A 57,671-nucleotide genomic window follows, 5' to 3' on the forward strand; every position below is an offset into this window, starting at 1 on the left:
CGCCAGCGCGGCGTGGGCGATGCGGAAGGCAGCTCGCCTCTCGTTCTCGCCGATTACGATTTGCGGCTTAACCGGCCAGTTCGCGACGCCCTCGCGGATGGTGGCTTCGAGATGCGGCATGGTCGGCAGCATCAATTCGAACGCGCAGCCCTCACCCCTTAAGCGGCCGAGAGTTGCGCCGAATACGTCGAGATGATGCCTGACCTCGCTGCGGCGGCTGCCGGGCAGCACCAGCAGCACCGGCGGCTTACCCTCGCGACGCTTCTGCTCCTCCGCGCTCGGACGCAGCGAGCTCAATTGCTCGATCAGGGGATGGCCGACATAGCTGCAGGGCGGCCCGCCGAGCTTGCGGTATTCCTCCGGCTCGAACGGCAGCAGGCCGAGCACATGGTCGACATAGCCGAGCATGGTCCGCGCCCGTCCCGGCCTCCAGGCCCAGAGCTGCGGCGAGACGTAATCGACGATCGGGATCGCCGGACTGCGCGAGCGCACGCGGCGGGCGACGCGATGCGTAAAGTCCGGGCTGTCGATGATGACGAGCACGTCGGGCGCGGCCGCGGTCACGGCATCGGCCGTCTCGCGGATCAGCCGCAGGATCTTCGGCAATTGCTGCACCACCGCGGCAAACCCGACGATCGACAGCTCCTCGATGGGAAACAGCGATTCCAGGCCCTCGCGCGCCATGGTGCGGCCGCCGACCCCGACGAACTGCACGCCGTCGCCGAGGCGCTGGCGCAGCACCTTCATCAAGGCGCTGCCGAGCCGGTCGCCGGATTCCTCCGTCGCGATCAGGAAGATTTTGCGCTTGGGATCACGCGACATCACGCGGGCAAGCCGATGACGAAGAGATATTTGGCATCGGCAAGCGCGATCATTGCCTGCGGCTCGGCGGCGATGGTGTTGCCCGCGATGACCGCGATGCCGGCAAGGCCGGCGGCCGCGACGCCCTCGATGGTGCGCGGACCGATCGTCGGCAGGTCGAAGCGCAGATCCTGGCCGCTCTTCGGCGCCTTCACCAGCACGCCGCGTCCGGTGGCGGCGCGGATGCGGCCCTCCTCGCGCAGCCGCGCGACGCGTGCGAGCAGCGCGTCGGTGCCCTCGATGTCCTCGACCGCCACCACATGCCCGTCGATCACGACCGCAGCCTGGCCGATGTCGAACGGACCGAGCGCGGTCAGCACCGCCCGACCGCGCGCGATGTCGGTCTTGCTGGCCTCGCTCGGCCAGGCGCGGCCGATGCAGCCCTCGGGCATCAAGAGATCCGGCGCGACGTCCTTGATGCCGACCATGCGGAAGCCGTCCTGCTCGAGGATGCGCCCGACACCCGACAGCAGATGATCGTCGCCGCCGCGGAAAGCGCGGATGACGTTGCCGAGCAGGCGCAGCGTCTTGATGTCGAACCGGATCTCGGACAGCGACGGCCGCACCAATGTGCCGATGAAGATCAGGTCGCGGCAGCCTTCCTCGCGGAACAGCCGCATCGCGCGGCCGAGCTGGCCGACCGAGATCCAGCGATGGCGGAACTTCTCCACGCGCTGGGGATCGCAGGCCCCGCGCAGCGGAAACAGCACCGGCGTGATGCCGTGCGCGGCGAGCGACTCGGCGACCGCGAACGGCATGGCGCCGCCGCCGGCGACGATGCCGACCGGTGACGAAACCTGCAAAGCCGCCGATGTCGTGCCCGCGGCCATCCCAAGATCACTCCAAGATCACTTCGCGATGACGGGAAGACAGAGCGGGCGCTTGCCTTTGCCGATGAAGTCGAGGATTTCGGCGATCGCGGGGTCTTCGCCCGCGAGCGGCCGCGCCGCCTCCAGCCGCTCGGCGAAGGTGCCGGGGCCATGGAAGAGCTTCTGGTAGAACGCGCGCACGGTGGCGAGCCGCTGCTTGGTGAACTTGCGACGCTTCATGCCGATCAGATTGAGGCCTTCGAGAGCGGCATATTGGCCGTTGACGAGACCGAACGGAATGATGTCGTCGCGCACGCCGCACACACCGCCGACCATGACCTGCGCCCCGATGCGGGTGAACTGATGCACGGCGGACAGCCCGCCGATAAACACGAAGTCGCCGATCTCGCAATGGCCGCCGAGCGTTGCCGAGGTCGCGAAGATCACGTCGTTGCCGACATGGCAGTCGTGGCCGACGTGGCTGCAGTTCATGAAATAGCCGCGGTCGCCAACCGAGGTGACGCCCCCGCCGACAACGGTCCCCGCGTTCATGGTCACGGATTCGCGGATGGTGCAGCCGGAGCCGATCCTGAGCTGCGTCAGCTCGCCACGATAGCTGAGCGACTGCGGCGGCGTGCCCAGCGAAGCGAACGGATAGATGGTGCAGCCGTCGCCGATCGTGGTCTGCGCCGTGACGTGCACATGCCCGATCAGCTTGCAGTTCGCGCCGATGACGACGTTCGGGCCGATGATGCAATAAGGTCCGATCTCGGTGCCCGCGCCGATCACGGCGCCGTCCGCGATCCGTGCGGTGGGATCAATCTTGCTCATCAAGCCAATCTTACTCGTCAAGAAGGTCTGGTTATATATTGAAGTCGCTCGGTTTTCGGCTGGTTAGCGCGACTATGCCCGATCTGTCCAGTGACGTATCATCTCGCCGTGTTTCAAGTGCCGGATGGGCGGCCTTGCCGTCCCGTCGCCAGGTTCATGCGGAGCTTCAACGATCGTGGTCAGGACCCTGATCCTTCTACTGGCACAGCTCGCGAGCACACCGATCGTGTCCGAGGCGGTCGAGACCGGCGAACACCGCCTGGTCGATCTCCAGACTTTCGAGTGCCGGGACATCACCCGCAGCACGGTGCTTCAGCGGGTCTGTTACGATCGTGCGCAGCAGGACCTGATCGTCGCGAGCAACGGCGCCTATCACCGCTATTGCGGCGTGACGGCCGACACGGTGGAGCGCCTCCTCGGCGCGCCGTCCATGGGCCAGTTCTTCAACCGGAATATCAGGCGCGAGATGGCCGGCAGCCGCTACGATTGCACCTGAGGCGGACGCCCGGCTCCGCTCAATCGGTCAGCATGGCGCCGACGTCGGCTTCGGCGACGACCTGCCCGTTGACCTTGGCGTCGCCGTGAAACCACCACATGGCCTTGCGGCGGCCGAGCGAGCGCATGTGATACTCGATCGTGTCGCCCGGCAGCACGGGCTTGCGAAACTTGCACTTGTCGATTGTGAGGAAATAGACCGCCCGCGGCTTCTCGGTGCCCTCGACCGACTTGATGCCGATCACGCCCGCGGTCTGCGCCATCGCCTCGATCATCATGACGCCGGGATAGACCGGACGCTCGGGGAAATGCCCCTGGAACGCCGGCTCGTTGAAGGTGACGTTCTTGATGCCGATGCCGCTGTAATCGGCGCGGATGTTGATCACGCGGTCGATCAGCAGCATCGGAAAGCGGTGCGGCAGCGTCTGGAGGATCGCATTGATGTCCACCAGCTCGAACTTAACAGGTGATTCCGCCGTCATTCCCGTCCCTCGTCCTTCGGATCGGCCTTGCTGTCGCGCACCAGGCGCTCCACCGCGATGATCTCCTTGAACCATTGCTTGGTCGGCTTGGCAAAGAGGCCACCCCAACGGCCATTCGGCGGGATGTCGTCCTTGACCCCGCTCATCGCGGTAACCTGGGCGCCATCACCGATCTTGAGGTGATTGTTGATGCCAACCTTTGCTCCCAGCGCCACGTTGTCGCCGATCGTCAGGCTGCCCGCGAGGCCGATCTGAGCCGCCAGCAGGCAATTCCGGCCGATCGTCACATTGTGGCCGATCTGGACCTGATTGTCGATTTTGGTGCCCTCCCCGATCACGGTGTCGCGCAGGGAGCCGCGGTCGATGGTGGTGCCGGCGCCGACCTCCACATTGTTCTGGATCAGCACGCGGCCGGTCTGGGGGACCTTCAGATGCCCCTCGGGGCCGAAGAAGATGAATCCGTAGCCGTCCTGGCCGATCGAGCAGCCGGGATGGATCAGCACGTCGTTGCCGATCAGGGCGCATTGGATGGCCGTGCGGGCGCCGACATTGCAGTCCCGGCCGATCTTGACGCCGGGGCCGATGACCGCGCCGGCGCCGATCACCGTGCCGCTCCCGATCTCGACGTCCGGGCCGATGACCGCCAGGGGCTCGACGATGACGTCGTCCTCGAGCCGGGCCGAGGGATCGATGATGGCGGACGGTGCAATACCCTCGATGCCGAACCAGGATTGCGGCCGCAGCGCATCGGCGTGCCATTCCCGCGCGATCCGGACGAAGGCGCGGAACGGCTGCGCCACCCGCAGCACGGCCACGTGGGCAGGCACCTGGGCCTCGAAGCGTGGGCTTACCAGGCATGCCCCGGCGCGGGTCGCTTTGAGTTCCTCGAGATATTTGAGGTTGTCGAAAAAGGCCAAATGCATCGGGCCCGCTTCATCGAGCGAAGCAAGGCCCGTGATGACGTGGCCGCCCCTCGCCGGGTCGACCAGCTGCGCCTTGGTCAGCGTGGCGATGTCGGCCAACGCTGCGGCAGGCGGCTTTGTGAAGAAGGTCGGCTGCGCCATTCCACCCCGTCGCGGTCCGGCTTCGGCATGAAGCGGTCAGGCCGCATCATGCCTCATGTCTTTGATCGGCACGATCCCTTTCGGAAACCGGCTCCGGCGATCCGGATCGTGCCGTGCTGATCGAACTAGAACGTGGTGCCGCCGCCGAACCGGAACTCCTGCGTGCGGTCGTACTTGCCCTTGCTGAGCGGCACGGCGTAGTCGAAGCGCAGCGGTCCGAACGGCGACTGCCAGATCACGCCGACACCGACCGACGAGCGAACGACCTTGCTGTCGTCATATACGAGACCGGTGCAGGTCCCGGTGCTGTTCGGATTGATGGTCGACGGGATGCAGCCCGGCACGTTGACCTCGTTGGTGGCGGTCCAGCTCGTCGGTCCCTTGTAGTCGTAGAGGCCGCCGGCGTCGGCATAGACCGCGCCCTTCAGACCCACTTCCTTGGGCAGGAACCAGAACGGCATCTGCAATTCGAGCGAAGCACCCCAATACTTGGTGCCGCCGAGCGCATCCTGCGTGCCGAAGGGGTTCAAGTCGCGCGGACCGATGCCGTTCGGGGCAAAGCCACGAACGAGGTTCGGGCCCATCTGGAAGTGGTCGAGCATGCGCAGATCGTTGCCGATCTTGTTCAGCATGCCGCCTTGCAGGCGGACGAGGCCGACGATGTCGGAGACGAGCGGCGTGTAGTACTTCGCGTCGACCACCGACTTCAGATAGGAGACGTCGCCGCCGACGCCAGCGAAGTCCTGCCGGAAGTCGACGAGCAGACCATCGGTCGGGTTCTTGTTGTTGTCCAGCGTGTTGTAGGTCAGCGTGTAGCCGAGCGCCGAGGTCAGAGTCTTGCCGTTGGCCAACTCCTTGCGGACCGGCAGCGAGGCTTCGCCATCGTTGTAGCAGCCGAGGCCGTTGGTGGATGCAGCCAAGGGCGTACCCGTCGCCGCCGAGTAGGCCGGACTGGGGTTGAATGCCGATGACAGCGGGTCGTTGTTACAGTTGGCCAAGTAGCTCGGCAGCGTGATCTCTTGCCGATAGATCGAGTAGCGCACCTGGAGCGAGAGATCTTCACGCAAGGAGAAGCCGAGTCGCGGCGAGAAGCCGAGCGTCCTGGTGCCGTAAGAGATGTAGCTGTTGGACTTCTGCTCACGCTGATAGAGGTCGAGGCCGAGCGCGACGCGGTAGTCGAGCAGATACGGCTCGACGAACGACAGCGAGTAGCCGCGGGCATACTGGCCATAGGTCACCGACGCCTTGGCGAACAGGCCGCGACCGAGCAGGTTGCGCTCCGAGATCGAGACTTCGGCCAGCGCGCCGTCGGTGGTTGAGTAACCGCCCGAGACCGAGAAGTCGCCGGTCGATTTCTCTTCCATGTCGACGATCAGGATGACGCGGTCGCTGGACGAGCCCGGCTCGGTCGTGATCTTCACGGTTTTGAAATAGTCGAGGTTCTTCAGGCGCCGCTCGGCACGGTCGACCAGCGCGCGGTTGTAGGCGTCGCCTTCCGAGATGTCGAACTCGCGGCGGATCACGTAGTCGCGCGTGCGGGTGTTGCCGCGCAGGTTGATGCGCTCGATATAGGTGCGCGGGCCCTCGTCGACGTTGAACACGACGGACACGGTGTGCGCTTCGAAGTTGCGGTCGCCGCCGGGCCGCACCACGGCGAAGGCATAGCCGCGCCGGGAGGCCTCGATCTGCATCTCCTCGACCGACTTCTCGACCAATTCGACGTTGTAGAGCGAGCCGACATTGATGCGCGAATAGCCGCGCATCGAGCTCGGATCGAAGTTCGGAATGCTGGTGCGGAAATCGACCGAGCCGACGCGGTATTGCTGACCTTCCTCGATCTTGAAGGTGACGTTGAAGCCCTTCTTCTCCGGATCGTACTCGGTGAGCGCCGCGACGACCTGCACGTCGGCGAAGCCGTTCTTGAGATAGAATCGGCGGATCAGATCGCGATCGGCTTCGACGCGATCGGGATCATAGACGTCACCGCTGCCGAGAAAGCTCAGCAGATTCGTTTCGCGCGTCTTGATCACGTCGCGAAGGCGGTAGGACGAGAAGGCATTGTTGCCGACGAACTCGATCGACCGGACGCCGGTCTTGACGCCCTCCTCGACCGTGAAGATCAGGTCGACGCGATTGTTCGGCTGCTCGATGATCTCGGGCGTGACGCGCACGTCGTAGCGGCCGGAGCGGCGATAGATTTCGGCGATTCGGAGCGTGTCCGACTGCACCATGGCGCGGGAGAAGGTGCCGCGTGCCTTGGACTGCACTTCAGCGGTGAGCTGCTCGTCCTTGATCTTCTTGTTGCCCTCGAAGGCGATGCGGCCGATCACCGGGTTTTCCACCACGGAGACGATCAGCTGGCCGCCGGAACCGCGGTTGATCCTGACGTCCTGGAACAGGCCGGTCTCGATCAACGCCTTGAGGCCGTCGTCGATGGCGGCCTGATCCAGCCGGCCGCCCGGGCCCGGCTTGAAATAGGAGCGGATCGTCTCCACCTCGACGCGGCGATTCCCTTCGACGGAAATCGACTGAACGGTCTGAGCGAGCGCAGACGAAGACACGAAAACAGCCCCAACCGGGGCAACCACCGGCGCGCCGAACAAGATCAGGGTCGCGATCAAGCCCCCCCGGAGTCGCAGTCCAAACTTCATCGCGCAACGCGCCCTTATCATTCCGTGCCAGACCCAACCCCAACGCCGGTCCGGAGATTCCCCAAGTTCAGGCCGCTTGTAGCCAATTTCGCCGACGCCGCAAACGGCCGAAAGCGCCGTAATTTCAATTTCATTCCAAGACGTTGCTCAACAGCAACGCCACAAAAAAGCCCCTATCAGGAAGCCGCCATCCGCAGGATGTCGTTGTAGGTCGCGAACACCATCAACATCAGCACGAGGCCAAGGCCGATTCGGAACCCCATTTCCTGGGTCCGCTCGGACAGGGGCCGACCCCGAACCACCTCGGCCGCATAGAACATCAGGTGGCCGCCATCGAGCAGCGGGATCGGGAACAGATTCAAAAGGCCGATCGAGACCGACAGCACCGCGCAGAGATTGATCACGAACTGGAACCCGGCGCTGGCCGCCTGCCCCGACATTTTCGCGATTCCCAGGACTCCGCTGACCTCGTTCGGATTGCCCTGGCCGACGAAGAGGGAGCCCAGGAACTTGAAGGTGCTGGTGATGATGAACCAGACCTGCTCGACGCCGATCTTGAGCGCTTCACCGACGCCGACCGGGGTGGTCGAGGCCTCCCCGGCCTGCGACTTGTGCTCGACGCCGAGAACGCCGAGACGGTGGCTGTTGCCGAACGGGTCCTTGCGCTCCAGCAGCGCCGGGGTCGCGGTCAGCGAGACGATGGCACCGTCGCGCTTCACCTGGAAGGTAAGCGCCGAACCGGCGTTCATCGCAACGATTCGCTGCATGTCGGCAAAGCTCTCGATCGGCTTGCCGTCGATCTGGACGACGACGTCGCCGACCTTGAAGCCGGCCGCAGCCGCCGCGCCGTCGGCGACGACACCGTCGACCCGGGCGATCGTGCTCGGCTTGCCGTAATAGAGGGCCATTCCGGCGAAGATCAGCGCGCCCAGGATGAAATTGGCGATCGGCCCGGCCGCAACGATCGCCGCCCGGGGGCCGACCTTCTTGTGGTGGAAGCTGCCGGCGCGCTCCTCGGCCGTCATGGCCGCCAGCGTCTGGGCCGACGGGGTCGAGGCCTCGCTCTCGTCGCCGAAGAACTTGACGTAGCCGCCGAGCGGGATCGCCGAAATCTTCCAGCGGGTGCCATGACGGTCGTTGAAGCCGACCAGCTCGGGGCCAAAACCGAGCGAAAAGGTTAACACGCGCACGCCGGCCCAGCGCGCGACCAGGAAATGGCCGAGCTCGTGGAAGAACACGACGATGGTCAGGACGAACAGGAAGGGAACCGCGTAGCCGAGGAGCCCATGGCTCAACGTATTGAAACTATGGACGAAAAAGTCGATCATCGAATTCCCTCACCCAGCGCCGCAAGGCCCTGGTCCCGAACCAACTAGGATGCCTTTAAGGCAATTTGAGGCAATAGGGCGGCGGCCCTATTTCGCGCAACATGGTCAACAGAGATTGCATCGTCCGCCGACATCAGGGGCGCCTGGTTGCCGCCCTTGATCCAATCCTCGAGCGTCGCCTCGACCAGCCGGGCAATCGCGCCGAACCGGATCTTGCCGGCAATGAAGGCGGCGACCGCAACCTCGTTGGCGGCGTTGTAGACGGTTGTCGCGCCCTTCCCGGTCCGGAGCGATTCGTAGGCCAGCCGCAATCCGGGGAAGCGCTCGAAGTCCGGCGCCTCGAAGGTCAGCTGGCCGATCTTGGCAAGGTCGAGCTTGGCGGCCGGGCCCTTGATGCGATCGGGCCAGCCGAGGCAATGGGCGATCGGCGTCCTCATGTCGGGCGCGCCGAGCTGGGCCACGACCGAGCAGTCGGAAAACTCGACCATGCCGTGGATGATCGACTGCGGATGAACCAGCACGTCGATCTCGTCCGGCGAGAGCGCAAACAAATAGGACGCCTCGATCACTTCAAGGCCCTTGTTCATCATCGAGGCCGAATCGATCGTGATCTTCTGGCCCATGCTCCAGTTCGGATGCTTCAGGGCCTGCTCGAGCGTCGCCTGCTCGATGTCCGCAGGCTTCCAGGTCCGGAACGGACCGCCGGAGGCCGTGATGATGACGCGGACGAGCTCGTCGCGATTGCCTGAGCTCAATGCCTGGAACAGCGCGTTGTGCTCGGAATCGGCCGGCAGGATGCAGGCGCCCGCTTTTGCCGCGCGCTGCATGAAGAAGTCGCCGGCGCAGACCAGGCACTCCTTGTTGGCGAGCGCGACATGCGCGCCGCGATCGACCGCGGCAAGCGCCGGCTTCAGCCCGGCAGCGCCGCTCACCGCCGCCATCACCCAGTCCGCCGGGCGCGCGCCGGCCTCGATCACCGCACTTTCGCCGGCGCCGCATTCGGTGCTGGTGCCCGCCAGCGCGTCCTTGAGCTCGGCGAGCTTGGAGGTGTCGGCAATCGCGACATAGCGCGCGTTGAATTCCTTGGCGAGCTTGGCCAGCGCTGCGACATTGCCGTTCGCCGTCAGCGCCTCGACACGGTAGCGCTCGGGCGAGGCGCGCAAGAGGTCCATCGTGCTGTCGCCGATCGAGCCGGTGGCACCGAGGACTGTGACGCTGCGAATGTCAGACGCAGCAAGCCTGTTGTTACGCAAGGGAACGGCGCTCATATCCTCACCAAACCATAAGACCGCTTCCGGCGCTATGCACACCATGGCGGAGAAAGCCGATAATCCATGCCGCCAGGATGGCGGCGATAAAACCGTCCAGGCGGTCCAGTAGTCCGCCATGGCCGGGAATTAAGTGACTGGAATCCTTGACACCGAAGCGCCGCTTCACGGCGGATTCGAAGAGATCGCCGAGCTGCGACACCACCGACAGGACGGCGCCGACGAGCAGCAGTGGAACCGCTTTTCCGATCCCGCAGGCGGCAAAGCCGGCGGCGACCGCAAGGCTCGCCGCAAAACCGCCGAGCGCGCCGGCCCAGGTCTTTTTCGGGCTCACGCGCGGCCATAATTTCGGACCGCCAATGCTGCGTCCGGCGAAATAGCCGCCGATGTCGGTCGCCCAGACCACCAGCAGCACGAACATCAGCGCGGAGAAGCCGTTGACGAGATCTTTGCGCAGCAGGATCGAGGCCAGCAGCGCCGCCGCCGCATAGGCAAATCCGCTGGCCGCCCACAAGAACTTGCCCCGCGCGATCAGCGTCACGAGCGCGCCGCCGATCAGGCCGGTGACGACGGAGGTCTTGAGCGCGCCGAAAGCGACGGAGGCTCCCATCATGGCGATCACGACCGTCCCCGCCCCGGTCAGTGCGGCCGATCCTGCGCCCACCACCATCAGCCATTCGGCAAACAGCCCGATCGAGACCAGGGTGACGAAAAGCGCCCACAGCCAGCCGCCGGCATAGGCGATCGCAATGGCCAGCGGCGCCAGCACCAGCGCCGCGAGGACCCGCATCACCAGATTGCTCGGGGCAGGCTTGGCGCCCACCGGTGCAGAATCGGGTTCGTTCACGAGGCGGTCTTCGCAACCAGGCCGCCGAAACGGCGCTCGCGCCTGGCAAATTCGGCAATCGCGCTTTCCAGCGCCGCCTTGTCGAAGTCGGGCCAATGGATCGGCGCGAACACGAGCTCGCTATAGGCGGCCTGCCACATCAGGAAGTTCGACAGGCGCTGCTCGCCGCTCGTGCGGATGATGAGATCGGGATCGGGGATGTCGGGCGCGTCGAGATGCGCGCCAAGCGTCTCGGCGTCGATCGTGGCAGGATCCCGCCTGCCCTCCGCGACCTCGCGGGCGAGCTTCCGCGCCGCCTTCGCGATCTCCTGCCGCGAGCCGTAATTGAAGGCGACGACGAGCGTCAGTCGCGTATTGTCGCGCGTCAGCTCCTCGGCCTCGTTCAGCAAAGCGCAGATGTCGCTCTCGAGCCCCTCGCGCTCGCCGATGATGCGGACCTTGACGCCGTCGCGATGCAGGCTCGCCAGATCGTTGCGGATGAAGCGCCGCAGCAGGCCGAACAGGTCGCCGATCTCGCTCGCCGGACGCGACCAGTTCTCCGAAGAGAACGAGAAGATGGTGAGATAGCGGATGCCGAGCTCGTGCGAGGCGCGCACCACACGGCGCAATGCGTCCACGCCGCGACGATGCCCTTCCGCGCGCGGCAGACCGCGCGCGGCCGCCCAACGCCCGTTGCCGTCCATGATGATGGCGACATGCGCAGGCGCCTCGGACCGGTCGGGTCCTTCCGTTGCGGGCGCGGCGGCGTTGGACATGAAGGCGATGCCTTAAACGGTGAGGATTTCTTTTTCCTTGGCGGCCAGCAACTGGTCGATCTCGGCGATGGTGCCGTCGGTCGCCTTCTGCACCTCGTCGGCGTGACGCTTCTGATCGTCCTCCGACATCTCGTGATTCTTCTCGAGCTTCTTGAGCACGTCGAGACCGTCGCGGCGGACATGGCGCGCGGCGACCTTGGCGGCTTCGGCATATTTGTGCGCGACCTTCACCAGCTCCTTGCGGCGCTCCTCGTTAAGCTCGGGAATGCGCAGGCGCAGCACCTGGCCCTCGGTCGCCGGCGACAGGCCGAGATTGGAATCGACGATCGCCTTCTCGACGGCCTTGACCATCGACTTGTCCCAGACCTGAACCGAGATCAGCCGCGGCTCCGGCACGCTGACGGTGGCGAGCTGATTGAGCGGCATGTGGCTGCCATAGGCCTCGACCTGCACCGGATCGAGCATCGAGGCCGAGGCGCGTCCCGTGCGCAGGCCGCCGAGCTCGTGCTTGAGCGAGGCGACGGCGCCCTGCATGCGGCGCTTCACTTCGTTGAGGTCGAAATTACCCGTGGCCATCACGTTTTCTCCTTCAAAATCCCGGCGACCGCTCCGCGCCGTTCCCTTTCGGGCGCGCCAGTTGAGCCGTCAGCCGGCGACGATGGTTCCGTGGCCGACGCCACGCAGAATCGCGCCGATCGAGCCCGGCTCCGCGATCGAGAATACGATGATAGGCAGCGATGTCTCGCGGGCAAGCGCGAAGGCGGTCGCATCCATCACCTTGTAGCCGCCCTCGATCGCCTGCGAATGCGTCAGGCGGTCGAACCGCGTGGCGGTCGGATCCTTCTTCGGATCGGCCGAGTAGACCCCGTCGACATTGGTGGCCTTCAGGACCGCCTGCGCGCCGATCTCGGCGGCCCGCAGCACCGCCGTCGTGTCGGTGGTGAAGAACGGATTGCCGGTCCCGCCGCCGAGCAGCACGATGCGGCCCTCGGCCAGGTATCTGTGTGCCGCGGTGCGGGTGAACAGCTCGGAAATCTCGGGCATGACGAAGGCCGACAGCGTCCGAGCCGGCGTGCCCTTGCGCTCGATCGCCGCTTCCAGCGCGAGGCAGTTCATCATGGTGGCGAGCATGCCCATGGTGTCGCCGGTGGTGCGCGACACCCCGCGGGATGAGACCTCGACGCCGCGGACCATGTTGCCGCCGCCGATTACGACCGCGACCTCGGTGCCGAGATGGCGGGCCGCGATCAGATCGTCCGCAACCCGGTCGACGGTCGGCTGATCGATGCCAAAGCCTTGCTGTCCCGCGAGATATTCGCCGGACAGCTTGATCACGACGCGACGATAGACCGGATCAGTCATGAGCACTTTCCTTGTCCGGGCGCCGCTTCCGGCGGCACGCCGGAAGGAACGTTCCGGCGCTTACTTCTTGCCGCTGGCCGCGGCGACCTCGGCCGCGAAGTCGCTTTCCTGCTTCTCGATTCCCTCGCCGAGAGCATAGCGCACAAAGCCGGCGATCTTCACAGCGCCGCCGACCTTGCCCTCGGCCTCCTTCACCGCCTGCGCCACCGACTTGCCGGTGTCGTGGATGAAGGCCTGCTCGAGCAGGCAGACTTCCTTGTAGTAGGTCTTGAGGCCGGACTCGACGATCTTCTCGATCACGTTCTCCGGCTTGCCCTGCTGACGGTACTTGTCGGCCAGCACGTCCTTCTCGCGCTTGACCACGGCCGGATCGAGGCCGGAGGGATCGAGCGCCAGGGGGTTGGCAGCGGCGACGTGCATCGCGATCTGACGGCCGAGCGCTGCGAGCTCGTCAGCCTTGCCCGGCGATTCCAGCGCCACGATCACGCCCATCTTGCCGGCGCCCTCGATGACGGCCCCGTGAACATAGTGCGAGACAACGCCCTGGCTCACCTCGAGCTGGGCGGCGCGGCGCAGCGTCATGTTCTCGCCGATGGTGGCGATCGCATCATTGATGGCGGTTTCGATCGTGACGTCGCCGACCTTGGCGGCCTTGATCTTCTCGACGTCGGCGCCGACGTCGAACGCGACCTGCGCGATCATCTTGACCAGGCCCTGGAACTGGCCGTTGCGGGCGACGAAGTCGGTCTCTGAATTGACCTCGACCACGACGCCCTTGGTGCCCTTGGTGAGTGCGCCGATCAGGCCCTCGGCCGCGACGCGGCCCGACTTCTTGGCGGCCTTGGACAGACCCTTCTTGCGCAGCCAGTCCTGCGCAGCTTCCATGTTGCCGTCGTTTTCGGTGAGCGCTGCCTTGCAGTCCATCATGCCTGCGCCGGTCGATTCGCGCAGGTCCTTGACCATCGCAGCTGTGATCGTTGCCATCGTTGAAAATCCTTTGTGCCTGCTGGTTTGCCGCGGCGCGGCATCAAATCGCCCCGCCGCGGTCCATCTCAGGAAGTCGCGTCAACTGAAATGGTGGCCGGATCCTATCCGGCCAACCCATCGCTCTTTTTGACTATTCCGCTTCCGCGGTCAGCGCCTTGGCCTTGGCCACCCAGGCATCCGCGCGGCTCGGCAGACCGACTTCTTCGCCGATCGTGTGCGCGGTGTCGTGGTCGAGCTCGGCGAGCTGCCAGTAGTGGAAGATGCCGAGATCGTTGAACTTCTTCTCAATCGCACCCGACACGCCCGGGAGCTTCTTGAGGTCGTCGGCGGTGCCGCGGGGACCCGCAAGGCCCTGGAAACCGCTCGAGGACGCTGCCGGCAGCTCTTCGGCGAGCGGCTTGGCCGACGCTCCGATGTCGACGCCCGAATCACCCTGCGCACGCGAGATGCCGTCGATCGCCGCACGCGCGATCAGATCGCAGTACAGCGAGATGGCACGGCCGGCGTCGTCATTGCCCGGCACCACATAGGTGATGCCCTTGGGGTCCGAATTGGTGTCGACGATCGCGGCGACCGGGATGTTGAGCCGCTGGGCCTCCTGGATCGCGATGTCTTCCTTGTTGGTGTCGATCACGAAGATCAGGTCGGGCAGACCGCCCATGTCCTTGATGCCGCCGAGCGAGCGGTCGAGCTTGTCGCGCTCGCGCTGCAGCGTCAGGCGCTCCTTCTTCGTGTAGGAATTGGCTTCGCCGCCCGAGAGCACGTCGTCGAGGTGACGCAGGCGCTTGATCGAGGCCGAGATCGTCTTCCAGTTAGTCAGCGTGCCGCCGAGCCAGCGCGAATTGACGAAATACTGCGCGCAGCGCTTGGCCGCGTCGGCAACGCCGTCCTGGGCCTGGCGCTTGGTGCCGACGAACAGGATGCGGCCGCCCTTGGCCACCGTGTCGCTGACGGCCTGGAGGGCCTGGTGCAGCATCGGCACGGTCTGGGCGAGGTCGACGATGTGGATGTTGTTGCGGGTGCCGAAAATGAACGGAGCCATTTTCGGATTCCAGCGGTGAGATTGGTGACCAAAGTGCACGCCAGCTTCCAGCAGCTGACGCATAGTGAAATCGGGTAGTGCCATCGTTCTAGTTCTCCGGTTGGTTCCTCCGGAAACGTGTGAGCAAAACGGAGCGTTCTCGCCCCGGCTGCCACCGGACGGCCTTGTGAGCCATGTTTCCGTGTGAGATGGCGCGCTATATAGCGCCATTTCGGCCAGAAGCAAGGAAATAACGGGCCTTTGGGGACGCCTCTAGGCTGCGCTCGCTTCCGAGCGTCCCCTGCCCCTTGAGCCTCCTAACACTTTGGCTGGCCCGGCGGGCAGCTCTTCGGTGGCGGGCCGGCCGGCCGCGGAGGCGGATGCGGCGCTGCGGCCATCGGCGGCGGCGCCGGTCGGGCGACCGGAGGTGGTGGCGGCGGCGCTGGCCGTGCGACAGGCGGCGGAGGTGGTGCCGGCCGCGCCATCGCGGGCGGAGGCGGCGCCGGCCGGGCAACAGGTGGCGGCGGTGGCGCCGGCCGCGCCACGGCGACGGGCGGAGGCGCGGCCCGCGGCGGCGGGGGTGGCGCAACCCGCGGCGGAGGCGGCGGCGCCGGCCTTGCCAGAGCCTGAGGATGCGGAGGCGCAGCGGCGGGCCTGCCGGCCTGCGGCGGCGGTGGCGCTGGTGCGGGCCGACGATCCTGAACTCCGGACGGTGTCCGCGCCGCCACGGGTGGCGGCGGAGGTGTCACGGGTTTGACCGCCGTCGGGGCGGCGGGCTTGCCGGTGGCCGCGCTCGGCGGCGGCAAAGCGCCCGGCTGAGGCCCGCCCGGCCTGCCGCGCAGGTCTGGCACAGGCGGGGTCGTTGTCCCCGGCCTGGGCAGGGCCGTGGACGGATTCGTCGCGTTTCCGGAAGCCGGTGGGTGATTGGGCGTCGTAGCCGCGTTCGGCTGCGGCGGTGGGACGTTGCCGCTCGGCGCCGTGGCGGTCGCGGCGGGCTTGCCTGGGGATGGGACAGTCCCGGGCGCGGCCCCTGCTCCGGCCGGCGGCGGCCCGCCGGGGGTGCCGGGCACTGGCAGCGTATTGGCCTGCGGCAGCTTGGTCGGCGCCAGCGCTTGCGGGGGTGTAGCGGCGCTGCCGGCGGGCGCGGTCGCGGTCGGACTGGGTGTGCCGCCCGGCGTCCCAGCTCCGGGCGCCGCTCCGGCCGGCGGGCTGCCGGGCGCTCCCGGCGCCGGCACCGTATTGGCCTGCGGGAGCTTGGCGCCTGCGGGCGGCGGCGCCGTCGTGCCAGGCGCAACATTGGCCGGAGCCGGTGCCGCGAGACCCGGCTTCGCCGTCGGCTGGATCGTCGCGCTCGGCGGCATCGGCGCCTTGCCCTGCTGGATCAGAGCGGCGCGCTGGACCACCGCCTGCGGCACGGCCGGACCTGCCGGCGTGGCGCGGCCGGCAACCGCCGGCGCCAGATTGCCCGGTCCGGGCGCCGGCCCCGCGGCCGGCGGCGGTGCCGGCGGGCGGTTGATCACGGTGTTGATGACCGTCGTGTTGTGGATGTTCTGATAGATGATGTTGTTCGGCGGCGGCGCGACATAGACCGGCGGCCTGACGAATACCGGGATCGGCACGAACACCGGCTGCGGCAGCACGAACAGGCCGACCACGGGCAGTGGCGGCGGCAGCACGACGAAATCCGGCGGCGGCGGCGGCAGGTAATAGACCGGCGGCGGCGGTGGCGGCGCGAAACCGAAATCGGGATCGCTGAAATACAGCACGGGACGGTCGACATAGACCACCTCCTCCGGCGGCGGTGGCGGCACGTCGTAGTCGATCATCGCGAAGCTCGGCGGCGGCTCGGGCGGCGCGGTGAGGATCGCAAGGCGGCGCCGTGCGTCTGCCGCATGCGGCCCGCGCGGATAGCGGCGCAGATACGACCAATAGGCCTCCGGCGTGTCGGTCCGGTAGGTCCGCCGCCAGGTGATGGCTTCGCGACGCGCGGCAACGATCGCCATCACGCGCTTGGCGAGCGGGTCGTTCGGATAGGCCGCGAGAAACTCCTCATAGGCCGGCAGCGTGTCGCGCTCGAGCGCGGCGGCATAGGCATCCTGCACGCCGAGATCGCGGATCGGCTTGCTCCGGATCGCGGCGACCTGGTCGGGCGCAGCCGCCGGCGGCGGCGCATCGGGCGCGCGCTCGAAGAACGAGAATGGCGCCGAGATCTTCTGCTCGTTCCAGGGCACCTGCGCGCCCTTGGAGGCCTCGTTGACGCGCAGGCGGACGCGGTCGAACACCTCGGGCAGCGGCAGGCCGCCGGTACGGATCATCTCGGCGAGCGACTGCGCATAGATGCCGTAGGGCCCCGGCTCCTCCGGCGCCACCGTGCCGGGCGCGGCGTTGAAGGCGATCAGCATGTTCGGCTCCGGCTCGACCAGCGCCAAACCGCTCGCGATCGGCTGTCCGCCCTCGATGAAGGGCTGCGCCCGGGCCGCGTCGAGCACCACGACATTGGCCTTGAGCGGAATCGAGGCGAGCTGGCGCGCATAGTCACTGATGCGCAAGGCCTCGGTCGGTATGTCGGTGTCGCGGCTGATGTTGGAATCGACCGTGATGAAATAGTTCTCGCCGGCCAGCTGCACGCCGTAGCCGGCAAGATAGATCATCGCGACGGTGCCCGGCCCCGACGCCTGGGCCTTCTGGATGAAATCGCGCAAGCTCTTGCGCAGCGTGTCGCCGTCGAGATCGCGCGCGCCGACCACGTCGAAGCCCGCCGCCTGCAGCGTTTGTGCGATCAGGCCGGCGTCGTTCGCGGTGGTCGCCAGCGGCGATTTGGCATAGGCGCCGTTGCCGACCACGAGCGCGATGCGCTTTTCCTGCTGCTGGGCACGCGCCTGTTGCGGCAAGCCCACGGCAAGGACCGCCAGGAGAAGGCAGAGTAAGACTTTGAGCGTCCCGCGCATGGCTGTGCCCGCTTTTGTTGTTGAGGTGGCCACCGCGTATCAGGCGCGCGGCCAGCTGAATGGCACTTGAACGAGATGCCCGGATTGGGGCGGTGGCATGGCGCCGCCACCCAAGTCAACTCCACGTCGAACCTGCACGTCGGGCGCAAGCCTCGCCACCGCACTGCGGCGCGAGGCTCCTCGGCCCGTTCAGCCCTGGGCGATCAGATCGACCGTGCCCGTCGTTAGCCGGTAGATGCCGCCGACGACCTTCACCTTGCCCTGCTCCACGGCGGCATTGAGGATGGGCGCCGCCGTCTTCAGCTTGGCGATGTTGTCGACCACGTTCTGCCGGATCGCCTTGTTGAGCACGTCCCCGCCCTGCTGCATCGCCGCCTTTGCGGCGGGCGCGATCGCATCGACCAGCGAGGGAATGTGCCCCGGCGGCGACGTATTGTCCTTGATCGCCTTCAGCGTCGCATCCACCGCGCCGCAGGCATCATGGCCGAGCACGAGGATCAGCGGCGTGTTCAGCACCGCCACCGCATATTCCATGCTGGCGATGGTCTCGGTGCCGGCAAAGTTTCCGGCGACGCGACAGACGAACAGGTCGCCGCGACCCGTGTCGAAAGCGTATTCCGGCGCGATGCGCGAGTCGGCGCAGCTCAGCACGGCCGCGAACGGGTTCTGCCCGCCGGCCAGCGCCTCGCGCTCGTGCTTGAAATCGTGGCGCCGCGACACGCCGGCGACGTAGCGCCCATTGCCCTCCATCAGCCGCTTCAGCGACGCGTCGGGCGACAGCACATTCTGCGGCTTCGGCGGCTGCTTGGCGTCCTTGGCCAAGGCGCCACTGGCGAAAGCTCCACCGGCGAAAGCCATGCCGAACGCGGCGGCGCCAAACAGCATCGCCGATCGCCGCGACGGCGCGATGTCTTGAGGCAGAGTTTCGTGATGAAGAGCGTCAGAGCACTTGTCGCACATGTGACATTTCCTCCGGGTCAGTGGACGATGAAGCGTCGCGAAGATAGGTGCGCCGATATGAAGAAATAACAAATGTAAATTGATGCAACCGATGATTGCTGCACCGCGCTATGCTGCAAGCCGAAACGCGTGGCCCATCGCGCCCGACGATTGCACCGACCTGCGTCCGCCTGCAGGCATTCGAGATCAGCCCGCCAAAGAGTGATCCAAAAAAATTGCGACAATTCCTTTTCTCGACGAATGCGGCACGCATTCACGCGCAGATCGTGCTCAAGCAACGATCCAGATCACGGCGATGCTTCGTCAAGATCTCTTCGCGCTCCAGAGCTGCTGCGCGCCCACAGCCCCGTGCCCGGCGCGATCAGAGGCACGTCATCGTACCGCGCGCCCTACTCGACGGCTTCCAGCTCCGCGAGTTTCGTGCGCGCGGTTGCCTCATCCAGAGCAACGAGCTCGCCCGGCCCGAGATTGGCCTCGCCCGCCGTCGCGACGGACACGACCGCAAGTCCGGCCAAACCGCCGAGCACGGCGCCCCCCATGGCGGCATCGTGCCTGGCGCTGCTCTTGATCAGGTAGAAATGTGTCCGGCCTGCCTCCATGACGATCTCGCGCTTGGTCTCGCCCGGAAACATCAGCTCAGTCACCAGCACGTCGTGACGTCCGGCAGGCCGGTCGGCATAGGCATATTTCCCGGCCACGATTTTTCCGAGCGGCGCACCGTCGAGTTTCACCTCGCAGGCGCAAATAGCCATGCTCAGGCCGTTCCTCTTGTCCTGCAGGAACACCACACGCGCGTGCCCCGCGCGCGGAGGACCGACCTTTTTAGACACCGACGCAAAGTCCGTTCCAACCTGATTGCTGACGCACCCCGTCAGCATGGCACAAACGGCCAACAACAACGCACCCTGTCGCAGCATCACACGCCCCATTCCATTCCCCCGGGCACATGCTAGTCGGAATCAGCGCTGGGTTGCAACCGATGCAGTACGACAACTTTGTAAAAACCGGAACGCGCGGCGGAGAAGCTAAAGCTGTTGCACGTCCACCACGCCCGCGACCGCCTTGATCGCGCCGGCGATCTGCGGCGAGACCTTGAAGCGCCCGGGCAGCTTCATCTCCACCTCGGTCTCGAGGTCGAGCATCATCACCAGCGAGACCTCGCCGTCGCCGCTTCCGCGCGGTGCGATGCCGGGACTGCCGACCTTCGGCGCACCGCCGTTGGTAGCCGCCATATCGGGCCCGGCGAGACGCTTGGCGATCGAGTCCAGCGGTTTGGTGTCGCGCAGGAAGATGCGCAGGCCCTTCTGCGTCTTGGCCGCGGCGTCATCGAGCGGCTCGGCATGCAGCACGCGGGCGCGGACGTCCTCGCCCTGGAGCTCGGCGCCTAACTGCAGCAGCACGGCCGCGCCGGGCTCCAGCACGTCGCGATATTGCGCGAGGCCTTCCGAGAACAGCACCGCCTCGAAATGGCCGGTGGGATCGGACAGGCCCATGATGCCCATCTTGTTGCCGGTCTTGGTGCGCCGCTCCATGCGCGAGACAACGGTCGCGGCGACCTTGCCGGCGGTGGCGCCGGTCTTCACCGCGCGCGAGAACTCGGCCCAGCTCTGCACCCGCAGCCGCTTCAGCACGGTCGCGTAATCGTCGAGCGGATGTCCCGACAGGAAGAAGCCGATCGCGTCGTATTCGCGGCGCAGCCGCTCGGCCGGCAGCCACGGCTCGACTTGCGGCAGCATGATGGTCGGCGCATCCGCCGACATGCCGAACATGTCGTTCTGGCCGATGGTCGCAGCTTCATGCGCCCGCTGGCAGGCGGCGAGGATCGCGTCCGCACCGGCAAAGACGCGCGCCCGGTTCGGCTCCAGAGTGTCGAAGGCGCCGGCAGCGGCGAGGCTTTCGATGATGCGCTTGTTGATCGCGCGCGGCGAGACGCGCGCGGCGAAATCGGCGAGCGAGGTGAACAGGCCGCCAAGGGTGCGCTCCGCGATGATCTGCTCGATCGCCTGGATGCCGACGCCCTTGAGCGCGGCGAGCGCGTAGTAGATCGTGTTCTCGCCGACCTCGAAGGTCGCGCCCGAGCGGTTGATGTTCGGCGGCTCGACCTTGATGCCGAGGCGCTGCGCCTCGGAGCGAAATTCGGAGAGCTTGTCGGTGTTGTTCAGATCGAGCGTCATGGACGCTGCGATGAACTCCACCGGATAATGCGCCTTCATGTAGGCGGTGTGGTAGGACACCAGTGCATAGGCCGCCGCGTGGCTCTTGTTGAAGCCGTAGTCGGCGAACTTTGCGAGCAGCTCGAAGATGGTCTCGGCCTGCCCCTTCGGCACGCCATTCTTAACCGCGCCCGCAACGAAGATGTCGCGCTGCTTGTCCATCTCGGCGCGGATCTTCTTGCCCATGGCGCGGCGCAGCAGGTCGGCGTCGCCGAGCGAATAGCCCGACATCACCTGCGCGATCTGCATCACCTGCTCCTGGTAGATGATGACGCCGAAGGTCTCCTTCAGGATCGGCTCCAGGACGGGATGCAGATATTCCGGCTCCTCGTCGCCGTGCTTGCGCGCGCAATAGGTCGGGATGTTCGCCATCGGACCCGGCCGATACAGCGCGACCAGCGCGATGATGTCCTCGAAACGGTCGGGGCGCATGTCGATCAGCGCCCGTCGCATGCCCTGGCTTTCAACCTGGAACACGCCGACCACGTCGCCGCGCGCCAGCATCTGGTAACTCTCGGCATCGTCGATCGGCAGCGTGGCGAGATCGACGTGGATGCCGCGCGGCTTCAGCAGCTTGCAGGCGACGTCGAGCACGGTGAGCGTCTTCAGGCCGAGGAAGTCGAACTTGACGAGCCCCGCGGGCTCGACCCACTTCATGTTGAACTGGGTCACCGGCATGTCGGATTTGGGATCGCGGTAGAGCGGCACGAGCTCGCTCAGAGGACGATCGCCGATCACGATGCCGGCCGCGTGGGTCGAGGCGTGGCGGGTCAGGCCTTCGAGACGCTGGGCGATGTCGAAGGCGCGCGCCACCACCGGGTCTTCGTCGCGGAACGCCTGCAGTTTGGGCTCGCTCTCGATCGCGGCGGCCAGCGTCACCGGCGCCGCCGGATTCTGCGGCACCAGTTTGGTCAGCTTGTCGACCTGGCCATAGGGCATCTGCAGTACGCGGCCGACATCGCGCAGCACGCCGCGCGCCTGCAGCGTACCGAAGGTGATGATCTGCGCGACCTGATCGCGGCCGTAGCGCTGCTGCACGTAACTGATCACCTCGCCGCGGCGGTCCTGGCAGAAGTCGATGTCGAAGTCCGGCATCGAGACGCGTTCCGGATTGAGGAAGCGCTCGAACAGCAGGCCGAACCTGATCGGATCCAGGTCGGTGATGGTGAGCGCCCACGCCACCAGCGAGCCCGCGCCGGAGCCGCGGCCCGGCCCGACGGGAATGCCCTGGCTCTTCGCCCATTTGATGAAGTCGGACACGATCAGGAAGTAGCCCGCGTATTTCATGCGGGTGATGACGTCGAGCTCGAAGGCGAGCCGCTTGGCGTAGGTCTCCTCCGTCGTGCCCTGCGACAGGCCGTGGACGCTGAGGCGCTTGGCCAGCCCCTCCTCCGCCTGGCGCTTCAGTTCGGCGGCCTCGACTGCGGCGGCATCCGAGCTCTGCGCCGCACCCACGGTGAAGAACGGCAGGATTGGCTTGCGCGTCATCGGCCGGAACGAGCAGCGCTCGGCGATCTCCACCGTCGAGGCCAGCGCCTCCGGAATGTCGGCGAACAGCACCGCCATCTCGGCGCGCGTCTTGAAGCGATGATCCGGCGTCAGCTGCATGCGGTCGGTCTCGGCGATCAGCCGGCCGCCGGCAATGCAGAGCAGCGCATCATGCGCTTCGTAATCGTCGGTGGTCGCGAAATACGGCTCGTTGGTCGCAACAAGCGGCAGCCCCTTGGCGTAGGCGATGTCGATCAAGCCGCCTTCGACGCGCCGCTCCTTCTCGGCGTTGTGGCGCTGCAATTCGATGTAGAGGCGGTCGCCGAACAGAGCAGCGAGACGCTCGCACCGCACGCCGGCGAGTTCGGCCATGCCACCGGCGAGCGCCAGCGAGATCGGGCCGTCCGGCCCGCCCGTCAGCGCGATCAGGCCCTCGGTCTCGTCCTCGAGCCAGTCGAGCTTGATGAACGGAGCATGGCTGTCCGGCGATTCCAGGAACGCGCGCGAGTTCAGCCGCATCAGGCTGCGATAGCCGCGCTCCTGCGCGGCCAGCAGCACCACGCGCGACGGCCCCATCGCGTTGCGCGCGTTGGGATCCTGATCGCCGAAATCGATGGCCAGTTCGCAGCCGACGATCGGCTGGATGCCGGAGCCCGCCATCTTGTCGGAGAACTCCAGCGCGCCGAACAGATTGTCGGTGTCGGTCAGCGCCAGCGCGGGCTGGTGGTCCTTCTTGGCAAGCTCGGCGAGCTTGGCGATCTTGATCGAGCCCTTGAGCAGCGAATAGGCCGAGTGAACGTGAAGGTGGACAAATCCGGCGCTCGGCATGGTCGCGTGACGGCCTCTTGCAGATGAGATGGAGCGGTCGCCGGCTCCTCAAGGCATCATGCACTCGCGCGGCCGACTCGGCATCGCAATGGTGGGGTCTCGCGCCGCCAGAGTCCACGCCGGAGCGGCCGCTTCGCCGCGTCGTCCCGCTTTTCCCCAACCGGGCCTGCCCCGGAACCGCGGGGACAAAGCTGCGGGATGCTCAAAGCTGCGGGATAACCTGGGCCCAGATCGCGATCATCCCGACGAACAGCGTGATGGACGCCAGCGCAGCCGCCTCTTCCACGAAAATCCTGAACATGGTCTCGCTCCCTCGCTAGAACGTATGAAGAACATTGTTCTCATTTCGTTCTCAGGAGTCAAGCCTAACCCGAGATCTCGCAGCGCGATGGTTAACTCGCTGAATTCACGCAAAAAAAGCCCCGGCCGAGGCCGGGGCTTTCGTCGGCCGCTCGCGTGGAGCGGGTCGGTTTTAGTAGCGACCCAACATCGGGCCGCCGAACTTGTAGTTCAGGCGGACGAGGCCCATGTCGACGTCCTGACGGATGCGCTCGGTACCTGCAAAGCCGGCGAAGGTGACGTCCTTGTCGGCCAGGAAGATGTGGTTGTACTCGACGCCAACCGACCAGTTCGGCGCAAAGCCGTACTCGAGGCCGGCACCGACAGTGCCGCCCCAACGGGTGTCGCTGGTCGACGCCAGCAGCGGACCACCGAGGCCGTAGATCTCGTACTTGTCGCTGACCACAGCCGCACCACCCTTCACGTAGAGCAGCACGTTGTTCCAGGCATAGCCGACCTGGCCGGTGATCAGACCGAACGCGTCGATCTTGGTGCGGTTGCGGGTGGCGAACAGCGCGCTGACGTTGTCGCCCGAGAAGTCAGCCCAGTTGCCCTGGCCTTCCAGGCCGAACACGAACTGCCCGGACTGCCAGCGATAGCCGACTTGGCCACCGACCGTGGCGCCGGTCGCGTCGTGCGAACCTTCACGACCGAGACCAACGAAGTCCCAGGTCGCGTGCGACGAACCACCGCCTCCGTTGATACCGATGTAGAAGCCGCTCCAGTCGTAAACAGCAGCGATCGCCGCCGGCGGCGCCTTGGTGTAGGGCCGTGCCGCGAGATCGGCAGCCAGCGCCGGCGCAGCCGCGCTGAGCGCGACAAGGCTGACAGCGGCGAGCAACAACTTCTTCTTCATTTGATTCCCGTTCCAGTTTCTTCAGAGGCCCCCGGGCCGTGGCGTGGTCATAACAGCGATCGACGGAATTGCTGTAACCGCGACGCCACAGTGCAATCCAAAGGACGCTGCTCATTAACGAATGTTAATCGCAGGTGCGCGAAACCCTTTGAAACAAGGGGTTTTCAGCAGTTCCAACGTCGAGAGACGAGATCAACTGCATGCGGGCGTAACATCGTCGCGCGCACATTCGCGTGATGGGAGAGTCGAAAATCGCGATGGAGTTACTCATCCCATTGTCGCCATATTTTCGCTCGCATTCATCACATTCGCACTCGCACCAATCGCGAGTTCGCTCGCGCACGTTCGGCAAGGATCATTCCTTCTATCTCACGGCGATGAATGGCCGAGACTGAGCAATTGCAGGTTCGAGATCCGGCGCGCTGAGCTCGCCGCGCCGCACTCCTGCTCGCCCTCACCGGCATGCTCCCGCCAAGCGGAGCTGCGCGCGCGCAAACTTTTAATCCGCGCAATCCGATCTGCACCGCCGCCCGGGCCGCGCTGCGGCGAGCGGCGGATGATCGAGTTCGCCGCGGCGACGTGCGAACCGCGAGGCGCCGGAACGTCTCGCACACATTTGCCGGATGTCTGTCCGAAATGAATGCGCACGGCGCAGGCGGCCGCAAGTTGTGACCGCGCCAGTCATCGTATAGCGTCCGTCCAGCTGTCCTTCGCGCAGTCGATCCTGCCATGCTCGCCCGTATCCTGCTCCTCCTGGCCTCGCTCTTGCTCCCGGGCACTTTGCGTGCCGAAGCAGCGCCGACCGAGAAAGCCGGATTTGCCTCCAGGCTGACGATCTATCTCGCCAAGGGGCCACCCGATGCATGCGGCCCGGGCTGCGATCGCTGGATCGCCATCGAAGGCGAGATCGATCGGGAGGCTGCGCTGCGCATTCGCCGCTTCCTCGCCGCGGTCAAAGACCTGCAGCGTCCGATCTACCTGCATTCGCCCGGCGGCAACGTCGAGCAGTCCTATGCGATCGGGCGGTTGCTGCGCGGCCGCAAGGCGATTGCCAGCGTCGGCCGGACGATCGCGACCGCCTGCGCTGCGGGCACGCAGGTGGACGCCGCGTGCCTGAAGCTCAAGAACGCAAGCGGCGAGGTCGAGGCCGAGCTCACCACGCACCGTGCCATGTGCAACTCGGCCTGCGGATACGTGTTTCTCGGGGCGACGTCGCGCGAGGTCGCCCCCGATGCCGCAATGGCGGTGCATAATTCGAGGCTGGTGCTCGCCTTTGACGGACGGCCCGATCCGGCGGCCGTCGCGGAATACAGGCGTCGCCGGCTCTTGGCGGCCGATCGCGATCGCGCCACGTTCATCGCGGCGATGGGCGTCAGTCGCGAGCTCGACTCCCTCATCCGGACGGTGAAGTTCGAAAGCCTGCACGTGCTGACGCGATCCGAGCTCTACGGTTTCGGCATCGACACGCGACCTTTTGCCGAAACGAACTGGACGCTGGAGAAAGAGGCCCGGCCGTTCGTCCGCAAGATCGCGACCGCAAAGAAGGAGAGCGCCGCCACGTTCCGAACGATGGAGCTGCGCCTGTCTTGCGAAAGCAGCAAGGGCGCGCCGCTGACGTTTGCGGCCGAGGTCGACGAAACGGCCGCCGGCAAGAGCACGATCCTGATCACGGCGGATGCCGCCAAGGACAAGGCGGCCGGAGGATCTCCGCTACGGACCGGCAAGTACGAGGTCTGGCGCGGCAATATCGACGCCGACATGGTCGAGGCAATAATGGCCTCCCGCTCCCTGCAGGTCCGCGAAACCACGCCGATAGCGGACGACAAGACGGACATCACGAGGTTCGAGCTCGACCTGGCGGGCCTGCCGTCACAGTGGGCCCGGCTCAAGGCATCCTGCGCGTTGCCGACGACGGGCCCGACAAGCTCCTGGCCGACGACGCCTGGGCAAGCGGCTCCCTGGCAGGCAGCTCCTTGGCCCGAGAGCCCGTGGACGCCTGCGCCTCAACCGACCGTCAGCACAAACTCTCCGCGCGCTCTGGCGCCTTGAAAGGCCGTCGGCCATCGCCCCGGGGCGATTCAACTCGTAACATCATTCAACCTTCGTCGAGCAGGTAGCGGACCTTGGCGGCCAAGTCTTCGATCGCAAAGGGCTTGGACAGCAAATGCTTGCCGGCATCGAGCACGCCATTATGGACGATCGCGTTGCGCGTGTAGCCGGTCGTGAACAGCACTTTCAGGTCCGGGTATCGTCTTGACAGTTCGGCCGCGAGTTCGGCACCGGTCATATCTGGCATGACAACATCGGTGAACAGCAGATCTGGAATGAAACCGCTTTCGATTTTCCCGATCGCCTCCCTGGCGTTCGCGGCCTCGACAACGGTGTAGCCAAGCTCGCGCAGGCTTTCGGATGAGATGCTGCGGACCCGCTCGTCGTCCTCGACGACGAGGATGGTCTCGCTCTGCAGGCTTGCACCGGGATGTGGCACCCCTTGAGACGGCGTTGTGATAGTCTCCTCGCCCGCGAAGCGTGGAAGATAGATCTTCACGGTCGTGCCGACGTCCACCTCCGAATAGATTTTGACATGGCCGCCCGACTGCCGCACGAAGCCGTAGACCTGGCTGAGGCCAAGTCCAGTCCCCTTGCCCACGACCTTGGTCGTGAAGAACGGATCGAAGACCTTTCCCAGCACGTCCGCCGCAATGCCCGTGCCATTGTCCGTCACCGCAATGAGAACGTACTGCCCCGGCTGCAGCGCGTATTCACGGGCATATTTTCGATCTATCGAGGCATTGGCGGTTTCGATCGTCAGCCTGCCACCCTTCGGCATGGCATCGCGTGCATTGACTGCCAGATTGATGAGAGCGCTTTCGAGCTGGGCAGGGTCTGCCTTGACGCGCCATAGGCCAGCCGCCAGGACCGTCTCGAGACGGACGAGCTCGCCGAGCGAGCGCTCGAGCAGCTCACTCATCTCACCGACCATCCTGTTGATGTCCATGACCTCAGGCGCAAGAGGCTGCTGTCGCGAGAACGCCAACAATCTTTGCGTCAACGTCGCGGCACGGTTTGCACCATCCATGGCGCTCTCAAGGAAGCGGTCAATGTTGGGCTCTCCCTTGCCGAGCCGCCGTTTGGCGAGATTCAGGTTGCCGAGGATCACGGCCAGCATGTTGTTGAAGTCGTGGGCGATCCCTCCGGTCAATTGCCCGACGGCTTCCATCTTCTGCGATTGCCGCAATTGCTCCTCGGCCTTCATGCGCTCGGCGATCTCGTCGGAGACACGTTGCTCGAGTTCGGCATTGAGCGCTTCGAGCCTGGTCAGCAGCCGGGCGTTGTCGATTGCCGTCGCGGCGTGGCCGGCAATGCCGAGCAATGCGGCCTCGTGCTCTTTGTGGAATCGACCGACCTCCGCATGACCGAAGAAAAGCCCACCGAGCACTTCGCCGCTTCGCGAGATCACCGGGACTGCCAGGTAGGACCGGACCGGAAGATGGCCCTCGGGCATGCCTTTCCCCGGCGCATTCTTGCCATAGCGCGGATCTTGCAGGATGTCGTCCGACCTCACCACGCCCGTGCCCTGGAAGGTCGGCTCGAACACGGCGGTGTTGCGTGGCATTGGGAAGTTTTCGAAAGCGGATCGCGGCACGCCGGACAGCGAGTACAGCATGTAGCTGCCGCCGTCCGCGGCCACGACGTTATAAAAGAAGGCTCCGAACTGCGCGCCCGTCAGCTCGACGCCGGCATCCGTCACGATCTGGACGATCCTGTCGAGATCGCGTTCGCGGGCAACCGATGCTCCCGTGTCGTTGAGGATCCTCAGATGACGTTCGGTCTTCTTTTGCGCGGAGATATCCAGCACGGTCCCGATAAATCGGGTAGCCAGGCCATCGGAAAAGATCGTATGACCCGTTGCGGCGATCCAGCGCTCGAGGCCATCCTCGATGCCGACGGTCCGGTATTCGATGTTGTAACTTCTCGGAGAATGGGGTTGTAACGCGGCCGAGACGGCCTCATGGGTGCGCTGCTTATCGTCGGGATGGATGCCCTTCAGGAATGAGCCCTCATAGCTGACCTCGGCATCCGGTGAGAGACCGAACACCTCCTTGCAGCGGCTATCCCATCGAAGAATATCGTTGACCGGATCGTAGTCCCAGGTGCCGATTCCGGCAGCCTTGTTGGCGAGGACCAGCCGCTCGGCAGCTTCGCGCGCCGCCTGCTCCGATCGGACGCGCTCGATATGCGCCCATGATCGCTCCGTCACCTCGGTAAGCAAGGCAAGTTCGCGCGCCGTCCAAAGATGCGGCCCGCGATGATGAATGGCCATCAAGGCAGTAAGTCGCCCTTCCTTCACCAAGGGCATGCAGATCGTCGAACCTATCCCAATACCCTGGAAAGTGGCGGCTTCGTTGGGGGCGATCTCCTTCAGATTGTCGTTGATGATGAGGGGGCGGCCGGCGCCCAGCTCTCGCACCGCCTTTTCGCCGAAGTCGGCCAGGCTGTAGTGCCCCAATATGTGCATCGCACCGGGGGCGGCCCAGTCCCCGCGGATGGTGAAGCCGTCCTGATCAGGATCCATGTCGGCATAGGCGCAGTTGGAGACGCCGAGATACTCACCGACCATTCTCGTCGTCACCGCCATGACGCCGTCCGCATCGCGCGTCTTGGCCGTTTCCTTGTTGAGAGCGTCCAGAAAGAGGAGCCGCGCTTCGTTCTCGCGCACCGCGCTCTCGGCACGGCGACGTTCGACGGCGGTGCGGGTGCGTTCGGCAACCTCGCGGATGAGCTCCAGCTCCGTGGGGCTCCATTCGCGCGGTGTGGCATTGTTGAGGTACAGCAGCGCAACAACCCCGTCGGGCTCGGAGATTGGCATGTTGACCAATGCGCGGGCCGAGATTGCCTCGAGAGCTCGGGCGCGGTCGCCGACGCGAGGGTCCTTTTCGGCATCGGCGCAGATGACCGTCTCCCCCCGTTTCAAGTCCTCGATATAACTGCCGTAGTCGCGAAATCGCAGCACGCCGGCCAGGCTCGAGATCCCAGGCGCATTCCAGTCGCGCGCGATGGTGATGGTCTCGGCTGAGGTATCGACGGTGCCGTAACCTGCCCGGCTGACATTGAGGCTGCGGCCCAGCAGCTCCGCCGCCGCATAGGCGAGATCGTCGGGGTTGCCGATCTCCCGAATATGATCGCCGAGGGTGGCTAAGACGGCGTTGCGGTCGGCCGAGGGTCCCCCGGTCGCTGTCGTCATCGGTCAACCCCGAACACGTCCCTCGCTCCACCTGCACACCGATGAAACAGTAACCGCAGGGGGAGCCCTAGGTTCCCGGCAAGGGGGGCGGCTAGGCATCAAGACGCCTGCTGCCAAGGCGAGTGATGATCAAGCCGCTTCAACAACGACCGGCTTACACCGGCGTATAGATCACGAGCTTCAACGCGGGATCGTCGTTGGCCTGGAAGCTGGTGTGCTCGAAGTGCAGCACGCCCTTGGTCGGATGGTTCATGGTCTTGCGCCCCGAGATGGTGCTGCGGATGTCGTGTGCCTCCCACCATTCGACGAATTCCGGACTGCCCTCGCGCAGTCGCGTCAGCAGCTCCGTGAAGGCGGGATCGCCGGCCCAGACGTCGTGATTGGCGCGAAACATCGCCACCATGGCCTTGGCGACGTTCTCCCAACCGGCGCCGTAGGATTTTCGCGCCTGCTTGTTGGTCATCATCAGGAGCAGCGTGTTGCGATCCTGCTCCGGTAATCGCCCGAAGCCGAAGATCTCCTCGGCCGCATCGTTCCAAGCCAGCACGTCCCAGCGCCGGCCGGTGATGTAGGCCGGCTGGTGCAGGCTCTCGATCATCCGCCGAATGGGCGGTGGCACGATTTCGCGCGTGAACGGGCTTCTTGCGCGCTCGCGCGCCAGCGCCTTGAGGTGCGCGTGCTCGGCCCTGCTGAGACGGAGGGCCCGGGCCAGCGCATCCACGGTGGTGACGGACGGGCTCACCGTGCGGCCCTGTTCGAGGCGGATGTACCAGTCGACGCCGATGCCGGCGAGCTGCGCGACCTCCTCGCGGCGCAGCCCCGCGGTGCGACGCCGGCTACCCGCGGGCAGTCCCACCGTTTTCGGCGACAGCTTTTCGCGACGGGACCTCAGGAAGTCGCCGAATTCGACGCGGCGGGGGTCGGCCATGGACGTGCTCCGTGGGGAGGGACAAGGCAATACTAGGATAATACCAGGCCTTCCTGCCGCGCGACAGTCCTCGCATATTCCGTGCACCTCACAATGAGGTGCGAACGAAGGTCGACATCATGAAGGCTGCTGTACTCAAATCTTTCGGATCCCCGCTCGTCATCGAGGACGTCCCCGAACCCGTGCTCGGCACCGGCGAAGTCATCGTGGATGTCGTCGCCACCCGCGTGCTGTCCTATTCCAAGGAAGTGTTCAGCGGTGAACGCAAGTACGCGTTGGACTTGCCCGTCATTCCCGGAGCCGGCGGGGTCGGCCGCGTGCGCGCGATCGGCCCGGACGCAACAAAATTGTCCGTGGGCGACTGGGTGCTCTGCGATCCGACAGTGCGCTCGCGCGACGACGCGATCGCTCCGGACATTCACCTGCAGGGTGTGAGCGCGCGCGGCGAAGGCGGCATGCAGCTACAGAAATATTTTCACCACGGCTCCTTCGCCGAGCGGATGAGGGTGCCGACGGAGAACGTGACGCGGCTCGGCGGACTCAGCGAAGCGGAGGCCGCGAGATGGAGCGTGCTCGGCACCATGCTCGTGCCCTATGGCGGCTTCCTTGCCGCAAAGCTGCAGCCCGGCGAGACCGTGCTCGTGAGCGGCGCGACCGGCAATTTCGGCAGCGCCGCCGTGGCCGTGGCGCTCGCAATGGGAGCGGCCTGGGTCGTGGCGCCGGGCCGCAACGAGAAGATGCTCGCCGAACTCGTGCGTCGCTATGGCGCGCGCGTCAGGCCGGTGAAGCTGACCGGCAACGAGAATGACGACCGCGAGCTGATGAAGCGCGCAGTGCCTGCCCCGATCGATTGCGCGTTCGATATCATGCCGCCCTCCGTCGCCACGACGGTGGTGCGCGCCGCGATCATGACGGTGCGGCCCAATGGCCGCGTCGTGCTGATGGGCGGCGTCAACATGCAGGGCGGTCCAGGCCTGGAGCTGCCCTACAACTGGATCATGCGCGAATGCATCACGATCCATGGCGTCTGGATGTATCCGCGCGATTCCGCGGCTCGCCTGATCGCGCTGGTGCGCGCGGGACTGCTCAAGCTGGAGGAGTACGAGACCACGGCCTTCGATCTCGACCACGCCAATGAAGCCGTGGCGCACGCCGCGGCCAATGGCGGGCCGTTCAAAATCACGGTGATCAGGCCCTGAGCCTGAGGCGGCGGGGGGAGCGCCGTCGTCGATTGTTTTTGGAAGCCCCACCAAGCACTTGGCTACTGTGCATGGGGTTGTTTTCGAAGGTTCTTAGTCGAGTTCGACCACCTGGCCGTGCGACAGCGACACTCGCCGGTCCATGCGGCCGGCGAGTTCCATGTTGTGGGTCGCGATCAGCATCGACACGTGCGTCGCCTTGACCAGCTGCATCAGGGCCTGGAACACGTGCTCGGCGGTCCCGGGGTCGAGATTGCCGGTCGGCTCGTCCGCAAACAGCACGCGCGGCGCATTGGCCACTGCACGGGCGATCGCAACACGCTGCTGCTCGCCGCCGGACAACTCGGCGGGGCGGTGGGTGATGCGGTCGCCGAGCCCGAGATAGCCGAGGATCTCCTTGGCGCGCTTGACGCTCTCGGACTTCTTCAGGCCGCGGATCATCTGCGGCAGCATGACATTCTCGAGCGCCGAGAACTCCGGCAGCAGCCGGTGCGATTGATAGACGAAGCCGATATCGGTGCGGCGCAGCTGCGTGCGCTCGATGTCGGGCAGCTGCGAGGTCGGCGCGCCCGAGACATAGACCTCGCCGGAATCGGGCGCTTCCAACAGCCCCGCGATGTGCAGCAGCGTCGACTTGCCCGAGCCCGACGGCGCCACCAGGGCGACGGACTGGCCAGCCCACAGCGCCAGCTTGGCGCCGTCGAGGATCGTCAGCGGCACCTCGCCCTGCAAGTACTGCCGCTTTATCTCGTGGAGATAAATGACCGGGACATCTTCCGCCCCCTGCTGCTGCTCCATCAGCCCCTCACTCGTACCGGAGCGCTTCGACGGGATCGAGGCGCGCGGCGCGCCACGACGGATAGAGCGTCGCCAGGAACGACAGCGTCAGCGCCATGATGACGACGGCCGTGGTCTCGCCGACGTCGATCTCGGCGGGCAGCTTCGACAGGAAATAGAGCTCAGGCGAGAACAGCTCGGTCGAGGTCAGCCAGGACAGGAATTGCCTGATGGACTCGATGTTGAGGCAGATCACGAGGCCGACGCAGAAGCCGACCAGCGTGCCGACCACGCCGATCGAAGCGCCCGTGATCAGGAAGATCCGCATGATCGATCCCTGCGAGGCGCCCATGGTACGCAGGATCGCGATGTCGCTGCCCTTGTCCTTCACCAGCATGATCAGGCCGGAGACGATGTTGAGCGCCGCCACCAGCACGATCATGGTCAGGATCAGGAACATCACGTTGCGCTCGACCTGGAGCGCGTTGAAGAAGGTCGAGTTGCGCTGCCGCCAGTCGACCAGGAAGACCGGCCGGCCCGCCGCCTCCGTCACCGCCTTGCGGAAGGCGTCGATCCTGTCGGGGTTGGTGGTGAACACCTCGATCGAGGTGACGTCGTTGCTGCGGTTGAAATAGGCCTGCGCTTCGGCGAGCGGCATGAACACGAAGCCGAGATCGTATTCGGACATGCCGATCTCGAACACCGCGACGATCTTGTACGGCTTGATCCGCGGCGTCGTGCCCATCGGCGTGACCGCGCCCTTCGGCGCCACCAGCGTGATGCTGTCACCGGCATGCAGCGAAAGCTGGTCGGCGAGGCGGCGGCCGATCGCGACGCCCTGCCCTTCGTCAAACCCCTCGAGCGAGCCCTGCTTGATGTTCTTGGCGATCGAGGTGAGGTTGTTGAGATCGTCGGAGCGGATGCCGCGCACGAGGACGCCGGAGGCGTTCCATGGCGATGACGCCAGCGCCTGACCGTCCACCACGGGCGCGGCAAGACGAATGCCCCCGACCTGGCTGACGCGCTCGGCGACGTCCTTCCAGTCGGTCAGCGGCGATTCCAGCGGCTGGACCAGGATATGGCCGTTGAGGCCCAGGATCTTGTCGAGCAGCTCTTTGCGGAAGCCGTTCATCACGGCCATGACGATGATCAGCGTCGCGACGCCGAGCATGATGCCGAGAAAGGAGAACCCGGCAATGACCGAGATGAATCCTTCCTTGCGGCGCGCCCGCAAATAGCGCGCCGACAGCATCCACTCGAATGGCGCGAAAGGCGCGGTTTGCACGGTTTCGGTCATGGTCTCATCCATCGCTCGATAATCCCATGATTCGGGGTCAATTGTGGCCGGATTGGCGGCCGCGAAATCGCGCGATGAACAATATTCAGCCGACCAGCCTTCTCAGCCCACAAGTCTTGCGACCGCGTCGGCAGGAGACATGGTCTCGCGCGCGCCGTCGCTGCGCCGCTTGATCTCGACCTTGCCGTCGGCGAGCCCCTTCGGCCCGATCATGATCTGCCAGGGGATGCCGATCAGGTCGGCAGCGGCGAATTTGGCGCCGGCACGCTGGTCGGTATCGTCGTAGAGCACGTCGACGCCCTTGGCGGTGAGCTCGGCATAGAGCTTCTCGCAGGCCGCATCGACCGCGGCATCGCCCTGCTTCAGGTTGAGGATCGAGACGCGGAACGGCGCCACCGCCTCCGGCCACTTGATGCCGGCATCATCATGGCAGGCTTCGATGATGGCACCAAGCAGGCGCGAGACACCGACGCCGTACGAGCCGCCATGGATCGGCACGTCGACACCATCAGGCCCCGCCACCAGCGCCTTCATCGGCTCGGAATATTTGGTGCCGAAATAGAAGATCTGGCCGACCTCGATGCCGCGGGTGTTCACCCGCTTGTCCCCGGGCACCTCCTGCTCGAAGCGCGCGGCGTCGTGGACGTCCTCGGTCGCTGCGTAGAGCGAGGTCCACTGCTTGATGATCGGCGTCAGGTCGCTCTCATAATCGACGTCCTCGCCCGGCACCGGCAGGTCCAGCACGTCGCGATTGATGAACACGCCGGATTCGCCGGTCTCGGCAAGCACGATGAACTCGTGGCTGAGATCGCCGCCGATCGGGCCGGTCTCGGCGCGCATCGGGATTGCCTTCAGTCCCATCCGTGCGAAGGTGCGCAAGTACGCGACGAACATCTTGTTGTAGGCGACGCGCGCCGCCGCCTCGTTGAGATCGAACGAATAGGCGTCCTTCATCAGGAACTCGCGGCCGCGCATCACGCCGAAACGCGGACGCTGCTCGTCGCGGAATTTCCATTGGATATGATAGAGATTCAGCGGCAGGTTCTTGTAGGACTTCACATAGGCGCGGAAGATCTCGGTGATCATTTCCTCGTTGGTCGGCCCGTACAGCAGCTCTCGCTTGTGGCGGTCAGCGATTCGCAGCATCTCCGGACCATAGGCATCGTAGCGGCCGCTCTCGCGCCAGAGATCGGCGAGCTGAAGCGTCGGCATCAAGACCTCGATCGCGCCGGAGCGGTTCTGCTCCTCGCGCACGATCTGCTCGATTTTCTTCAGCACGCGGAAGCCGAGCGGCAGCCAGGCATAGATGCCGGCCGCCTCCTGCCGGATCATGCCGGCGCGCAGCATGAGCCGATGCGAGACAATCTCCGCCTCTTTCGGATTTTCCTTCAGGATGGGCAGAAAGAACCGCGACAACCGCATGGTAATACTCTGGGAATCAGTGATCGCCTGCAGTGAAACCGGATTGGGAGCGAAAACACAAGACCGGGAATGAGGAAAAGCCGCTAACGCGGCGAAATTCCTGTCATTTTTCCGTTGCCTTCAGGTTTGACTCGAGGAGCATCATGTTCTGCAAAGCCGGCGAGCCTAGGGCGGCGGCACCTCGAGTTCATCCGCGAGCGTGATCTTCTCGAAATCGCTCACGAGCGCCTCGATCCGGACGCGCCAGCGGCCGGCGAAGGGCAACTCGACCTTGCGCACATGCCAGTAGCCGTCCGGCCCGAGCGAGGCGCCCCGGTCCATCGGCTCGATACCGCGCTCGGGCAGGCTGAGCGTCAACGTCACCTCTTTGGCTGCCAGGGGCGTCCCCTCACCGGTCATGAGCTGGAGCACGAAATCGTCCTTGCCGACCATTCCAGGAGACACCAGCACCTGGAACATCGCCTTGTCGCTGTGGATGTGGATTGCCAAAGGCGTCTCCGGAACAATCGTTCGCGGCGGCGGCGTGAAGCGCCAGCCGGCGACGACGGCGAGGATGGCGAGGGCGACAGCACATTCGAGAAGGATCGAGCGCTCGAGGATGGCCCGGGCTCCGCGATCGCGCGCGAGTGCCGGGGTGAAGCGGAAGCGGTTGAGCGCCGCAAGTACGAGCAGCATGAGGACCAGCGCGAGCTTGGTCGAGAGGATGAGGCCATAGCGGGTCTCGACCAGCGCCGAAGCCTTTTCGAGCTGAACAATGGCAAGGGCAAGCCCCGACAATGCCAGCACGCCGACGGCCGGCATGGCGATCGCCGAGAAGCGGTTCACGACGGCAAATGTCGCTGGTGTCGGCTTCGACAGTAAAGCCGCCAGCGGAGCAAGAGCGCCGATCCACAGCGCAACGCACAGGCCGTGAAGAAACATCGCCGGTCGCATCATCATCTGAGGCGGCGCCGTTGCGGCGTGCCCGCTCATGGCGAGCGACAAGCCCACACCGACCACCGCCATCATCGCAAGAGCCCGCGAAGGCCAGGCGCTGCGCAGCGCCAGCCGAGCGAACAGCATCGCGGCGGTGGCAACAAGAAACGCGCGGCCGGCACTGGTCGCGAACGCGACCTTCCAAGGCGCGGCCGTCGCGAGCGCCGCCGGCGGCAGGCCGAGGAGATCGAGACCAAGCGCACCGAGGGAGACCACGGCGCTCGGAAGGCCGACCGCGAGCGCCACGCGCGGCACGGTCGTGCCAGTCAACGACCGTGATATCCAGCGCGCGAAACACACACCGCCGACACCAACGAACAGTCCGAGGTAGAGGCCAACGCGCGCCAGCCAGATCAGCGCGCCCAACCCGTTGCCCGTACTCGCCGGCGGCTTCGTGTCCGACGGCGTGCCGACCGAAAACATCACCGATCCGACCACCGGATGGCCATCCTGCGAGATCACGCGATAGCTGATGACCGCGGTTCCCTCAGGTAGATCCGCCGGCATCGCCACGGAAATCGTTTCGCCCGACGCACTGACACGCGAATCGTCCCGCGCCCTGCCCGCCCCGTCGATCAGCCGGATCGCGCCCGGCGTCACCGGCTCGTTGAACCGCAGCTCCACCACCTTGGGCGCGGTCGCGAGCCTGCTGCCGCTCGCCGGCTCCACCGAGATCAGCGCCGCATGCGCGAGCGCACCGCTCGCAAAGCCCGCAGCGAAGAGCAGCGTCGCGAGCGCGGCGAGGAGGCGCATCAGGGTTTGGGCAGGAGCTTCACGCCAGGCGCCGGCGACTTGCCCTCATGAGAATGCCCTGCCCCCTCGGTTGGGATTTCGATCCAGCGGCTGACGCCGGTCTCGCATTCCTGAACCACGGGGAAGTACAAGGTCGTGTTGGCCTTGAGCTTGTCGGTGAGCACCGTGTGCATGATGAACTCGTCATAGTTCTTGTCCAGCAGCTTGCCGCCGGACCACGCCACCTCCTTGACGCCGGACGAGAGCTTATTGCCGTGATAGTCGTATTCCCCGGCATATTTTCCCTCGACGACGTCGATGGTCCAGCCGGCCTTCGGCATCGGCTTCACCGCAATCACCCCTTCCGGAATCTGCACGCGGAGCTTCACCGTCGGCGAGCCCCCGCAGCCATGCGGCACGGTGAAGACCGCCTTGTAGGACGCGCCGATGGTGGCCTGCTTGGTCTCCAGCGAGACATGCGCGCTTGCGGGCACGGCTGCCAACAGGCATGCAGCCGTCGTGGTGGCGTAAATCGAACCTATTCGCATTGGAGCCTCACTTGTTCATAGATGCATTGCGGCACCGGCCGCCTTGGCTGCAGATTCTGCTTCGCGAATTAGGTCCTGCCGCCGCTTCAAGACATCGCCCACCAGCGCAGGACCGGCACGCTCGGGTGATCCGGAATCGAACGGCGGCTTTGGATCGTACTCGATCACGAGCTGAATTCGTCGTGCAACCTCTTCGCCCGCCAACCGAGCGGCGATCGCGAGCGCAAAATCGATGCCGGCCGTCACGCCGCCACCCGTCACTCGGTTGCGATCCTCGACGACGCGATCGGTCCGCACCACCGCACCCATCTGCGCGAGCAGATCGCGAACATACCAGTGCGACGTGGCCTGATAGCCCCTCAGCAGCCCGGCGGCGCCAAGCAAGAGCGAACCGGTACAAACGCTAGTGACGAGGCGCGCCGATCCACCCTGCTGCTTGAGGAATTCGATAGTTTCACGGTCCTGCATCGCAGCGACCGTTCCCTTCAGACCTCCAGGCACGAACAACACATCGAACATCTGCGGGGCGCTCTGGAAGGTCGCCGTCGGCGCAACCGGCAAGCGGACATCGGTTGTGACCGGCTGCTCTGTTTTGGCTATCAGATGGACATCAGCCTGCATAATGCTGAACACGGTGAGCGGACCGGCCAAATCAAGCAGGATCATGTCCGAATGGATCAACAGGCCCACGCGCGGTCGTGTCGGCGACGCCAGCTGCGCAAGTGCAGGCGGCGCGACGAAGTTGAGCAAGGATACAGCGGCAAGCGTCGCGTTGAACTCTCTTCGATCCATGCTGTTGCTCCACCAGTTATGAGCAGATCATGCCCATCACTTCTTCATTCCCGAATGATCCGGCATTTTCTTCATGTCCATGTGACCCGAGTGCCCGCCATCGCCCGGGGCCTGCGCGCCGACGCCCTGGACGTCGAGGGCGACAGTGATCTTTCCGGCCTTCTCGAACTGAAGCGTCACCGGCACCTTGTCGCCCTGCTTGAACGGCCCCTTCAGCTCCTGAAGCATCAAATGATTGCCGCCGGGCGCGAGCTTCACGGTCTTGCCTGGATCGATCGCGAGTCCCTTGTCGAGCGCGCGCATCTTCATCACGCCGTTGTCCATCGCCATCTCGTGAATCTCGGCCTTGCCTGCGATGTCGGCGGACACGCTGACCAGCCTGTCGGCCGCGTTGCCCTTGTTTTCGATCGTCAGATAGCCGCCGGCGACCTTGGCGCCGCCCGGCGTTGCCCGGCTCCAGGCCTGCGAGATGACGAGATCGCCGGCCTTGACGTCCTCGGCTGCAACCGCCGCGCTGGTGCCGAGCAGCATGGCGACGGCGAGAAGCGAAAGCTTGATCCTGTTCATTTGGTTCCCTCGGTTTTGATCTGATCGAGCACGGTCGGTCGTGGTGGTCTCGGAAGCCTCAGTGCGCTTACCATCGATACCTTATTCCGGTGTAGACCGCCCGGCCGGCGCCTGGCTCGAACAACGCCGACGTCGCGGTGGCGCGATCGATGATACTGGCGCTTGCAATGTAGGTCTTGTTGGTGAGGTTTCGACCCTCGATATAGGCGGAGAACGGCCCGCCATTGTCGAAGCCCGCTTTCAATCCGAGCAGTGCGTACGGCTCCGTCGTCAACGTGTTCATACTGTCGACAAAATAGGCTTGCGGCACCCATTCGACGTTCGGACCGGCATAGAACCCGGTCGGATGCTTGTAGAGCAATTCGGCGCGCAAATAGTGACGCGGCGCACCGGGCAGCTGGTTGTTGCCGAACGTCGGGTCGCTATCGAAGCGAAAATCGTTATAAGTATAGGCAAGGTTGAGCCAAACTTTGTCGGGCGCTCCTCCTTTCACGAAGATGTCGCGGAAGATTGCTGCCCCTGCCCCAGCCTCCACGCCCTGATGGACGGTTCGGTCGGCATTGGTCACGTTGCAATTGCCGAAGGCGCTGTAGAGGCACAGCAGCTCATCGCGGATATTGGCGCGATAGGCGGTCAACTCCCACGAATAGTCGGGCCGTCGCATGCGCGTCCCGATCTCGTAGGTCGTCGCAATCTGCGGACGGATACTGGTGAACGGAATCGTCGGAATGCCAGGACCGCGCGCGCTCTCGCCGAAGCTCGGCACTTCGGCGCTCCGCGAAACGTTGGCGAAGGCCTGCCACGTCGGGTCGATCTGCCACAGCAGGCCCGTCTTCGGCGACCAAAGATCAAAGCGGGTTGCTCCCGACTGGTCGCCGTCGCTAAGAAACCGGTCCCGCCGACTGCGCGTCGCATGCAAAAATTGAGTGCCGGCAATCGCGGCGACGTTCGGCAGAAAGTAGAAGCTGTCCTCAACGTAAACCGAGGTGTTCTCCGAGCGATCGACCGACGACGACAGCAATGCCCCCTTCTGTCCGGCAATGTTGGCAAATTGCTGGTTGTCGATGCTGCCATTCAACAAGTTGACGCCCGCGACAAGCCTGTTGCGGTAACCGCCGATAATGCGGTCGTCCGTAACTTTCGCGAAGCCGCCGTAATCCTTGTAGCGATAATCGAGCCACTGGAAGATCGGATGCATGAGGTGCCGGTCGACGCCGAAGGCACCGAACTCGAACCTGGTGTCGTCGAATCGGATCGTCGTTTTGTTTGCCAGCCTGACCGTGTCGATGTTGCGCTGCTGGTCCATGGCAACGTTCGCCGGAGCCGCGGCCTCCGGATTGGTCAAGGCAGACACCTTGGTGACGGTTCCTGGAATGCGTTGCCGCACCTCGTTGGCGTTGAGATAGAATCGCGTCTCGAAATCCGGCGAGAACTGGTAGCCGACATTGCCGCTCACGCGGTTGCCCGAGCCGAAGCTGTGATCGCGGAAGCCGTCCGTGACCTGCGTCGATGCGGTGACGAAACCATCCCATGGCCCGTTGGCGCCCCCTGCATTGGCCTGCAGTCGCCTGAAGCCGAAGGCTCCCACGTCGAGCGAGACGCCATTCGGAAATCGGTCGCGTCCCGATGCAGTCACGAAGTTGACGGCGCCTCCCAGCGAATTGGCTCCGAACTGCAGCGCATTCCCGCCCTTGTACACCTCGACGTATTTGTAGGCGGTCGGGTCGATCTCCTGGAAATCGCCGTAGCCGTCGGCCGTGTTGATCGGGATGCCGTCCATGTAAAGCTGCACGCCACGCAGATGGAAATTGCGCGACAGGCCGGATCCGCGAATCGAAAGCCGGGTATCGTCGCCCCATTTCGGCTGCGCAAACACGCCGGGCACGTAGTCCAGGACATCCTTGATCGTGCTGGCAGGAGTCGAATTCCGGTAGGCCTCCGCTGTGACCAGCGCTACGCCGCCCGGTGTCTGGTTGATCTCGCTCAGCGCCTGCTGGGCGGTGAGAACCGTCAGGGCACCGGGGCCGGGGCCCCCTTCGGAAGCTGCCGTCGGTTGTGCAGGCGCAGTTGCAGGCGCGCGGGCCCGCGTTGATCGCGCGGCAGCTCGCTGTGCGCGGGCTGGTGAGGCCCGTTTCTCCCGCGGCGCGTCGACCGTGACGGGAGGAAGCTCGCCTCGGTTTTCCTCCGCAATCGCATTGGACGGCACAACGAGGGCAGAAGCTGAGGCAAGCAGAATTCCGGGTGCAGAAAGCAGTCGAAAAAAGCCTGAACGAGGCATGAGGTCATTCCTGATGCCGGCAGAGAGCCGGTGCATTGCGATCCCGGCACGGCCGAAGCCGGCTCGGAGCTGAAGGTTTCGCGGATCAGGAAATGCGAGGGGGAGCGCGTGCCCGGGCGCTCGAACCGTCGACGGCGGCGAGGACGGGCGCGTTCGCCACATGCCAGACGATGCGGGCGATGGGGCGGACGGGAGTTGAGAACGCCGCATGGGGCGGCTCGTCGAGCGAGGCGCCAGCGTGCGCGAGGCAGCAAAGCGCACATGCGCCGGCTTTTGCGGCCGGCGTCCCGGTCTCGTCTACCGGGCCGCCCTGCTCAGTTGCACCGTGGCAGATGATGGCGGCAGAGAGCGGATCGGCAACGGCCTGGCCCGCCGCGAGACAGGCGGCGATCGGCGCCAGCACCTGCATCACCAGGGCGAGCAGGACCAGAGGCAGGAATTTTTGCAGGCGTGCGCGCATCCGGCGAACCATTCGTTCGTGCGCTAACTAAACACCGCGCCGGCCCGCGAGTCGAGGTCGGTTCCGCCGGCTACTTGGCACACCGCAAATTTCGCTAAAAACTGGGGCCGGAGCCCCCCTCCTGCGGCTGGCGTCCGGCATTTGAGGCAGCCGCCCCGCCCCCGCCCATCCACAGATTTCTTATATTTGTCATGCGCTTAGGCGGCTAAAAGCCCGATCATTTCGTCAGCTGCTGTTATTTTGAACATTCGTTGCTGAAAATGATGACAAGTGAGAAAAGTTGATCTAGCATCCTCTTGCTCAGGCGCTGACCGCGAGGTCGAGGCCTGGTGGTCCAAGTCTCGGGAGGAGCCCCTGGCGCGCAAAACGCAGCGTCGCCCCGTCAATCAAGATCAAATCTTAAGATCGGGGATAATAGGGTCGACACAATTTTTGAGCGGGGCCAGGGCCCCGCTCTTTTTTTGCCCGCGCGGCTGAACTGTCGATGAACGCGGCCTCTCATCCCATCGAAGACAGCTTCGAACGCGCCGCCTCCCGCTGCGCCGATCTCACGTCCCTGGTCTACCAACGTCTGTTCGATTAGCATCCGGAAACGCAGGCGATGTTCCGCTCGGACGGCGGCGACCTCGTGAAGGGATCGATGCTGGCGCTGACGATCGAGGCGATTCTCGATTTCGCCGGCGAGCGCCGCGGACATTTCCGGCTGATCGCCTGCGAGCTCGCCTCGCACGATGCCTATGGCACGCCGCGCGAGCTGTTCGTCGCGTTCTTCGCCGTCATCAGGGATGCGCTCCGCGATCTGCTCGGCGATGAATGGACGCCGGCGATCGCGCAGGCCTGGGATACATTGCTCGCCGAGATCGATGCATTCGCCGCCGCGCCCACTTGACGCTTTGCGCTGCACCAACATGCGGGCGCGACGACGCTGCGGCTGATTGCGGATTGAGTGCGAACAACTCTTGTGAGAGACTTTCGGACATCGGTAGCGCTACCAATGACGCGCCGACGACAAATATATATGGGAGCGAGCGATGTCCGGGACGAAAGATTTCTCGACGACGAGGCGCGATCTTCTTCAGGCGGCTGCGACCGCCGGCGCCGGGGCTGCCCTGTTCGGCAGCATGGGCATAAACCCCGCACTGGCCGCCGAGGTCGGACGCAGCGAGAAGCCGCTGAAGGCGGCCTTCTCCAATGCCGGTCTTCAGGCCACCTGGTGCGCGCAAGGCAAGCAGGCCGCGGAATTCTGGGGCAAGCTGTTCAATGTCGAGGTCACCTGGTTCGACGGCCAGCTCGATGCAGTGAAGCAGCGCGCGGCGATCGACAACATGGCCTCGCAGAAATGGGACTTCGTGGCGATCCAAGCCTTCGGCATCGGCACCCTCACCCAGCCGGTGCAGAAGATGATCGACGCCGGCACGCCCGTGATCGACATGGACACGCTGATCGCGCCACTCGACCAGATCAACGTCCACTCCTTCCTCGCCCCCGACAACGAGTTCATGGGCGCATCGGTGACGCAGGCGCTGTGCAACGCCATGGGCGGCAAGGGCAAGATCATCATGACGCAGGGCGCGCTCGGCCATACCGGCGCGCAAGGACGGGCGAAGGGCTTCAACTCGGTCGTCAAGCAATTCCCCGGCATCGAGGTGCTCGACACCCAACCGGCCGATTGGGACGTGTCGAAGACCGCACGTCTCTGGGAGACCTATCTGACAAAATACCCGCAGATCGACGCGGCGTTCTTCCACAATGACGACATGGCGCTGGCCGCCGCCAACATCATGAAGGCGCGCAATCGCACCAACATCCTGATCGGCGGCGTCGACGCCATGCCACCGGCGATCCAGGCGGTGAGCGAAGGCCGCATGTTCGCGACCGTCCGCAATCCCTCCTGCCGCATCCATGGCGGCGCCATCATCGCGGGCGTCTCGGCCGTGGTCGGCGGCGAGAAGAGCGGACAGGGCATTCCGAAGAACGTCGTGACCGATGGCCCTGTCGTGACCAAGGCCAACGCCGCCGGGATGCAGTGGATGCAGGACCACTTCCTGATCTGAGCCTCAGATCTGAACTTTCATGATCGTGGGACAACAGCCCATCCTGGAACTGCAGGGCATCACGAAGAGCTTCGGCGGCGTCGAAGCGCTTCGTGGTGTCGACTTCGCGCTCTATCCCGGCGAGATCCATGGTCTCGTCGGCGAGAACGGCGCCGGCAAAAGCACGCTGATGAAGATCATCGCCGGCGTGCACACCGAGTTCTCAGGCCGCTTCCTGGTCGACGGCCGGGACATGCATTTTCGCTCGGCGCGCGATGCGCACGCCGCCGGCATCGCCATGGTGCACCAGGAGCTCAGCGTCGCGCCCGACTTGACGGTGGCGGAGAACGTCTTCCTCGGCAATCAGCCGACCAACGCCCTCGGCCTCGTGCAATGGCGGCGGATGGCGCGCGAGGCGGGCGAGCAGCTCGCCCGCTTCGGCATCGACGTCGACCCGATGGCGCGGCTCGGGGATCTCCCGATCGGGCTGCAGCAGCTGATCGAGATCGCGCGCGTGCTGTTCTCCGGCGCACGGATCGTCATTCTGGACGAGCCGACCTCCGCCCTCTCCCCGCCCGAGGTCGAGCGGCTGTTCACAACGCTCCGGCGACTGCGCGAGGAAGGCACCGCCATCGTCTTCATCTCGCATTTCATCGAGGACATCCTGCTGGTGTCCGACACGGTGACCGTGTTCCGCAACGGCCGGAAGGTCGCGGAGACGGCGAGCGCGGCGACCAGCAAGGGCGCGCTGATCGAGGCGATGATCGGCCGCGGCGGCGAGGCGCTCGAGCATAGCTACACCGACGACCTGATGCTGCCGCAGCCGAGCGACCGCAAGGTCGTTCTCAAGGCCGACCAGCTGTCGCTGTCCCGCAGCCTTCAAGACGTATCGTTCGAGGCCCGCGCCGGCGAGGTGCTCGGCATCTACGGCTTCATGGGCTGCGGCCAGCAGGAGCTGTCGCGCATCCTGTTCGGCAAGCTGAAGCCGGACAGCGGCACGCTTGCAGTCGAAGGCGTGCCGAAAACTTTCGCCAGCACGGCTGCGGCGCGCCGCGCCGGCGTGGCGCTGGTGCCGGAGAGCCGGCGCGACATGCTGTTTCACCAGGAGCCGGTCTACAAGAACATCTCGATCAGCATCCTCGACCGCATCTCCTCGCTGCTGCTCAAGCCGGCGCAGGAGCGCGACATCGCGAGGCGCCAGGTCGAGCAGCTGCAGATCAGGCCGCCGGTGGTCGGCCTCGACCTCGGCATGCTCTCGGGCGGCAACCAGCAGAAGGTTGCCCTCGCAAAATGGCTGACCTACCCGCCCAAGCTGCTGGTGCTGTGCGAGCCGACCCGCGGCATGGATGTCGGCGCCAAGAACGACGTCATCAACATCGTCCGCGATCTCCGCGCCAAGGGACTTGCCATCATCGTGCTGTCGACCGAGCCGGAAACGGTGCTGTCGCTGGCCGACCGTATCCTCGTGCTCAAGCGCGGCGCATTGGTACGAGAATTCAAGAACGAGCCGGTCAGCAAGGACCGCCTGCTGGAAGCGGCGTGACGGAGAAGCATATGAGCAGCGAGACGGCTTTGGCGACAGGACAACGGGCGCGGGGCCTTGCGCCCTTCCTGCGCTCGCAGATGCGCAACATCGCCCCGTTCCTGACGCTGATCTTCCTCACCGCCTTCTTCGCCTTCGCCAGCCCCTCCTTCGCGACGATCGACAATCTCGGCAACATCCTGACGCAGGTGTCGGTGACGGGCATCATCGCCGTCGGCCTCACCTTCGTGATCCTCTGCGCCGAGATCGATCTGTCGATCGCCAGCATCGCCAACGTCACCGGCATTGCGGTCGCCTACTTCACGCTGCAGGAATCCTACGTCAACATCGCCAACATTCCCCTGCCCGGCGCGGTCGCGATCATCCTGTCGCTCCTGCTCTGCGCCCTGCTCGGTCTCGTCAACGCGCTCGGGCTGACCGTGATCGGCATCCCCTCCTTCATCATGACGCTTGCGATGATGCAAATCGCCGCCGGCATCTCGGCGCTCCTGGTGCGCGGCCAGATCGCCTACAAGGTGCCGAGCCTGATCACGACGCTCGGCTCCGGCTCAATCGGCGGCATCCCCTGGATCGTCATCGTCGCGGCCATCATGCTGCTCGGCGGCCATCTGGTGCTGACCTACACGCGCTTCGGCCGCTACGTCTACATGGTCGGCGGCAATCGCGAGGCGGCCGAATATTCAGGTCTGAACGTCAAGCTGATCCTCGGCGCGGTCATGGTGATCTCGGCGGTGTGCTCTGGTATCGGCGGCATGCTCGGCGTCGCCCATTTCGGCAGCGCGCAGCAGAACGAGTTCGACACCTACCTGCTCGATTCCATCGCCGCCGTCGTGGTCGGCGGCACCAGCCTGTTCGGCGGCCGCGGCGGCATCGGCAACACCATCGTCGGGCTGTTCGTCCTCGGCGTGCTCAACAACGGTCTCGACCACGTCAACATCGACAGCTTCCTGAAGATCCTGATCCGCGGCCTGATCCTGTTGGCGGCGCTGGTCATCAACGTCTATGCGCAGCGCTTGAGGGAGAAAGCGGCGGAGTAGACGGCCGGCAAAACAAAAAGTGCGAAAACAACCCCATGCACAGTAGGCGAGGCCAGCGGAATCAATGACTTGCCGGCGGGTGTCGTGAACTTGCGGATTTTACGAAGCCGATTTGCTCCGTCGGGCAAAACAGGGGTATGATGTCATCATCGGCAGCCGCCTCGAAGACCCGTGGCTTACCCCGTCATTGCGAGCGCAGCGAAGCAATCCAGAGTCCCTCCGCGGAAAGATGCTGGATTGCTTCGCTGCGCTCGCAATGACGAGGTGGCGGCAGAACGGCGGTCCGGGATCACCGTTATCGCGGGGTCAGCGGGTGCGGTCTAATCGCGAGAAGCGGAAATTGCAGTGGCTGGCGCCGCCCGCCAGCGTCTGGGTCCGTTCCAGGCGGATGCCTCGCGTGGCGTAGGCGTCGAAGTCGAGGCCGCAGATGTTCGGCAGGATCTCCTTGTCGCCGTGGCGCGCCGCGAGCTTGCAGAAGCCGCAGGTCTTGTAGTCGATGCCGAACTCGAAGCTGTCTTGCGGGCCCGGCTCGACGAAATCGTAGACGAAATCTTCCGGAAACTCTGCTTGGTGAGCTTCTGTAAGGCTTCTTGCCGCCTGTTCGCGCATCAAGGCTTGGTTCTCCGGTGACATGAATTGATGCCCCGCGGCGAGGCGCTCGGCTTCGGGAATCGTCAGCAGCTGCGCCTTGTAGGTTTCCCGCTCGATCTCGCCGATCACGGGCACCGGCACGCCGTGGCGCCGCAGCACCCGGCTGATCGCCATGAAGCCGGTCAGGCGCATGAAAAAATCACTCATGCGGCTTGCGGCGCCGCCGACATAGGGCATCTGGGTGAGGACGATCGCGAATTCGTCCATCACCTCCCACCTGATTGCGTCGATGTCGGAGAGATGCGCGCGCTCGCGAAGCATCGCTTCGGCAAGGTCTAGTCGCTCGCGCATGGCGGCTTCCATCGCGCGGCGGTGCGTCTGGTAGAACGGATGGATCTCAGCCATTGGACACCTGATATGATTGGCTCATTGCAACATCGACGCCGCCGCCTCATTCCGCGGCGATCGCCTCGATCTCCAGCAGCCATTTGCTGTCGACGGTCTCGACGACCACGACGGTCAGTGCCGGCTGGTGCTCCCCAAGCATGGCGCGGCGAATGGCGCGGTTGGGGACGACCTGACTGCGGTCGGTCAGGAACGTGGTGACCTTGACCAGGTGCTCGACGCCAAGACCTGCCGCGGCGAGCACTTCCCTGACGTTGCGCCAGGCCTGCTCGCATTGCGCCTCGAAGCCGTCAGGCACGGTGCCGTCGGACTTTTCAGGGACCTGGCCGCTGATGAACAGCAGGCGGCGATGCTGCTTCAGCTCGAGCCCCATGCAGTAGCCGCCGACGGGTGGGTGAACCGTTGCGGGATTGTGGCTGACGAAGTGAGTTTGGGGCATGGGTTTTCTCCGGGTTTGCGCGTCAAGCGTATCCGGCGGCATCATCCTTTCGCAAAGCATCATTGCTGCGGTTCAGCGCAAGAAAATCTATTGCAGGGACGCGGCCCATCGGTGTCAAATGCAGTTGCGATGACATACGCCCTGCCCCCGCTCAACGCGCTCCGCGCCTTCGAGGCCGCCGCGCGCCATCTCAGCTTCAAGCTGGCCGCGCACGAACTGCACGTCACGCCCGCGGCCGTCGGGCAGCAGGTGAAAGCGCTGGAGGCGCGCCTCGGCGTGCAGCTGTTCGAGCGGCTGCACAAGCAGCTCATCCTCACGGAGGCCGGCCAGGCCTATCTGCCCGGGATCTCCGAAGGCTTCCGCCACATTGCCGAGGCGACCACGCAATTGAAGCCGTCAGGCACCGTGCTGCTGCAGTTGGGCGTCCACGGCAGCTACGACCTGCGCCGCCTCGAACTTGCGGCGTTTCGCAGCGCATATGCGGAGATCGGCTTGCGTGTGCTGCAGCCCGCCGGCCTGCACGAGCTCGTCGAGGGCAAGGTCGACCTCCTGATCGCCCGCGGCGTGAGCCACCATCCGGGCTATCGCTGCGAACGGATCAACGAGGGATCAGGCGCGGGTGATTGGCTGGTAGCGCCGGAAGGCACGGCGGATTGTCCGGAGATCGTGAGTTTTCGGGCATGGCTGCGCGCGCTGCCCGCGGCAAAGCCGCTTGCAAATCGCCGCCCGCGTCTGGTCGGCGGCGTCGGGAGTTGACCGGGCTAAAGGTTGCGGGCCGAGGCCCTGGCTCCCCGTTCAGCTCAACGCACCCTTACCCGTATAGAGAAAAATCGCGGTGGCCGCCTAGCGCGCGTCGTCATAGACCCGCGCCGCAGTTGGAACGCGGATAAGGTCCGCTGTGCTCCTGATAGCCGCCCAGAAGCCGGCGTCACCAGACGTCAGAGTTGGGCCAACGGCGATCATGGCGCCCGACCGCATGGCAGGCTAGTTGTTATAGAGTCCTCGCCTTAGGGGCAGCTTGGAGAATTGCACGTTGACACGATCCAGAAGGTCGATCGTCGCTTTAGGTATCTTTCTGGCGTCGGTGGGCGCCGTGGTGCTCGGGCGTATGGCCTATGTCGAGGCGTTCGGCAGCGATGAGATGGATTACCGCGGCGAGAAGATCCGGCTGTCAAAGAAGTATGTCGATTACGACGACTACAAGAACGATCCCGCCAACCTTGCAGCATCGGAAATTCCGCGCGTCGAGAAGCTAATGACAGATGCGAAGGTTGGCCCGCTTTTCGCGGACTGGCACGACGTCGCGCGTCAGCTCAGCAATATCAAGGTTCCGGGCTACGGCATGGGAAGCGCTGACGACGTGGTCGCCGTTGGACGAGAGTTTGCCGTCCGCTTTATGGAAATCCCGCAAGTCGCCAAGGAACGCTATTTCGTTCTGGAAAAGCTGGAAGGGGGGAGGTTTCGTCTGGCTGATGATTTTGTGGCGCCGCGCGACCCTGGGTCGGCCTTTGCGCGGATATCCTCCATTCGCCTCGCTGACGACAGACTGATTTATGCCGACCGCAATGGCAGGGTTGTCCGCGAGACGCCCGTGGCACGCTAAGGCGCCGACTTTCATTCCATCTGCCGCTCACCAGGACTAGAGTCCGCTTAGGGTCAATCGCGAGGTTTTGGCCCGGTTTACGTTAGGTCCGATCTACCCCTTACAGCCGACATATCCTCGGCCGTGGGGATGCGGCAGCGATGGGCCAACAGCCGACATCGCGCCGGTGTCGGAATTACGAAAGAGGCCGCCCGATTGAGGTGGCCTTTTTTATGCTTCGGCGTTCGTTTTTACTTCTTGCGCGGATCGTCGGCTGGATCGATGAACACGATGCCCCCCGGCCCGGTGAATACAATTTGGACCATCGTTTCTTCGTTTGTCGTCCATACATAATGGGGGTGCTTTGCCGGCAGCGCGAAGACGGAGCCCGGCTTCAATATCTCGCCTTTCGAGGGATCAAACCTTTCCCCCATGGCGTTCCCAAAGCTGCCACTCATCACGGTGACGACCTCGGCATAGGGATGAGTATGCGGCGGAACTTTATAATTCGGCGGGAATTTCACCCGCTGGACTATCGTCTCGGCCTTTGTTGGGTCACCGATCAAGATGGCGGTTTGCACGCCCCTGAAGACCGGATGCTCTATCCACGTCACCCCATCGGGCTTGACCACCTTCATCGCATCTTGAGCCATCGCAGAACTTGCCAACGCGATCAAAGTAGCAGCGACAAAGGACTTGTTCATCCTAACCTCCTCCCATATTGCGGAGCTGGAAGGCCCAATAGGATACAGCAAAAATACTCAGACTGAACCGCATAAAATTCATTTTTGCATGGGCTTGAATCGTCCATCGCAAACCAAGTCCGAATTGGGTCTTGGCTGTGTGCAAACGGATGGTCGGCACGCGGCCGTGGGTCGCCAATCATTGCAGGCGGCCGATGTTCTCGCGTCGGATCGTCCAATGACCGGCCAAAGTAGGTATCGCGACGCGGTATTGCGCTTTTGGACGCACTTTCCGGGCTTCAGGCGGCGCGGATGGCTGCAATCAGGCGCGGTTTGCCGACGATGTTCATCACCCGTGTGAGGTTATAGGCGAGAACATGCAGCGCCATTTCGGCGGCGACGTTCCGTAGGCGCTTCATCAGGAAGTGGGTCGCCCCCATACGGGCCTTGATCGTGCCGAAGGGATGCTCGACCGTCTCGCGCCGCCTCCGCATGGCGTCGGGGTCGGAATCGAGCCGTCTCTGGACCTCCTCGACCACATGCTCATGCTCCCAGCGTGTGATGCGGCGCTCCTTGGACGGCGTACATTGGCTCTTGATTGCGCAGCCTTGGCACGCTGCTGTCGACCAGTAACGGCGCAGCGTCATTCCATGCTCGATGTTGGTATAGCGATAGGGCAGCACCTGGCCGGACGGGCAGCGGTAGACGTCCTCGTCAGGTAGATAGGCGAAGTCCTGTTTGCCGAACCGACCCTCCGCCTTGGCGTTCGACGTCATGGGCTTGGGCAGCGTGACTGCAACGCCAGCCTCTTTGCAGGCCAATATCTCCTCTCCGTCGAAGTAGCCACGGTCGGCGACCGCCTCGAGTTTGTCCACTTCGAGCACTTCTTTGGCTTGCTTCGACATCCGAGCAAGCTGCCCACGGTCATTGCCGACGTTTATGACCTCATGCGTAACAATCAGATGGTGTTCGGTGTCCACCGCGACCTGGACATTGTAGCCGACGACACCCGATCCGCGTCCACTGGTGGCCATCGAACGGGCATCCGGATCGGTCAGCGATATCTGTTGATCCGGCGTCTTGCGCATCTGCGCATCGAGCACTTCCAGGCGGCCCATCTCCTGCTTCAGTCGAGCGATCTTTTCCTTAATCCTCGTTGGTCTTGATGCTGATCGCTTCCGATGGCTCCTGCCGATCGGCGCTATCCAGTTGACGCAGATATCGCCCGACGCTTTCCTCGATCTGCGCCATCCGCCTCGCCATCTTGGCATGTGTGAAGTTGCGATCGCGGTTGTTCACTGCCTTGAACTTGCTGCCATCGATTGCGACGCTTGGGGTCTGCAACAGGCCCATTTGCCGGCATAGCGCAACGAACTTCGCACAAACCTTCCGAAGCGCCGCACCATTGTCCTTCCGGAAATCGGCGATCGTCTTATGATCGGGAGCCAGGCGGCCGATCAGCCACATCACCTCGATATTGCGGCACGCCTCACGTTCCAGGCGGCGACTGGATTGCACCCGATTGAGATAACCGTAGATGTAAAGCTTCAGAAGGACTGCCGGATGATAGGAAGGCCGGCCCGTCTCCTTGGCGATCACACGCTCAAATCCCATTCCATGCAGGTCGAGCGCCTCGACAAACACGTCGATCACATGGACCGCGTTGCCCTCGTCTACCCAATCCTCCAGACATTCCGGCAAGAGCGTCAGCTGGGATCTGTCCGCGCCTTCAACGAAGCGTCCCATCCGTATCCCCCCATTAGGAAACGGAGGAATCGTAACCGACTCGCGGCTTTTCACACAGCCAGGGTCACAAGCAGCGGTCATGGCGGGCACGGCCCTGCGACCGGTCTGCCGCCGATAGCCAACGCGGCAAAGGCCCGCCACTTTGCTCGGAACGGGCCAGAAGCTGAAGCCGCGTCCTCGCGCAAGTTGGTTAGTTGGATCATGATTAGTTTAGTATGCAGGACCTCAAAAGGTCGCGGCGATCGCAGGCTCCGTACTCAGAACCGTAAACCGGGAAGAAATTGCTCGTTTCCATGCTGAGCTCGGTCTGAGCGCGAACGAGCATCAACACGGGCGCGCATTCGCGCTCTTTCCATGTCCCAGACAAACCTCGGTCAGTCCGGCTGACGGGTTTCAATTTAGCGGCAACGAATGTTAGAGCTCAGTTTGGCGCTGCGGTCTGATCCATTGTAGAATATGGTGGGTTGGTGGGCCGTGGTGCGGCATGGTGCACGAGCGGGTCCGAGTCGAGCGTAGATTATCGGCGATCTTGGCCGCCGACGTGGCTGGCTATTCTCGGCTCATGCATAATGACGAAGAGGCGACCCACGCCAAGCTGACAGCACTCTTCGCCGGAGGTGTTGAGCCCGCAATTGCGGAGCACGGCGGCCGCATCGTGAAGAACACCGGCGACGGGTTTTTGGCGGAGTTTCCAAGTGCGGTCGAAGCGGTGCGGGCTGCCATGCAATTCCAGTCCCGCATCAACGAACTTACCAGCGACGATGCAGAGGACAGGCGCATTCTCTTCCGTGTGGGGCTCAATATCGGCGACATCATCGTCGAATCCCATGACATCTTTGGGGACGGCGTCAACATCGCGGCACGGCTCGAGAGCATCGCCGAACCCGGCGGCATCTGCATCTCTCAGACGGTCTTCAATCACGCGCGCGACAAGGTGTCTTTCGACGTCGAGGAAGCGGGCGAGAAAACTCTCAAGAACATCGCCCGGCCCGTCCACGTTTACCGCATCATCATCGACCCAGGCCCGCGGACCGCAACGCTCAAACGCGGGGTTCCGGCGCTCGCGTTGCCTGACAAACCCTCTGTCGCCGTGCTGCCGCTGACCAATATGAGCGGCGACCCCGAACAGGAATTCGTTTCCGACGGTATTGCCGAAGATGTGATCACGGCGCTATCGCGCTATCCCTCGTTGTTCGTCATCGCTCGGAACTCGTCGTTCACTTACAAAGGGCGAGCGGTTGATGTGAGACAGGTCGGGCGCGAGCTTGGCGTCCGCTACGTGCTCGAAGGTAGTGTGCGCAAGGCCGGCAGCCGGATCCGCGTGACCGCGCAGCTCATAGAGGCGGCGACCAGCAATCATGTCTGGGCCGAGCGCTACGACCGCGACCTCGCTGATGTTTTCGCCGTGCAGGATGAGCTTACCGAAGCGGTGACGACTGCGATCGCCCCCGCCATTGCGGACGCCGAACTCCGACGCGCCATGCGCAGGCCGCCGGGGAGCCTTGATGCCTGGGCAGCCTATCAGCGCGGCCTGTGGCATCTGAGCAAAGCGACCGCAGACGACGATGAGATCGCGGAGAACTTCTTCAGACAGGCGATCGATCTCGACCCGACCTTCGGCGGCAGCTACAGCGCGCTCGGTCTCTACCAGCTGCAAGCGGCCGCGCTTTACCAGAAGATGGAACTGCGGGATGCGCAACGCTCGGCGGAGGCCTTGGCCCGCCGGGCGGTCGCGCTGGATGGCGCCGATGCGGAGGCCCGTTCGTGCCTTGGCTGGGCCTTGCAAGCCCGCGGCGAGGCTGAAGATGCGTTGGCGGAGATCGAGCGAGCTCTCTCCATGAGTCCAAATCTCGCGATCGCGCATGGCCATCGAGGCGCGACATTGATCTTTGCCGGCCGGCCCAAGGAGGGGGTCATGGCTCTCAACGCGTGTATCAGGCTCGATCCCCGCGACCCCTATCTGGCAGTCCGCTTGTTGCACATTGCATGCGGTTTATATTTCTGCGGCGAATACGAGGCTTCGATTGAGGCAGCAAAACGTCTGATCCGGTCGTATCCCGATTTTCCGATGATCTACCGCTGGACCGCGGCGGCGCTGGGCCAGCTTGGCCGCGCGGCGGAAGCGAAGGAAGAACTGGAAAAGGCCATCTCGCGCGCACCGGGAGCATTCGACATGTATGTCCGCAACAGAGCTCCGTGGTTTCGGCCAGAAGACCACGCGCATCTCGTCGACGGTTTGCGTAAGGCCGGCTGGAGGCAATGGGAGAACAAGGGACGATGAATGTCGCCTCGGGGTCACGAGCGCTAGTCTGGACCTGAGCCGACGACTTCCGGTTCAGCCCTGTCTCCGGACGTGCCCCATGCCGCGCAAACCGTCGCGAACGGCCACAAGCCGAACCCAAGTCGATAACATGCGGTCACCGCTTTCACGACGGTAATCTATTCATAACTGGGGCAGGCGCCCGGCAGGGGACGAACAATTGCGACATGGGGCCAACCGAGACTCGTCACTTAATCGTGTTGGCGCGAGTGCTGTACGTAATCCGACCTTCGGCGTCGGCTGGAAGGCGACTCCGCAACCGCGCCTTGACTATTTCGATGCTGTCCGCTGACAGCAGCAGGCCTAAGCAGCGTCGAGGTTTGGTTCTCACACAGCCTGGGCCCTGCCAACTTGGTGGCGTGAATTTGTGATGTTCGCTATTCCGGCTGTCACGACCACAGGAATTTTAGCTGTCCTTTGACGAGCGAACGCCCCAAAACTCCAATTGCAATGGCGTTCGCTGCCTCTTACCCTTGTCAAGAAAACAACCGGGGAGGATACACCATGGAAATCCAGGCCTTCGGTTATCTCGGCGTCGGCGCGTCGAACCTCGATGATTGGGCCGCATTCGCCGCATCAAACATTGGCATGCAGGCGGTGGACCGCGCCAGCTCGATGCGTGCCTTCCGTATGGACGACCGCAAACAGCGCCTGTTCATCGACCGAACCATTGAGCCGGGCGCCCAGGTCTTCGGCTGGGAAGTCGCCAATGCCGCGACTCTCGACTCACTCGCTGCCCGCCTCGAAACCGCTGGCGTCGCCGTGAAGCGCGAACCCGCAGGGCTGGCGGACCAGCGCTGTGTGACGGAGCTGATCTCCTTTGCTGATCCCGCCGGCAATCGTTTGGAAGCTTTCCACGGCGCCCAGGTAGCTGACACAGTCTTTAAGCCTGGCCGCGACGTCTCCGGCTTTCGTACGGGCCCACTAGGCATGGGCCACACCCTTCTGACATTCCCAGACATCGATGTCGCCCTGGCCTTCTACAAGGACCTGCTGGGGTTTCGCATTAGCGACTTCATGGTTGCTCCGCTGAAGGCTTACTTCATGCATGTCAACGCACGCCACCACAGCGTGGCTCTCGTGGCCGCGCCAGTGCGCAGCATGCATCACCTGCTTGTCGAATATTATCTGCTCGACGACGTCGGTCAGGGGTATGACCTGCTACAGGGCAGCTCGCAGAAAGTTGTCGCCACTCTCGGCCGCCACCCGAATGATCTCATGACGTCGTATTACATGCGCACTCCGTCAGAGATCTACGTGGAGTGCGGCTGGGGCGGCAAGGAGGTCGATGACACAACGCCGCCGGTGGAGATGACCAGCGTGGGTAGCTTCTGGGGCCACAAGGGCCTATTTGAAGATATTGGCGCGCCTCCCTCGGCCGCGCCGGAGATCGGTCCACGTCGCGCCCCTGTTCAGGTGATGGAAGGCAACTACGAACGCATGGCGGGCACCTGTCCGTGGTGGGATGCGATACGCGGGAAGACCCGCTAATTTCGTGCCCGGTGTTGAAAGCATTGCGGACCTCGATGTCTCAGTCGGGTCAAAATGCGAAGAACTCAGGTCAGCAAATCTGGTCCGCTCTGGGTCAACGAGCGGACTACCGACCGCCAAGGCGCAACTTCGCCGATGGGCCACAAGGACATTCGAAAGGATGAGGGTCTCTAGCTGATGCGGCGTTACTCGTGAAGCTACGCCGATCTGACCGTCCTTTCGCCAAACAATTATGGCAGCGCATAGCTGCCGCGCCGAGCGGACCTTCGACAGACGCGACGCAACTTCGAAGATGCGCCCGAAGCTATCGTCAACTACTGGACTTTACTTCTGCAATCGCTTCAAGCAATCGCTCCGCTTCCGCGACGCTCTCCAGCTGCGCCGCCGTCCGGAGATAAGTGCGAGCGATGATGGTCAGTGTTTGGCGACGGGCCGCCGTCACCGCGAGTTCAGCCAATTGTTCTGCCTCGGCAGCCTTGTCGCGGTATCGCTTTGCTTCGGCAATGCATTGATCCGATCGTCCTGCCGAAGCAAGTTCGCCGGTTATTAGGCATACACGACCCCGGCCTTCGGAGGTGGTAATTGCGCTGCTAGCAAGTGAGGTCGAAAGCAAGGCTGTGATCTTCGGAGGTGTTACGGAAGCGAACCTGCCGCAGGAACTTAAAAACTCGCGCCGATCGTCTTCTTCTGGAGAGGACATTGCGGCTCCTATGATTTTTTTGAAATATTTGTTGGTCGATTAGAGAGTTAAGCAGCTCAATCAAGAAATGTAACTATATCCCATGTCGTATCGGAGACCCGCCGCCGCGGGCATTGAAATTTTGACGAGGTCCGGTGCGAGTCATAAGCGGTGGTCGAAATGAGCACGGCGGCGCGTCCGGTTTCCCCCGGACAGCGGCCAACAGTGGGCATGCTAAATTTCTTCGACGACCTTGGCATCGAATTGCCTACCGCCACAGCAAACCGTTATCACGTCGCCCATGACGGCCGCAGCACCTGGGAAATAGTTTGCATCCCGACCAAGTTCTTCGGTCACGATCTCCCCTGATTTGAGGAGAATTCGCTTGACCCAATATGGCAACTGGCAGTCCTCGCTTACGGCATCTATTGAGAGACCGAACAGACGAATACGCAAGATCAGCTTCGGTCACGCCCCGGTCGAGACTAACCCCGTCCGCCCCGCAATCTCCTCGCTCCGCCAGCATCGCACCGCATGCCCATCGGGTCGCGTCTCCAGCGTTGGCCCTGGCTCGCTCCGGCACACCGCCTCCGCGTAGCGGCAGCGTGGGCTGAAGGCGCAGCCGTTCGGCGGGTTGAGCGGGTTGGGCAGGTCGCCGCCTGTCGTTGCCAGCGGGGCGTGGCGCAGCGGATCGGGGATGGCCGCGATCAGGGCCTGCGTGTAGGGGTGCGCGGGACGTTCGAAGATCTCGCGCCAATGGCCGTTCTCGACGATGCGGCCGAGATACATCACGGCGACGCGGTCGCTCATGTGCTCGACAACGCCGAGGTCGTGGCTGATCATGATGTAGGACAGGCCGAGCGTGTCCTTCAGCTCCAGCAGCAGATTGATGATCTGGGCGCGGATCGAGACGTCGAGCGCCGAGACCGGCTCGTCACAGATGACGATTTTGGGATTGAGGATCAGGGCGCGCGCGATGCCGATGCGCTGGCGCTGGCCGCCGGAGAATTCATGCGGATAGCGGTCGGCCTGCTCGGGGCGCAGGCCGACATGTTTGAGCATGGTCGCGACGCGGTCCTCGATCTCGCTCTTCGCGGTGACCCCGTGCACACGCAGGGGATCTTCAAGCGTGCGGCGAACGGTCTGGCGCGGATTGAGAGAGGCGTAGGGATCCTGGAACACGATCTGCACGATGCGGGCGAGCGCCTTGCGGTCGCCGGATTGCCGGTTCGTGACGACCTGCCCGTCCAGCACGATGCGGCCGCGCGTCGGCGCCAACAGGCCGAGGATCGAGAGCGCGACCGTCGACTTGCCCGAGCCGGATTCGCCGACGAGGCCGAGGCATTCGCCGCGCTTCAGTTTGAGGTCGACGCCGTCGACGGCGCGGAGCAGCCGACGGCCGCGGCCCAGCAGGCCGCCCCCGAGCGGAAAATGAACGGCGAGATCCTCCACGCTGAGGATCACATCGTCATCCGCTCTCCCCCGCGGTTCATGCATGGTGGTGACACC

At 64.4% G+C, this 57,671-nt stretch carries 47 protein-coding genes and 2 pseudogenes (2 of these 49 cut by a window edge); 11 read left to right on the forward strand and 38 right to left on the reverse strand.

Going from position 1 to position 57,671, the window contains the following annotated elements; all coding sequences use genetic code 11:
- The 3 genes in view from lpxB to lpxA are tightly spaced (at most 18 nt apart) and all read right to left on the reverse strand, a layout consistent with a single transcriptional unit that may run on beyond the window.
- Nucleotides 1–822, reverse strand: the 5' portion of a protein-coding gene (gene lpxB / locus N2602_RS21205; RefSeq protein WP_260379313.1) for a lipid-A-disaccharide synthase. The gene continues 357 nt to the left of window position 1, outside the view; only the first 822 of its 1,179 coding nucleotides appear in the window; it begins with the start codon at nucleotides 820–822; its stop codon lies beyond the left edge, outside the window.
- Nucleotides 822–1,691 carry an LpxI family protein gene (locus N2602_RS21210; protein WP_172783583.1) on the reverse strand — a complete coding sequence of 290 codons (870 nt, stop codon included), beginning with the start codon at nucleotides 1,689–1,691 and terminating at the stop codon, nucleotides 822–824. The genes lpxB and N2602_RS21210 overlap by 1 nt, the downstream gene beginning before the upstream one ends.
- 18 nt (nucleotides 1,692–1,709) lie before the next feature.
- Nucleotides 1,710–2,501 carry an acyl-ACP--UDP-N-acetylglucosamine O-acyltransferase gene (gene lpxA / locus N2602_RS21215; RefSeq protein ID WP_260379315.1) on the reverse strand — a complete coding sequence of 264 codons (792 nt, stop codon included), beginning with the start codon at nucleotides 2,499–2,501 and terminating at the stop codon, nucleotides 1,710–1,712.
- A 175-nt stretch (nucleotides 2,502–2,676) separates the two neighbouring features.
- Here lpxA and N2602_RS21220 point away from each other — a divergent pair, with 175 nt between their 5' ends.
- The gene (locus tag N2602_RS21220) at nucleotides 2,677–2,997 is read left to right on the forward strand and encodes a KTSC domain-containing protein (RefSeq protein WP_260379316.1); all 321 of its coding nucleotides are present in this window, start codon (nucleotides 2,677–2,679) and stop codon (nucleotides 2,995–2,997) included.
- A 19-nt stretch (nucleotides 2,998–3,016) separates the two neighbouring features.
- Here the strand turns inward: N2602_RS21220 and fabZ are convergent, their stop codons facing one another.
- From fabZ to N2602_RS21300, 16 genes are all read right to left on the reverse strand, one after another.
- Nucleotides 3,017–3,478 carry a 3-hydroxyacyl-ACP dehydratase FabZ gene (fabZ, locus tag N2602_RS21225; RefSeq protein WP_024341283.1) on the reverse strand — a complete coding sequence of 154 codons (462 nt, stop codon included), beginning with the start codon at nucleotides 3,476–3,478 and terminating at the stop codon, nucleotides 3,017–3,019.
- Complete coding sequence (gene lpxD / locus N2602_RS21230) at nucleotides 3,475–4,542, reverse strand: UDP-3-O-(3-hydroxymyristoyl)glucosamine N-acyltransferase (protein WP_172783580.1); 1,068 nt, start codon at nucleotides 4,540–4,542, stop codon at nucleotides 3,475–3,477. The genes fabZ and lpxD overlap by 4 nt, the downstream gene beginning before the upstream one ends.
- Before the next feature lie 125 nt (nucleotides 4,543–4,667).
- Nucleotides 4,668–7,193, reverse strand: a complete 2,526-nt coding sequence (gene bamA / locus N2602_RS21235) for an outer membrane protein assembly factor BamA (RefSeq protein WP_172783579.1) — start codon at nucleotides 7,191–7,193, stop codon at nucleotides 4,668–4,670.
- A gap of 176 nt (nucleotides 7,194–7,369) precedes the next feature.
- On the reverse strand, nucleotides 7,370–8,521 hold the full coding sequence (rseP, locus tag N2602_RS21240; protein ID WP_172783578.1) for an RIP metalloprotease RseP: 1,152 nt from the start codon (nucleotides 8,519–8,521) through the stop codon (nucleotides 7,370–7,372).
- 44 nt (nucleotides 8,522–8,565) lie between these two features.
- Complete coding sequence (gene dxr, locus N2602_RS21245; RefSeq protein ID WP_172783577.1) at nucleotides 8,566–9,789, reverse strand: 1-deoxy-D-xylulose-5-phosphate reductoisomerase; 1,224 nt, start codon at nucleotides 9,787–9,789, stop codon at nucleotides 8,566–8,568.
- Nucleotides 9,790–9,793: 4 nt separating this feature from the next.
- On the reverse strand, nucleotides 9,794–10,636 hold the full coding sequence (locus N2602_RS21250) for a phosphatidate cytidylyltransferase (protein ID WP_260379317.1): 843 nt from the start codon (nucleotides 10,634–10,636) through the stop codon (nucleotides 9,794–9,796).
- Nucleotides 10,633–11,391 (reverse strand): isoprenyl transferase, encoded by a 759-nt coding sequence (locus N2602_RS21255; protein WP_172783575.1) that lies wholly within the window; start codon nucleotides 11,389–11,391, stop codon nucleotides 10,633–10,635. Before N2602_RS21255 ends, N2602_RS21250 begins: the two co-directional genes overlap by 4 nt.
- 12 nt (nucleotides 11,392–11,403) lie before the next feature.
- The gene (frr, locus tag N2602_RS21260) at nucleotides 11,404–11,967 is read right to left on the reverse strand and encodes a ribosome recycling factor (protein WP_025036556.1); all 564 of its coding nucleotides are present in this window, start codon (nucleotides 11,965–11,967) and stop codon (nucleotides 11,404–11,406) included.
- Nucleotides 11,968–12,036: 69 nt separating this feature from the next.
- Complete coding sequence (gene pyrH / locus N2602_RS21265) at nucleotides 12,037–12,753, reverse strand: UMP kinase (protein WP_172783574.1); 717 nt, start codon at nucleotides 12,751–12,753, stop codon at nucleotides 12,037–12,039.
- A gap of 60 nt (nucleotides 12,754–12,813) precedes the next feature.
- The gene (gene tsf / locus N2602_RS21270) at nucleotides 12,814–13,737 is read right to left on the reverse strand and encodes a translation elongation factor Ts (RefSeq protein ID WP_124158103.1); all 924 of its coding nucleotides are present in this window, start codon (nucleotides 13,735–13,737) and stop codon (nucleotides 12,814–12,816) included.
- A 133-nt stretch (nucleotides 13,738–13,870) separates the two neighbouring features.
- A complete protein-coding gene (locus N2602_RS21275; protein WP_172783573.1) occupies nucleotides 13,871–14,866 on the reverse strand; it encodes a 30S ribosomal protein S2 in 996 nt (331 codons plus the stop codon).
- Between the two features lie 212 nt (nucleotides 14,867–15,078).
- The gene (locus N2602_RS21280; protein WP_260379318.1) at nucleotides 15,079–17,709 is read right to left on the reverse strand and encodes a caspase family protein; all 2,631 of its coding nucleotides are present in this window, start codon (nucleotides 17,707–17,709) and stop codon (nucleotides 15,079–15,081) included.
- Nucleotides 17,710–17,898: 189 nt separating this feature from the next.
- Nucleotides 17,899–18,669: a carbonic anhydrase gene (locus N2602_RS21285; protein WP_172783571.1), complete on the reverse strand. Its 771-nt coding sequence runs from the start codon at nucleotides 18,667–18,669 to the stop codon at nucleotides 17,899–17,901.
- Between the two features lie 389 nt (nucleotides 18,670–19,058).
- The gene (locus N2602_RS21290; protein ID WP_260379319.1) at nucleotides 19,059–19,499 is read right to left on the reverse strand and encodes a DUF2846 domain-containing protein; all 441 of its coding nucleotides are present in this window, start codon (nucleotides 19,497–19,499) and stop codon (nucleotides 19,059–19,061) included.
- Nucleotides 19,500–19,694: 195 nt separating this feature from the next.
- Nucleotides 19,695–23,198, reverse strand: a complete 3,504-nt coding sequence (dnaE, locus tag N2602_RS21295; protein ID WP_260379320.1) for a DNA polymerase III subunit alpha — start codon at nucleotides 23,196–23,198, stop codon at nucleotides 19,695–19,697.
- A gap of 472 nt (nucleotides 23,199–23,670) precedes the next feature.
- On the reverse strand, nucleotides 23,671–24,393 hold the full coding sequence (locus tag N2602_RS21300) for an outer membrane protein (RefSeq protein ID WP_172783568.1): 723 nt from the start codon (nucleotides 24,391–24,393) through the stop codon (nucleotides 23,671–23,673).
- A 729-nt stretch (nucleotides 24,394–25,122) separates the two neighbouring features.
- Here N2602_RS21300 and N2602_RS21305 point away from each other — a divergent pair.
- Entirely contained in the window at nucleotides 25,123–26,442 is a 1,320-nt protein-coding gene (locus tag N2602_RS21305) for a hypothetical protein (protein WP_260379321.1), read from the forward strand.
- Between the two features lie 46 nt (nucleotides 26,443–26,488).
- Here the strand turns inward: N2602_RS21305 and N2602_RS21310 are convergent, their stop codons facing one another.
- A complete protein-coding gene (locus tag N2602_RS21310; protein WP_260379322.1) occupies nucleotides 26,489–29,638 on the reverse strand; it encodes a GAF domain-containing protein in 3,150 nt (1,049 codons plus the stop codon).
- Between the two features lie 154 nt (nucleotides 29,639–29,792).
- Nucleotides 29,793–30,566 (reverse strand): helix-turn-helix transcriptional regulator, encoded by a 774-nt coding sequence (locus tag N2602_RS21315; protein WP_260379323.1) that lies wholly within the window; start codon nucleotides 30,564–30,566, stop codon nucleotides 29,793–29,795.
- Nucleotides 30,567–30,685: 119 nt separating this feature from the next.
- On the opposite strand from N2602_RS21315, the gene N2602_RS21320 reads away from it, so the two are divergent.
- Nucleotides 30,686–31,765, forward strand: coding sequence for a zinc-binding alcohol dehydrogenase family protein (locus N2602_RS21320; protein ID WP_260379324.1), 1,080 nt, complete (start codon nucleotides 30,686–30,688; stop codon nucleotides 31,763–31,765).
- Between the two features lie 93 nt (nucleotides 31,766–31,858).
- Here the strand turns inward: N2602_RS21320 and N2602_RS21325 are convergent, their stop codons facing one another.
- From N2602_RS21325 to N2602_RS21365, 9 genes are all read right to left on the reverse strand, one after another.
- Nucleotides 31,859–32,563: an ABC transporter ATP-binding protein gene (locus N2602_RS21325; RefSeq protein WP_212257241.1), complete on the reverse strand. Its 705-nt coding sequence runs from the start codon at nucleotides 32,561–32,563 to the stop codon at nucleotides 31,859–31,861.
- 7 nt (nucleotides 32,564–32,570) lie between these two features.
- A complete protein-coding gene (locus N2602_RS21330) occupies nucleotides 32,571–33,851 on the reverse strand; it encodes a lipoprotein-releasing ABC transporter permease subunit (RefSeq protein WP_260379325.1) in 1,281 nt (426 codons plus the stop codon).
- Between the two features lie 90 nt (nucleotides 33,852–33,941).
- Nucleotides 33,942–35,261 (reverse strand): proline--tRNA ligase, encoded by a 1,320-nt coding sequence (proS, locus tag N2602_RS21335; protein ID WP_172783563.1) that lies wholly within the window; start codon nucleotides 35,259–35,261, stop codon nucleotides 33,942–33,944.
- Between the two features lie 165 nt (nucleotides 35,262–35,426).
- Nucleotides 35,427–36,989, reverse strand: a complete 1,563-nt coding sequence (locus tag N2602_RS21340; protein WP_260379326.1) for a CopD family protein — start codon at nucleotides 36,987–36,989, stop codon at nucleotides 35,427–35,429.
- Entirely contained in the window at nucleotides 36,989–37,516 is a 528-nt protein-coding gene (locus tag N2602_RS21345) for a YcnI family protein (RefSeq protein ID WP_172783561.1), read from the reverse strand. The genes N2602_RS21340 and N2602_RS21345 overlap by 1 nt, the downstream gene beginning before the upstream one ends.
- Nucleotides 37,517–37,531: 15 nt before the next feature.
- A complete protein-coding gene (locus N2602_RS21350) occupies nucleotides 37,532–38,308 on the reverse strand; it encodes a DJ-1/PfpI family protein (RefSeq protein ID WP_260379327.1) in 777 nt (258 codons plus the stop codon).
- 36 nt (nucleotides 38,309–38,344) lie between these two features.
- Nucleotides 38,345–38,875 (reverse strand): copper chaperone PCu(A)C, encoded by a 531-nt coding sequence (locus tag N2602_RS21355; protein WP_172783559.1) that lies wholly within the window; start codon nucleotides 38,873–38,875, stop codon nucleotides 38,345–38,347.
- 67 nt (nucleotides 38,876–38,942) lie between these two features.
- Nucleotides 38,943–41,153 carry a TonB-dependent receptor family protein gene (locus tag N2602_RS21360; RefSeq protein WP_260379328.1) on the reverse strand — a complete coding sequence of 737 codons (2,211 nt, stop codon included), beginning with the start codon at nucleotides 41,151–41,153 and terminating at the stop codon, nucleotides 38,943–38,945.
- 85 nt (nucleotides 41,154–41,238) lie between these two features.
- A complete protein-coding gene (locus tag N2602_RS21365) occupies nucleotides 41,239–41,613 on the reverse strand; it encodes a DUF2946 domain-containing protein (protein ID WP_260379329.1) in 375 nt (124 codons plus the stop codon).
- A gap of 484 nt (nucleotides 41,614–42,097) precedes the next feature.
- Between N2602_RS21365 and N2602_RS21370 the strand changes: the two are divergent.
- The 4 genes and pseudogenes from N2602_RS21370 to N2602_RS21385 all read left to right on the forward strand — a co-directional run bounded on the left by N2602_RS21370 (nucleotide 42,098) and on the right by N2602_RS21385 (nucleotide 46,226).
- Nucleotides 42,098–42,502: pseudogene (locus tag N2602_RS21370) on the forward strand (globin).
- Nucleotides 42,503–42,644: 142 nt separating this feature from the next.
- Nucleotides 42,645–43,667, forward strand: coding sequence for a sugar ABC transporter substrate-binding protein (locus N2602_RS21375; RefSeq protein WP_172783556.1), 1,023 nt, complete (start codon nucleotides 42,645–42,647; stop codon nucleotides 43,665–43,667).
- Nucleotides 43,668–43,686: 19 nt separating this feature from the next.
- The gene (locus N2602_RS21380; RefSeq protein ID WP_260379330.1) at nucleotides 43,687–45,189 is read left to right on the forward strand and encodes a sugar ABC transporter ATP-binding protein; all 1,503 of its coding nucleotides are present in this window, start codon (nucleotides 43,687–43,689) and stop codon (nucleotides 45,187–45,189) included.
- An 11-nt stretch (nucleotides 45,190–45,200) separates the two neighbouring features.
- Complete coding sequence (locus N2602_RS21385) at nucleotides 45,201–46,226, forward strand: ABC transporter permease (protein WP_260379331.1); 1,026 nt, start codon at nucleotides 45,201–45,203, stop codon at nucleotides 46,224–46,226.
- A 306-nt stretch (nucleotides 46,227–46,532) separates the two neighbouring features.
- On the opposite strand, the gene N2602_RS21390 is transcribed toward N2602_RS21385, so the two are convergent.
- Both N2602_RS21390 and N2602_RS21395 read right to left on the reverse strand, forming a co-directional pair.
- Nucleotides 46,533–47,222 carry an L-2-amino-thiazoline-4-carboxylic acid hydrolase gene (locus tag N2602_RS21390; RefSeq protein WP_260379332.1) on the reverse strand — a complete coding sequence of 230 codons (690 nt, stop codon included), beginning with the start codon at nucleotides 47,220–47,222 and terminating at the stop codon, nucleotides 46,533–46,535.
- A 46-nt stretch (nucleotides 47,223–47,268) separates the two neighbouring features.
- On the reverse strand, nucleotides 47,269–47,661 hold the full coding sequence (locus N2602_RS21395; protein ID WP_260379334.1) for a RidA family protein: 393 nt from the start codon (nucleotides 47,659–47,661) through the stop codon (nucleotides 47,269–47,271).
- 129 nt (nucleotides 47,662–47,790) lie between these two features.
- On the opposite strand from N2602_RS21395, the gene N2602_RS21400 reads away from it, so the two are divergent.
- Together N2602_RS21400 and N2602_RS21405 are read left to right on the forward strand one after the other, a co-directional pair.
- Nucleotides 47,791–48,417 carry a LysR family transcriptional regulator gene (locus tag N2602_RS21400; protein ID WP_260379335.1) on the forward strand — a complete coding sequence of 209 codons (627 nt, stop codon included), beginning with the start codon at nucleotides 47,791–47,793 and terminating at the stop codon, nucleotides 48,415–48,417.
- A gap of 277 nt (nucleotides 48,418–48,694) precedes the next feature.
- The gene (locus tag N2602_RS21405; RefSeq protein ID WP_172783550.1) at nucleotides 48,695–49,264 is read left to right on the forward strand and encodes a hypothetical protein; all 570 of its coding nucleotides are present in this window, start codon (nucleotides 48,695–48,697) and stop codon (nucleotides 49,262–49,264) included.
- A 230-nt stretch (nucleotides 49,265–49,494) separates the two neighbouring features.
- Here N2602_RS21405 and N2602_RS21410 read toward each other — a convergent pair whose 3' ends face one another.
- Together N2602_RS21410 and N2602_RS21415 are read right to left on the reverse strand one after the other, a co-directional pair.
- Complete coding sequence (locus N2602_RS21410; protein WP_172783549.1) at nucleotides 49,495–49,947, reverse strand: cupin domain-containing protein; 453 nt, start codon at nucleotides 49,945–49,947, stop codon at nucleotides 49,495–49,497.
- A gap of 278 nt (nucleotides 49,948–50,225) precedes the next feature.
- A pseudogene (locus N2602_RS21415) lies at nucleotides 50,226–51,672 on the reverse strand (IS1182 family transposase).
- A 484-nt stretch (nucleotides 51,673–52,156) separates the two neighbouring features.
- Between N2602_RS21415 and N2602_RS21420 the strand changes: the two are divergent.
- Together N2602_RS21420 and N2602_RS21425 are read left to right on the forward strand one after the other, a co-directional pair.
- Entirely contained in the window at nucleotides 52,157–53,953 is a 1,797-nt protein-coding gene (locus N2602_RS21420; protein WP_260379336.1) for an adenylate/guanylate cyclase domain-containing protein, read from the forward strand.
- A 543-nt stretch (nucleotides 53,954–54,496) separates the two neighbouring features.
- On the forward strand, nucleotides 54,497–55,483 hold the full coding sequence (locus N2602_RS21425; protein WP_260379337.1) for a VOC family protein: 987 nt from the start codon (nucleotides 54,497–54,499) through the stop codon (nucleotides 55,481–55,483).
- A 310-nt stretch (nucleotides 55,484–55,793) separates the two neighbouring features.
- On the opposite strand, the gene N2602_RS21430 is transcribed toward N2602_RS21425, so the two are convergent.
- The 4 genes from N2602_RS21430 to N2602_RS21445 form a co-directional block, all read right to left on the reverse strand.
- Nucleotides 55,794–56,183 carry a hypothetical protein gene (locus tag N2602_RS21430; protein ID WP_172782856.1) on the reverse strand — a complete coding sequence of 130 codons (390 nt, stop codon included), beginning with the start codon at nucleotides 56,181–56,183 and terminating at the stop codon, nucleotides 55,794–55,796.
- Nucleotides 56,184–56,396: 213 nt separating this feature from the next.
- On the reverse strand, nucleotides 56,397–56,618 hold the full coding sequence (locus tag N2602_RS21435; RefSeq protein ID WP_172783546.1) for a hypothetical protein: 222 nt from the start codon (nucleotides 56,616–56,618) through the stop codon (nucleotides 56,397–56,399).
- 12 nt (nucleotides 56,619–56,630) lie between these two features.
- On the reverse strand, nucleotides 56,631–57,659 hold the full coding sequence (locus N2602_RS21440; RefSeq protein ID WP_172783545.1) for an ABC transporter ATP-binding protein: 1,029 nt from the start codon (nucleotides 57,657–57,659) through the stop codon (nucleotides 56,631–56,633).
- Nucleotides 57,652–57,671: the end of an ABC transporter ATP-binding protein gene (locus tag N2602_RS21445; protein ID WP_260379338.1), read on the reverse strand. 961 nt of this gene lie beyond the right edge of the window; 20 of the gene's 981 nt are visible here — the last part of the coding sequence; the start codon falls outside the window, past its right edge — the gene reads right to left on this strand; its stop codon occupies nucleotides 57,652–57,654. Before N2602_RS21445 ends, N2602_RS21440 begins: the two co-directional genes overlap by 8 nt.

It is taken from the genome of Bradyrhizobium sp. NC92 (genome assembly GCF_025200865.1).
Lineage (GTDB): Bacteria > Pseudomonadota > Alphaproteobacteria > Rhizobiales > Xanthobacteraceae > Bradyrhizobium.

Bases quoted from the DNA above. Each gene is read 5' to 3' on its own strand.
- N2602_RS21275 (WP_172783573.1), bottom strand. From the start codon at position 14,866: ATGGCACTACCCGATTTCACTATGCGTCAGCTGCTGGAAGCTGGCGTG.
- N2602_RS21255 (WP_172783575.1), bottom strand. From the start codon at position 11,391: ATGTCCAACGCCGCCGCGCCCGCAACGGAAGGACCCGACCGGTCCGAG.
- rseP (WP_172783578.1), bottom strand. From the start codon at position 8,521: ATGATCGACTTTTTCGTCCATAGTTTCAATACGTTGAGCCATGGGCTC.
- proS (WP_172783563.1), bottom strand. From the start codon at position 35,261: ATGCGGTTGTCGCGGTTCTTTCTGCCCATCCTGAAGGAAAATCCGAAA.
- N2602_RS21320 (WP_260379324.1), top strand. From the start codon at position 30,686: ATGAAGGCTGCTGTACTCAAATCTTTCGGATCCCCGCTCGTCATCGAG.
- N2602_RS21420 (WP_260379336.1), top strand. From the start codon at position 52,157: ATGGTGCACGAGCGGGTCCGAGTCGAGCGTAGATTATCGGCGATCTTG.
- lpxA (WP_260379315.1), bottom strand. From the start codon at position 2,501: ATGAGCAAGATTGATCCCACCGCACGGATCGCGGACGGCGCCGTGATC.
- N2602_RS21280 (WP_260379318.1), bottom strand. From the start codon at position 17,709: ATGCGCGGGACGCTCAAAGTCTTACTCTGCCTTCTCCTGGCGGTCCTT.
- fabZ (WP_024341283.1), bottom strand. From the start codon at position 3,478: ATGACGGCGGAATCACCTGTTAAGTTCGAGCTGGTGGACATCAATGCG.
- N2602_RS21380 (WP_260379330.1), top strand. From the start codon at position 43,687: ATGATCGTGGGACAACAGCCCATCCTGGAACTGCAGGGCATCACGAAG.
- bamA (WP_172783579.1), bottom strand. From the start codon at position 7,193: ATGAAGTTTGGACTGCGACTCCGGGGGGGCTTGATCGCGACCCTGATC.
- N2602_RS21330 (WP_260379325.1), bottom strand. From the start codon at position 33,851: ATGGATGAGACCATGACCGAAACCGTGCAAACCGCGCCTTTCGCGCCA.
- N2602_RS21375 (WP_172783556.1), top strand. From the start codon at position 42,645: ATGTCCGGGACGAAAGATTTCTCGACGACGAGGCGCGATCTTCTTCAG.
- N2602_RS21400 (WP_260379335.1), top strand. From the start codon at position 47,791: ATGACATACGCCCTGCCCCCGCTCAACGCGCTCCGCGCCTTCGAGGCC.
- pyrH (WP_172783574.1), bottom strand. From the start codon at position 12,753: ATGACTGATCCGGTCTATCGTCGCGTCGTGATCAAGCTGTCCGGCGAA.
- N2602_RS21210 (WP_172783583.1), bottom strand. From the start codon at position 1,691: ATGGCCGCGGGCACGACATCGGCGGCTTTGCAGGTTTCGTCACCGGTC.
- dnaE (WP_260379320.1), bottom strand. From the start codon at position 23,198: ATGCCGAGCGCCGGATTTGTCCACCTTCACGTTCACTCGGCCTATTCG.
- N2602_RS21350 (WP_260379327.1), bottom strand. From the start codon at position 38,308: ATGGATCGAAGAGAGTTCAACGCGACGCTTGCCGCTGTATCCTTGCTC.
- N2602_RS21395 (WP_260379334.1), bottom strand. From the start codon at position 47,661: ATGCCCCAAACTCACTTCGTCAGCCACAATCCCGCAACGGTTCACCCA.
- N2602_RS21340 (WP_260379326.1), bottom strand. From the start codon at position 36,989: ATGCGCCTCCTCGCCGCGCTCGCGACGCTGCTCTTCGCTGCGGGCTTT.
- N2602_RS21365 (WP_260379329.1), bottom strand. From the start codon at position 41,613: ATGCGCGCACGCCTGCAAAAATTCCTGCCTCTGGTCCTGCTCGCCCTG.
- N2602_RS21360 (WP_260379328.1), bottom strand. From the start codon at position 41,153: ATGCCTCGTTCAGGCTTTTTTCGACTGCTTTCTGCACCCGGAATTCTG.
- N2602_RS21430 (WP_172782856.1), bottom strand. From the start codon at position 56,183: ATGTCCTCTCCAGAAGAAGACGATCGGCGCGAGTTTTTAAGTTCCTGC.
- N2602_RS21305 (WP_260379321.1), top strand. From the start codon at position 25,123: ATGCTCGCCCGTATCCTGCTCCTCCTGGCCTCGCTCTTGCTCCCGGGC.
- N2602_RS21315 (WP_260379323.1), bottom strand. From the start codon at position 30,566: ATGGCCGACCCCCGCCGCGTCGAATTCGGCGACTTCCTGAGGTCCCGT.
- dxr (WP_172783577.1), bottom strand. From the start codon at position 9,789: ATGAGCGCCGTTCCCTTGCGTAACAACAGGCTTGCTGCGTCTGACATT.
- N2602_RS21310 (WP_260379322.1), bottom strand. From the start codon at position 29,638: ATGACGACAGCGACCGGGGGACCCTCGGCCGACCGCAACGCCGTCTTA.
- N2602_RS21285 (WP_172783571.1), bottom strand. From the start codon at position 18,669: ATGTGCGACAAGTGCTCTGACGCTCTTCATCACGAAACTCTGCCTCAA.
- frr (WP_025036556.1), bottom strand. From the start codon at position 11,967: ATGGCCACGGGTAATTTCGACCTCAACGAAGTGAAGCGCCGCATGCAG.
- N2602_RS21345 (WP_172783561.1), bottom strand. From the start codon at position 37,516: ATGCGAATAGGTTCGATTTACGCCACCACGACGGCTGCATGCCTGTTG.
- lpxD (WP_172783580.1), bottom strand. From the start codon at position 4,542: ATGGCGCAGCCGACCTTCTTCACAAAGCCGCCTGCCGCAGCGTTGGCC.
- N2602_RS21425 (WP_260379337.1), top strand. From the start codon at position 54,497: ATGGAAATCCAGGCCTTCGGTTATCTCGGCGTCGGCGCGTCGAACCTC.
- N2602_RS21390 (WP_260379332.1), bottom strand. From the start codon at position 47,222: ATGGCTGAGATCCATCCGTTCTACCAGACGCACCGCCGCGCGATGGAA.
- tsf (WP_124158103.1), bottom strand. From the start codon at position 13,737: ATGGCAACGATCACAGCTGCGATGGTCAAGGACCTGCGCGAATCGACC.
- N2602_RS21355 (WP_172783559.1), bottom strand. From the start codon at position 38,875: ATGAACAGGATCAAGCTTTCGCTTCTCGCCGTCGCCATGCTGCTCGGC.
- N2602_RS21325 (WP_212257241.1), bottom strand. From the start codon at position 32,563: ATGGAGCAGCAGCAGGGGGCGGAAGATGTCCCGGTCATTTATCTCCAC.
- N2602_RS21385 (WP_260379331.1), top strand. From the start codon at position 45,201: ATGAGCAGCGAGACGGCTTTGGCGACAGGACAACGGGCGCGGGGCCTT.
- N2602_RS21410 (WP_172783549.1), bottom strand. From the start codon at position 49,947: ATGAACAAGTCCTTTGTCGCTGCTACTTTGATCGCGTTGGCAAGTTCT.
- N2602_RS21300 (WP_172783568.1), bottom strand. From the start codon at position 24,393: ATGAAGAAGAAGTTGTTGCTCGCCGCTGTCAGCCTTGTCGCGCTCAGC.
- N2602_RS21440 (WP_172783545.1), bottom strand. From the start codon at position 57,659: ATGCATGAACCGCGGGGGAGAGCGGATGACGATGTGATCCTCAGCGTG.